Source organism: Bacillus sp. 95MFCvi2.1 (assembly GCF_000374965.1).
Taxonomy (GTDB): domain Bacteria; phylum Bacillota; class Bacilli; order Bacillales; family Bacillaceae_G; genus Bacillus_A; species Bacillus_A pseudomycoides.
Genome location: NZ_KB895704.1, coordinates 57,672 through 114,828, shown reverse-complemented (window position 1 = coordinate 114,828; position 57,157 = coordinate 57,672). Strand labels below are relative to the sequence as shown.

Sequence of the window (57,157 nt, the reverse complement as noted above, 5' to 3'; positions counted from 1 at the left end):
CCTCTCATGTAGATTGGTTCATATGGTTGTTTTGCCACAAAGTAGCGAATCATGAAGAACCAAATAGGTAATGTTAAAACGAACATAATGATTTGCCACTTTTTTAGTTTTGGATCTAGTTCCTTCGTTCGGCGGAAAATGTCGTTTTTGCCGGCATATAAGCCGAGCAAGAATAATCCAACTATTTCTGGAAGTATAAAAAGGTTTGTCTGGATTACTTCAGAATAAAAGTCTGTAAAGCGATCTTGCACTTGTACTCCCCAATTTTCTAAAGGCATAATGGGGTGGGAAGTTCTTAATGCTTCTATTGGCATAAACATAAGGAGTAAACTCATTAGTAGCATGAAAAACTGGAAAAGTCCTAATAGAACTAAAGCACATATTAAAACAGTACGAGGCTTTTTTTTATAAAATAAAAATAAGAAAAATCCTGCAATTGCATAGCTATGTAAAATATCCCCATCCCATAAAAGGACATAATGCATGAAGCCGAATAATAATAAGATGAGGAGACGACGAACAAATAATGTTTTTGGATGATCTGTTTTTGTCTCAGCACGCTGCATGAAAATGTAAAATCCTAGTCCAAACAAAAATGAAAAAATAGTATAAAATTTTGTTTGAATAAACATGTCATAAAATAGGCGAATATAACGGTCTATTCCTTCATAACCTCCTGTGATTTCACTAGTGTCAACACCAGCAATAACAGGCCAGTTAACAAGAAAAATACCAAATACAGCAATCCCTCTAATAATATCGATAGAATGAATCCTCTCACCGTTCGAAACACTTCGTTCCATTATTTTCCTCCTTTGAATAAAGCCCTTTTATTATACAAAATGTTATCAAAAGGAGATAGAGGGGATTTCCAATTTTTGAAACTGTTAAGATGTTTGTTATGAGATATAATAAGGATGCACAGCAAGTTTTTCACTCCTTTAAAACAGGTAGTAAAGAAGCTCCTTATTTTCAAGGAGCTTCTTTTTTAGAAATTAATATTGATAATGATTCTCTTTAATGATAAAATATACTCAAAAGTGATAATCATTATCAAAAAAGGTTGGTGTGCTAAATATGGTATATGCATTAGTTGCAGGAACGGTGGCTGTGTATGCTGTCGTTACAAAATATGTGTTAAATGGAGTCGGAGCAACAAAATGAACAAACTTACATAGAATCCCTTTCATCTGTCAAAAGAATGAAAGGGATTTTTTATTTTTAATGAGAATATCCTGAAAATTTAGTATGATAGTAGGGTATATACATCTTGGAATAAAGGGGAACAAGGGGATGACAAACATAGTACAGACAAACAGTATGAAAAAGCTTGTTTGTTTTTATGAAGAATGGCAGAAGCATGGTGATACGGAAAATAGTTTGAAGTTGTTTGAAGTGATTCAAAAATATAAGCAAGAACAGCTTATGATTGCTTTTTGCGGTCACTTTTCTGCTGGAAAATCGACAATGATGAATCACTTATATAAAGCGCAGTTATTACCAACAAGTCCGATTCCGACAAGCGCGAACGTTGTTAAAATTGAAAAGGGACAGGACCGTGTTGTTGTGACAGTGAAATCTGGAGAGCATTATGAATATGATGGTGCATACTCGGCGGAAGAATTGAAACAGCTTTGTAAAAATGGTGATGAAATAATTAGCGTTCATATTTATCGAAATGATGCGCCAATTCCTGATGGCGTTATGCTCGTTGATACACCTGGAATTGATTCAACAGATGATGCGCATCAATTAGCAACAGAATCAACACTGCATCTTGCGGATGTTATTTTTTACATGATGGATTATAACCATGTTCAGTCAGAAGTGAATTTGCAGTTTGTGAAAGAATTAAAGCAGCGTAATAAAACAGTTTATCTTGTTATCAATCAAATCGATAAGCATAAAGAAAATGAGCTATCATTTGAAGATTATAGGCAAAGTGTGAGTCAATCGTTTTCTAACTGGGATATTGAAGTAGATGGTATTTTTTATACTTCTTTACGAATGATGAACCATCCGTATAATGAAATACAAAGATTAGAGAAATTACTTTCTTCGATTATGAAAGAGCGTGAGCAGTATGTGGGCAATGGTATGGAAAGAGAAACGGCATATTTATTACAAGAACATTTTTCATTTATTCTTGCAGAAAATGAAAAACAATTAATGCCCTACCAAAAAGAATTAGCATCACCTCTATCGCTTACAGACGTAATGGAAAAGAAAGAAGAGCTTATTGAAAATAAACGACGTGTGGCTAGTAAAGAATCGGACGTGAAAAATGAATTTATAAAAGGATTGCAAGCAATATTAGACAATGCTTACTTAATGCCATTTGAAATGAGAGAGCTAGCAAATCAATATTTAGAAACGAAGCTAACGAAGTTTAAAGTTGGTTTGCTATTTGCAAAAGGAAAAACAGAGCAAGAAAAACAGCGGCGTTTAGATGCATTTTATTCAGCACTAGGGAAGACCGTTGAAACACAGATTGATTTTCATGTGAAAGAGTTTATTGTGGCTTTCTTAAAAGATGAAGGGATGTTTACAGAAGAAGTCGGAAAAGACATATATGCACTGCGAATTTCTTTTGGTCCAGAATTATTAGCAGAAACCATTAAACAAGGTGCAGGGTTTACAGGAGATTACTTGCTTCTTTATACAGCGGATGTTGCGAATGAGCTGAAGAAACGCTACTTTATGAAAGCACAGCAAATTTTTGAGCAAAGCACGGGCGTTTTACGGAAAAAGATGGAGAAAGAGATTGCTCATATTGAACAAGAAATTGAGCAATATACTATGTTACAGACAGCAAAAGAAACAAAATTACAATATATTGAGGCGTATGATAAATACGAGAATTACTTACAAGGTATTTGGAGCGATCATGTACCGGTGCCAAATGAATTGCAAGTAGAAAAAGTATTACAAGGGAAGAAACAGGTTGTAAATGAGAAGTTTACATTACAAGAACAAGAGGTACAAAGTGATAGTATTTCGTATAAGGAAGAAAATGTAAAAACAACAGCAACATTAAATATTCATCGTATATTAGAACAAGTAAAAGATGCGGAAACAATATTAGAAACTCTTCCTACACTTAAACATTTGCATCAAGAAGTTGTCGGGAAAAGAAAACGTGTTGAAACAAAGCAATTTACAGTAGCGTTATTTGGAGCTTTTAGTGCAGGGAAATCATCATTTGCAAATGCATTGCTTGGTGCGAATGTACTCCCGGTATCACCAAATCCAACAACGGCGACGATTAATCAGATTTTACCGATTACAGAAGACAAACCTCACGGCACAGTAATTGTTCAGTTTAAATCGAAGCAGGCGCTATTAGAAGATATGAAAGCAGTTTATAAATTGTTTCATTATGAAATAAAGACATTTGAAGAAGCGTTATTACAAATAGATACAATCCTACAATACCCGTCACCAAGTGGAAAGCAGAAAACAACATTTAGTTTTTTACGTGCAGTGCAGAGGGGATATCAAGCAGTTTCTAATCATTTGGGAGAACAAGTGCAAGTTACGTTAGAGGAATTCTCTGATTATGTAGCGAATGAAGAGAAATCATGTTTTGTTGAATATATGGAATTATACTATGATTGTGCTTTAACAAGACAAGGCGTTGCACTTGTTGATACACCAGGAGCAGATTCTATTAATGCTCGACATACAGACGTTGCATTCCAATATATTAAAAACGCTGATGCGATTTTATTTGTAACATACTACAATCATGTCTTTTCAAGGGCGGATCGTGAATTTTTAATTCAACTTGGCCGTGTCAAAGATACATTTGCGCTTGATAAAATGTTCTTTTTAATTAACGCAGCGGATTTAGCTCAGTCTGAGGATGAACTTGAAATGGTAAAAGGCTATATAGCAGACCAGCTCCTGCAATACGGTATCCGAAATCCACGTCTATTTGCAATTTCGAGCTTATGTGCACTTGAGGAGAAACAAGGAAAGAGTATTGCAAAAGAAAAGTATGGTATCTTGAAAAATTCGGGGATTACAAAGTTTGAAGAATCATTTACATCCTTTATGATGCGTGATTTAATGCTCGTATCTGTCCATTCTTTATATAGTGCATTGCAAAGTGCTGAGCAGCTTCTTGTAAATATGATACAAGGAGCAAAGCAAGGGAACGATGAGAAAGAAAAACAAATAAAAAAATATGAAGCAGAACGTGAGCAGCTACTTCATATTATTTCATCGTATAGTGTACTTGCAGAAGAGCAAGCGATGCAAAATGAAGTGAAAGAACTGTTATATTATGTGCAGCAACGTCTATTTTTACGTTATAACGATGTGTTTACTGAATTTATTAACCCAGCATCCCTTCGAACAGATGGAAATGTGAAAATTAAGTTGCAAGAATGTCTCATGGAACTTGTAGCCTTTATCCAACATGATTTATTACAGGAAATGCGAGCAACGTCACTACGTCTTGAAAAATGGATGGATGAAGCGATGCAACGTGCAAAAGATGAAATTGCAGTGAAATGTAAGTTGGAAAACGAATCTATTTCTATGAATGGGACAGCAGATTATGAATACCAAGTTATTACGCATAAAGAGCCGTTTCCTTCTATAGAAATAAAGCATTTTAAAAAGGCATTATCTCATTTCAAAAATGAGAAAAGTTTCTTTGAAAAAAATGATAAAGCAACAATGCAGGAAGATACGAAGGAATCACTTGAGCCTGTCGTATCCCAATATGTAGCTGATGAAGAAGAGATATTTATCCAGCATTATAAACAAGAATGGGAATTGAAATGGGACTTATTCAAAAAAGTGATGCAGGAAGATGTTAAGCAATATTATGCAAGTGTATTATTCGCTTTAGCAGAGACAATTGATGTGTCGCTATATGAACAAAGTAAGGAACAATTACAGAAACAGTTAGCAGCAATCGAAAAAGAAATTCATATTTTATAAGCTCTATGAAAAAAAGATTCGTTCAATTTTCTTTTGTAATACAGCATCCAGAGATTTTACGAATCCTGCAAATTCATCTGTAGAAATCATATGAGTCAGAACTAACCGTCTGCCATCTGGTGTTTCACCGCATAAGACGAATGAAGAAAACTCATATGTTTTTCCATCTACAACTAATTTTGGGTGGGAATATGTTCCGTTTTTCTTTTTCTTTCCATCAATCGAGATGACGTTGCATTTTTTCTCATTGTTGTCCATGGTGAATCCCTCCTTTGTATTACTTATGGTAGACAAGGAGGGTTTAGAACAAGAGAGAAAGGGGAAATTTCATGAAAATTGTCATGGAACGTATTTCGCAAGATAAGGCGCCGATGTCATTATTGTTGCTTGCTGATCCCAGTGAGAGGCAAATTAATTCATATTTGAAGAGAGGTCTTTTATATATTGCAAAATATGAAGAAAATGTTATTGGCGTATATGTATTACTTGAAACAAGACCGCAAACAATGGAAATTATGAATATCGCTGTTTCAGAAGAAATACAAGGGCAAGGACTTGGAAAACAGTTATTACAGCATGCAATTGCAACTGCCAAAGAAAAACACATGCATAACCTTGAGGTAGGGACAGGGAATTCTAGTATTTCACAGCTTGCTTTCTATCAAAAATGTGGTTTTCGTATTTTTTCTATTGATTTTGATTACTTTTCGAAGCATTATGAAGAAGAGATTATTGAAAATGGGATTGTATGCCGAGATATGATTCGGCTTACAATAGAACTCTAGTCATTTTCTTATGAAGAATTGGCGAGAAAGTATAAATTATTTAGGGGGAAGAGAAGATGGAAGTACATAAAGCAATTACAGCACATTCTCGTAAACAAAATGAAATTGTGACAACATTTTTACAGTTAGAAGCACAGCGTGAAGCGGCAATTGAAGCAGCAGTAGCACTTGCGTCAAATGGAAAACATTTCTCAGTAGATGCAATTAATATGGTAACGAAGCAAATCAATGCTCTTGCTAAACGAGGTGTTGCACCGCAACGTAAAATTGTAACAGAAGATATGGTTATGGAGTATGTAGGTCGTCTGCAAGAGAAAGAAGGTCGTTAAGCATGATTGTTACAGTCGAATGGTTACGTGATCACATAGAAGATGAACATGTCCGTGTAGTCGATTGTCGTTTTGACTTAGCTGATTCAAATTGGGGACGAAAGCAGTATGAAAAAGAACATATTCCCCATGCATTATATTTTGACTTAAATCTTGATTTATCAAGCGCTGTTACGGAGCATGGTGGTCGTCATCCACTCCCAAGTCTTGAGAATTTTGCCGAAAAGCTTTCTCAGGCTGGTATTGATGAAAATACGACAGTGGTTGCATATGATAGTCAAGCTGGTGCAATGGCTTCGCGTCTATGGTGGCTATTAACATATGTAGGACATCAAAAAGCATATGTGTTAAATGGTGGGTTTCCTGCTTGGAAAGACCAAAATTTATCTACAACAGCTGAAGTTCCAACCATTGAACGGAAAAAATTCATACCGAATGTGCAAGACAACATGCTTGTAACGATGAAAGATGTGAAAGAAAAAATTCGTACAAATGCAGATGTTACGTTAATTGATTCGAGAGAGCCAAAACGTTATGCTGGCGCTGAAGAATCTGTTGATCCTAAAGCTGGTCACATTCCAACAGCAGAAAATTATTTTTGGAAAGATGGAATCACATCGGAAGGTCAGTTCAAAGATAAAGAGGAACAAGAAGATCGTTTCCGCTATCTTAGTAAAGAGAAGGAAACAATCGTCTATTGCGGATCTGGTGTAACAGCATGCCCGAATGTATTAGCGTTACAAACAGCTGGTTTTCGTAACGTGAAGTTATATGCTGGAAGCTGGAGTGATTGGATTTCTTATCCAGAAAACCAAATTGTAAAAGAAGGACAGTAACCTCTTGCATGCAAAAATATTTTGTATTAAAATAAGGTCACAAGCAAGAATTTGCTTCAAAACATTACATTTTACACATTGCATGCAATGTGATAAGATAACGACAAGTAAATAAAACATCCTGCGGTGTACGTAACTTATTTATGTCTAAAACCGATGTTAGTTATACGGAAGCTCAACATTTAGCGACCATCATCAAGCCTTCCATGTGGAGGAAGATGTACGGTAGCTGTGAGGGCATCCACCTGCGAGTAGCGGGTTTTTGGACATTTACGAGGGACGGCACGTGCGGGGGTCTTATTTTAACTAACATTATATAAAATTCCTAAGGTGTACGTAGCTTATGTATGTCTTAAACCAATAAGTATAATACGGAAGTTCAATATTTAAATGTAAACAGCATGCCATCTTTTTAAGAAGGAAGCTGAAAGCATTTATGAGAACATCCACCTGTGAGAGCAGGTTTATGGACATCTAGAGAGAACGGCATGTGTGGGGCTATATAAAAAACCTTACGTTTTATACGTAAGGTTTTTTTTGTTTTAGGAGCCTTTTATCGGGACTATGGAAATGATTAGAATTTGATTGTTACCCCGCATTAACTGTCCGTAAAAGCCCGATTCGTTCAACTAATAATCAGTGGGGGATGAAGAAAACCCCCACTGATTAAAGTTTCACTTTATCTGTGCCCACCTGTAAAATTTCCATAATAAACATAGCACTTTCGGTCTTCATCAATCTCTCTGGAATCTAAGGCGAGTTCCATAAATATTCCGTCTTTTTGAACGTACAAAATATCTGAATGGAGATACGTTAAAATCTCGTCATGGTTCCATACATCTTTACTTTCTATTAAAATTGAATTTGCCTCTTGTAGTTCTCTAATCTCAAAACCTATATGGGAATATGTAGGCTCTGAAGGATCATCGAAGAACGCTTCTTTTTGGACATATAATACTGCTGTTCCATCAGGATCCATCGCGGTCGCTGTTACGACATATGTATCTCCTTCTTTAATGAAATACTCACAAGTCATCCTTGCGACGGTTTCGGAAACAGGAATGTTCGCGTAGCTCCATAGGGCGGGGTATTGTTTCGCTTCATCATTGAGTCGATATTCTAACCGCAATTGTACTCCCTCTTCCTTTTTCTTCTATTTTATCATGAATTCTATTATAATAAAAAAATAATATACAAAGGAGCGTTGGAAAGTGACAAAAACCAAATGGTTAGTAACAGGTGTTCTTACTTCTTTAATGACTAGCACTTTATCTGGATGTACAGAAGATCTCCCTCCAAAACCGAAGGATAAGAGTTGTGCTGATTGGGATTGGGATGATGAACTTGGTGTGTGGCGATGTGATGACAACCGTTCAAGTTATCATGGGCATTATTATTACGGTAGTACATACTATCAAAATAAATCCACCTTCAAAAATTCATCTGAATTTAAGTCCTACCAAGCTTCGTCCAATTTTAAAGGGGGAATTGGAAGCGGTTCAAAGGGTGGATTCGGAGGTTAAATTATGTCGCTTTACATAAAGAAACGAAGTGAATTTTATTCAAGGTTCCCTCACTTTTGGTCTGACTTATACGGGAGTGAGTATAGCCTTTTTCATGTTTTTGAAATAACAGAACAAATAATCCAAGATTTGCAATTAGCAACAGAAAGAATGGGGAAAGTATTTTTTAAGACTGCTAGGCTTCTTCGGACCTTGTCTGACGCTCAGCTTCTTGAATTTGGTTTTCCATCTTCAAGTTTGCCTTTTATTAGAATGAAATCTCTGTTTCCTGAATCTATTATTTCACGGTTTGATTTTGTTTTGAAGGATAGTGGTATCAAAATGCTTGAGTTTAATAGTGATACTCCAACTTTTATCGTGGAATGCTTTCAAATGAATGGAGTGGTTTGTAAAGAATTAGATTATCATGATCCGAATAAGAATCAGGAACGTCTTCTCTCTTCTGGTATCACAAAAGCAGTGATGGAGGCTGCTAAGGGAATAGAAAGTCCAAACGTTGTCTTCACAGCCCATCATGAAAATATAGAGGATTGGAATACGACTGCGTATTTGAGTCAGCTATGTCAGGTTAAAAACAAAATGATGTCAATGCCAGAACTCAGAATTACTGACGATGCTTTGGTCGACAGAGACGGTGTGCCAATTGATATTTTGTATCGTCAGACATATCCTATTGAAGACTTGGTTGAGGACAGGGATCCCAAAACCGGAGATCTTGTAGGGATTGAGCTACTGCAACTTGTAAAGGAAGGAAAGCTCTTTATTATAAATCCTATCTCATCCTTTCTGCTTCAGCCAAAATCGATTCAATGCCTGATTTGGGGATTGGCCGAGGCGGGCGCTTTTTATACAAATGAGGAACGACAATGGATAAAAAAATATATGCTCCCTACTTACCTAGAACAGGATCCTTTTTTAGGGAAAAGTTCTTTTGTTCAAAAGCCTTCGTTCGGTAGAGAAGGCGACACGGTTACAATTCGTGACAAAGACACCCATATTGTTAATCAAAATTCATATCAAACGTATAAAAAAGAACTTCCTGTATTTCAAAAATATATAAAGCTTCCAGTTGTTTCACTTGAGACTGAAAGGGGAAACGAGGAGCTGTCGCATGTGTTTGGATCGTTTTTAATTGCAGGAAAACCAAGTAGTATTGGTATACGTGCCGGTGAAAAAATTACGGGGAATGAATCTTATTATTTACCTGTAGGAATTAAAAAGGAGGATTATAAATGATAAATTTCTTACTTTATTTAGCGATTTCAATCGGTCTTTTATGTATCGGTCTGTTTCTTATGGAAGTGACAACGAAAGTCAAGGAATTTTCGTTAATGGCGAAAGGTAATAAAGCAGCAAGTTATGCACTTGGAGGAAGACTTCTTGGTCTTGCTATTGTTTTGTATTCGACCGCAGCTAATTCTATTTCATTTTTGGATATGGTTTTATGGGGAGCGATTGGAATTTTAGCACAGATTATTGTGTTTTATTTAGCTGAATGGCTCACACCGCGTTTTAATATCAATCAAAGCATCGAAGAAGATAATCAGGCCGTCGGACTTTTCCTTATGTTTTTATCAATTTCCATCGGAATCGTGATTGCTGGGTGTTTAACGTATTGAAAAACCTTGAACTGAAGGTGTTGACATCTATTTTAAATAGGAGTAACATTTTCTATGTAATAAAAAAATAAGTCTCTGTTAGGTGAGGCTCCTGTATAGAGAAATGCTACTGCCCAAAAATGTCGAGAGACGCCAATGGGTCAACAGGAATGATCGAATTAAGGTTTTTCTTAACGTAGCTGGTAATGTACCTATGCTATACAGTGCTAAAACTCGGCGAGGGAGAGGTTCGCAGATTTCTATGTTGATTAGGAATCGCTTATTTACGTATGTAATGACCTTTACTCGCTTATGAGTAAAGGTCTTTTTATTAACAAACTATGACCATTTCCATAGTATAAATACTGACTAACAAATGAAAGAGGAGGTGAGGAGCATGTCAAATTCTGACTCGGTTCCGTTACCCATATACTGCAAAACAAAAATATATGATGTAGGCAGGAAACGACTTGTTCCTCCCTCTATAATTTATCACTAAAATAGCGGGCAGCTTATAGTTATGTGCTGAAATAATTATGAGTTGAGCGTAGACACTTTAACTGAGTTTAGGGATATCCATTGTTAAAGTGAGATAAATTGAGAAACAAAGCGTTTCTTCCTAAGTTGTAAAGGAGGAGACGATAATATGTTATATGTAAATAAACTTGTGGGTAACATGTCTCATAAACAAAGTAAAAGAATGATGAAAGAGCAATCTATGTTAAAACAAAATAAAGACTTGTTAATTGAAATTGCAACAAGAGATGTAAAGTCTGTATTTGCTTATTTTAAAACGACAAGAGATGGTCTTTCTATTAAAGAAGCGCAGAAACGCATGCATGTGTACGGGAAAAATGAATTACCTTCAAAAAGAGCAATTCTTTTTGATGTAATGATGAAATTATGTGAAATGCTCCCTGGATTTACAAAGCAACGTGTTCATAATCAAAATCAGTGTGAGATTGTAATGGTTACTGTTTCTAGGATAGAAGGATGTACAACTGCGGAGATGAATAGCGAATCAAAAATAATGAAACTTCCAGTTGAGGAGCTAGTTCCCGGGGATATGATTTTTCTTTCAGCAGGTGATACAGTTCCAGCTGATGTACGTATTATTTTTGCAGAGGATTTGTTAGTAAATGAATCGGTGCTAACAGGGAAAGAAACGAATGTAGAGAAATTTGAAAGCTGTTATCATCTTGAACGCAAACGTTTTATTCCGTTAAAACGAATGAAAGATTACAATCCACTTCAACTTGAAAATGTATGTTTTAAAGGCACACATGTTGTAAATGGAACTGCGAAGGCTGTGGTCGTTTCAACAGGTAAAAACACGTATTCTGGATTGCTTCATACATGCTGTAGTCAAACATGTTAAACTATTAATGGTGCTAAATATATGAAAACATTGTATAATAGATAAAGTTGAACAGAAACGTAGAATGGTAATCTATTTATATAACCTTACGTGATAACGTGAGGTTATTATTTTTTGTTAGTAGGAGAGGAATTATGAAAAAAGTATTGTTAGTTGATGGCATGGCACTATTATTTCGTGCCTTTTACGCAACAAGTGTTTACGGCCAATTTATGAAACGACAAGATGGTACCCCAACAAACGGGATTCATGGTTATATGAAACATTTATTAACAGCGGCGCAAGCGATTGAACCGACGCATATTGTAACGTGCTGGGATATGGGAAGTACGACATTCCGAACAGAATCTTTCTCAAACTATAAAGCAAATCGTGCAGCACCACCAGAAGAATTGATTCCGCAATTTGATCTCGTGCAAGAGATGACATCGAAGTTATCTATTCCTGTAATTGGACTGAAAGGCTATGAGGCTGATGACTGTATTGGTACGTTGGCAAAAGAATACGCTAGTGAGGCAGAAGTATATATTTTAACAGGCGATACAGATTTATTACAGCTTGTTGATACAAATGTTAGGGTAATGCTTCTTCGTAAGGGGATCGGAAACTATGAGTATTATACGCCAGAGAAGATTATGGAAGAAAAAGGCGTAGAGCCTTGGCAAATCGTTCATGCCAAAGCGTTTATGGGAGACACGAGTGATAATTATCCAGGTGTAAAAGGAATTGGCGAAAAGACGGCATATAAACTAATTCAAGAACACGGAACCGTAGCGGCAGTATTAGAAAATATAGCGGCATTAACAAAAGCACAGCGTACAAAAATTGAAAATGATTTGGAGAATTTAAACATATCATTACAATTAGCACAAATTCATTGTGAAGTTCCGATTTCATGCTCGCTAGAAGAAGGACTGCATACAATTGATGAAGAGAAAGTACGATTTGTTTGCGACCAAATGAACTGGGGAAGACCTGAAATATTTATAAATATGCTGTAAAAGCAATGCTAGAGAGATTGCTTACCACTATAGATAACGTCTGATCAAATATATTTTGATTAGGCGTTATTTTTTATGTGATTTCTTTTAATCGATAAAGTTATCAGAAAAAATACTTAGTTTTCATTTGGAATTCAAATAGATTTCACACGAATCTTTTATTATAAGACTACACAGATAATTACTTATCTTTTATATAAATGATCCTTTGATAAGTTATTTGTAATAGTGAAGGAGGAAATTAAATATGCGAAAAAAAATACGAAAATCATTTAAACAATTATTGATAGAGAATAAACAATTATTATTAAGCGATAAAGAGAATATAAGAGAAATAGAAGAAAAAATCGAAAAAAGGCATGTATCATATCGTGTATCAAGTAACTGAATAAGATAAAAAAATTATGTAAAATCCCTTCATTTATGATTCGAAGGGGTTTTATTTATATATGGATCATACTTAAGAGCGGGGTTGTAACGGAGAAAGAAGGGGAATGAAATGAGTGAGTTAATAGAAAAGGTGGCGTTACAATTAATTCTTTCTGTTCCATCAAAAAAACAAAGGATCGTTAACGAAAAATTCAAGTTACTAAGAAAACAAAAGTGGTTTCAAGATAAATATGATACCACTGTGATGTTTCAACCAGAGGTAAGAGAGTGTATTATGAAATACGATATTGAAAAGATGTTAAAAAGTGATTTAGAAATTATGATATTTCAGAAAGAATTGAATGGAATATTGATAAAGTAATTTGTTATCCCGCTATTCGGGGCAGTAAGACCCCCACCTCAAAATTCAGCGAAAGCAAAGAAGTCAGGTGGGGGATTAACTGCGCGCAAATGCCTGATTGGTGAAGGCTAATAATCAGTGGGGATGAAGAAGTCCCCTCCTGATTAAAGTTTCATTTTATTAAATCACGAACTCTCCCTTCTGAAAAAAGGTTTTTTAAGAGCATACGCTGTATATAGTTATTATTTACTTCTTTAAAAAATTGATAGCTAAGGAGGAATAATAATGAAAGCGATTACTGAAGGTGTGCTGTTATGGGAGCCATCACAGCAACAAATAGAAAGCTCAGGTGTCAGTCTTTTCATGAAATGGCTCAAACAAGAGAAGGGGCTATCTTTTGGAAATCAAACGGAACTATGGAAATGGTCTGTTGAAGAACTTGAAGCGTTCTGGAAAAGTATTTGGAATTATTGCGAAGTTATTTCTACTACACCGTATCATCAAGTTTTAGAATCAAGAAAGATGCCCGGGGCAAAATGGTTCCCGGGTGCTACTTTAAATTATGCGGAACATATTTTTCGAAATGCAAGAAAAAATAAACCGGCAGTAATTTTTCAATCAGAAACCACTCCGAGAACAGAATTAAGCTGGAAAGAACTTCAGGAAAAGACAGCGATGGTGGCCAATTCTCTAAAGGAATTAGGGGTTAAACCAGGAGATCGTGTTGTGGCTTATATGCCTAACGTTCCTGAAACTATAATTGCTTTTTTAGCATGTGCCAGCATTGGAGCGGTTTGGTCCAGCTGTTCTCCTGATTTCGGGACAAATACTGTTATTGATCGATTTAAACAAATTGAACCGACAATTTTATTTGCAGTCGACGGGTATTCCTATAATAGTAAAATTCAGAATAGAATAACAAATGTTTCGGAAATTCAATCGAGCCTACCTACCTTAAAGCAGACAGTTTTAATCCCTTATGTTGGCAGTAATGATTCTGAATTGAATAATCGTACAATGTATTGGAATGACCTATTGCGAGGAGATTGTGATCTTGTTTTCGAAAAGGTCCCATTTGATCATCCTCTTTGGATTTTATTTTCTTCTGGAACGACAGGGTTGCCAAAGCCAATTGTACAAAGTCAAGGTGGAATATTATTAGAACAGCTTAAGACATTATTAGTTGAGCAAGGTGTTAACCGAGATGATGTGTTTTTTTGGTTTACAACGACAGGGTGGATGATGTGGAATCTTTTAGTGGGTGGTCTTTTAGCTGGAGGTACAATTGTTTTATATGACGGCAGCCCATCTTATCCTAGTATACATAGATTATGGGATCTTGCCGAAGAAGTTGGTGTGACTTTCTTTGGTACAAGTGCCGGTTTCCTAAGTGCATGTATGAAATTTGGGATTAAGCCGAAAGAAAGAAACAGTTTTTCTAAGTTAAAGGCTATTTGTTCAACTGGTTCACCTCTACCTGTGGAAGGGTTTTTATGGATATATGAAAATGTGAAAACAGATGTATGGCTTGTTTCGACCAGTGGAGGAACTGATGTATGTACTGCATTTGTTGGTGGCTCTCCTATATTGCCTGTTTATGCAGGTGAAATACAAACTCGTTCTTTAGGTGCAAACGTACAATCATTTGATGATGAAGGGAATTCGATTACTAATGAAGTTGGAGAGTTGGTTATAACTTCTCCAATGCCATCTATGCCTATATATTTATGGGGAGATGAGAATAATAAGCGTTATCTTGAAAGTTATTTTGAGATGTATCCAGGGATTTGGAGACATGGTGATTGGATTAAATTTGATGATAAAGGCAGCTGTGTCATTTTCGGGCGATCAGACTCTACGATCAATCGGCTAGGGGTACGTCTAGGGACGAGCGAAATCTATCGTGTAGTTGAGTCCCTGGATGCCATTATAGAGAGTTTAGTAGTGGATTTAGAGCTCCTTGGACGTAGATCATTTATGCCGCTATTTGTGGTATTAAAACCTGAAGTAAATATGAGTGATAACTTAAAAGAAACAATAAGAGCTGAAATAAAACAAAAAGTTTCGCCTCGGTTTGCCCCTGACGAAATTTACGTAGTAGAGCAAATTCCGAAAACATTGAGTGGAAAAAAACTAGAAGTCCCAATTCGCAAAATTCTATTAGGATTTCCGGCAGAAAAGGTAGTCAATCAAGGTTCAATGGCGAATCCTGAATCATTAAGCTTTTTTATGGATTTAGCACGAATTATCAATAAGCAAGAATAATAGAGTTCTTCCTTATTTATCCTGCTATTCGTGGGCAGTAAGATCTTCACCTCAAGATTCAAAGAAAAACGAGGAAGGTAGGTGGGGATCGGGCTGCCCGTAAAAAAACGATTGGTGAGGGCTAATAATCAGTGGTGGATGAAGAAAACCCCCACTGATTAAAGTTTCAAAGGAGTTGTATTGAGACATTCATTTATGGAATATAGAAGGAGGGTAGATAGTGATTGCAATAGAGAGAATTCAGGGAAATGATATACCGCATCTTATAAATTTATCTGAATCAGTTGGATGGGATTATAGCTCAGAAGAAATTAAAACAATTGTTAATTCTGGAATTATATATGGTGGGAAAAATAAGCAAGGTGAAATAATCGCTAGTGCAGCTATCATCCTATATGGAGAGAAACTAGCATCTATTGGTATGGTTATTGTACATCCTCAGTATAAAGGAAAGGGGATTGGATGGAAAATTACAGAGGTTTGTATAAGAAGTGTTTCAGAAAAGACATCGATTATGCTTATTGCTACAGAAGAAGGAAGACCTTTATATGAGAGATTAGGTTTTCAAGTGGTTAGTCATGTTTCAAAGTATATATGTAATCAGTATGTAACTCCTAAAGATTACGATAGAAATGAGCAACATATTTTTATGGATTATGATAAGGGAGATAGTAATTGGATTGTGAAGTTAGATGAAGCCGCTTTCGGGGTAAATAGAAGTAATTTTATACAGAGAAGAATTGAACAATCTGAGCAATGTATAGTTGTAAAAGACAAAGAAAATTATATTGTGGGATATGGAATGAGCGTACAAACTCCAGAAAATAGAATTATAGGATCAATTGTCGCGCCGAATGATCATATCGCAACTACAATTGTTCATCATTTGGCAAAAGATTATAAAGGAAAGCTTAGAATTGATGTACCAGAAGGAAAAGAATTTTTTATGACAGTGCTCGAGACAGCTGGATTTCAAAAGGTAAATCAACCACCAATTATGTTGAAAAACAGCACTCAATTTTTGAAAAGAAATGGTGAATTATATGGAATTGCTGCACAGATATTTGGATGAAAAAGATTCCTTTTTTAAAAGGAATCTTTTTAATTTATAAATGTGATTTTTCTATTCTCGATATTGATTATGAATAGGGGAAAATAGATCTTCTTCGACATCTCTAACAACAGAAAAATGATCCACATTATAATGACCATGTAGTGTTTTATTATGATGTTCAATAATTTTTTTGGCTGATAAAATCGTAGAATCATTCGTGGAATGCCCATTTTTAATTAAAGTGACATCAAATCCCTGTACAGTTGCTGTTCTAACGGCAGTATCAATACAATGCTCTGTTTTGCAGCCGCCTATAACGAGATGACCAATTTCTTTCTCTTTTAAAATGGCGTGTAAAGAGGTGTTATAAAATGAATTGGTTGCTTGTTTGTCTATGATTTGTGCTGCATGCGGAATTCTGAGTTCCTCATGTACTTGAAATCCTTTCCCCATACCAGAAGCAACATCAGTATCTCTGACGAAAATAATAAGAGCATTGGATTGAATTGCTTTTTGAATGGCTATATTTATGTTCGTTAGTAATTGCTCTTTATGAAATACTGCAGATTCTTGCTCGTTTCCATCAATAAGTTCTTGTTGAGCATCAATAATTAATAGAGCTTGTTTCATTATATTTCTCCTTTTTATTTCGTGATTTGTAGGTAATAAGTTTGTCTCGATGTTTAGAATATAGATAGAGAGACAGGTACGGAATAAAGAAAATTCCCGTTGATTAAAGTTACACTTTATTTATTTCGTGATGCTGTACATGAATCCTTTTTATATAAGGGAATTATTTCATTTTCTTTATTGATCTTCACATCATGTAATACCTTACAATATAACCAAGGAGAGAAAGTGAAAATTAGTGAAGTATTTAGTGTTGTTTTTATCTTTTAGGAAATCAAGAAATCTAAGAGAGATTGTCAAAGAAAATTCATTCTCATAAAGCCTAAAAAAATGTATGATAGGAAGTGGAGAATTTTTTGGTAGGTGGGAACAGCATGCAAACGGTACAAGAATATCTTTCATTCTTACACACAAAAGGATTTAAATTATCAGAGGACGCACAAGGGTTTATTATGTTTGGTCAAGGGTATACTGGTGCGTCGGATGGGATTGTGAATGCAGCGATTGAGGCAACAATTAAACATCAACTACAATTTGATGGTAGTTATTTTATCGCTTTATTGGAGCGTTTGAAGGAAGAGGAAATTACTGATAAAAAAAGCGCAAAGGCTTTTATGTGGACGTTACAAGCGTAACATCACGCAGCCTGCGCTTCTTTTTTTGCTTTTGAAGGAAGTTCAACGAAGATCATGCCTAAGAAAATACAAAGGCAACCAAGTACTGTGGGAATAGAAAGTTGTTCGTTTGCGACAAGAACACCTGTTAATGCAGCAAAGACAGGTTCCATTGCGAAAATAATGGCAACTCTTGTTGGAGAGGTGTGTTTTTGCGCAGCTGTTTGAATAAAAAAAGCGATGGATGTTGCGAACACGGATGTTGCAAGTAGAGCAAATAAAAAAGCAGAATTCGTCCATAAAGAGATTGAAAATAACTTTTTCCAGTCCTCGAATAAAAAAGCACAGATAGAAGAGAAAATTCCAACAGATAATACTTGAGATGTGCTTAATAATAAAGGGGATATTTTTTTAGAAAAGACTCCGTTAATGAGAATATGGGCTGCAAAAGCAATTGCACAGCCGAGAACAAGTATATCACCAATATTCAATTGAAAAGAATCACCAGCGGTTAGTAAATATAAGCCTGCTGTTGCAGCAGTAATGCCAAGTATGATAAAAGGTGTAACTCTTTGTTTTAAAAAGATAAATGAAAGAATCGGAACCATAACAATGCTGAGTCCAGTTAAAAATCCTGCTTTAGAAGAAGTGGTATAGAGTAATCCAAATGTTTGTAATAAATAACCGATAAATAAGAAGAATCCGATAATTAAACCAGCAATGCTACTATGTTGAACTTCTTGTTTTGAAGTTTTTTTCGAGAATATAAATTGGACAAATAATAAAATGATTCCAGCAAATAAAAAGCGAATACCATTAAAAGTAAATGGCCCAACAAATGACATTGCATTTTGAACGACAACAAATGTGGCTCCCCAAATAAAGGAGACAAATAATAAAGCGAGAGGAGCAATCCATCCTTTTTTCACACTAAAACCCCCATTAATTTTGTAAAATGGCTTTTCTTGCTAATTCATCGGCAACTTTGTTTTGACTATTTGGAATCCACTTTATAAAGAAAAGATCAAAGCTTTTGATGTACGCTAGTGCTTCTTCTAAAAGTGGTGCATACGTTTTGTTTTTTGCATATTCTTTTTCTACAGCACGTTCAACAAGCTGTGAATCTGTGCGAAAAGATACAATGCTATAATTATGTTCCATGCAATATTTTAATGCGACCAGTAATGCATGATATTCAGCTTCATGGTTGGACATGATTCCAAGTGGCAGTGATAATTGCACAGGTGGCTGCACACCTTTAATAAAAACCCCAGCACCAGAAGGACCTGGATTTCCCTTTGATGCACCATCAATATATACTTCAATCAAAATTGAATACCTCCATTATTATATAGCGTTAGCTGATAGTAATCACCCCGCCTAAAAACTTCTAGGGGCGGGGGATAGAATATGAAAAATGTACTTTATCCAATTGTAATGCTGTAGCGACATGTAAACGTTTCATTTGCTTGTAAGGATTGTACGCCTTTTTTCTCTTTGAAATCTTTAGCTGGTTCTACTTCATCAGCAATTCCATACCACGGTTCGATACATAAGAAAGGAGCGTCATTTCCTAGTGTCCACACACCAACGAATGGGAAACCTTCAAATGCTACTTTTACAAACTTATTATGTTTATGAGAGCGAATCGAAATTTCATTTGTATTCATATTTTCAAAAATAAGGGCATCATTTTTGAATAAATCGTATGTAAGTGGTAATTCTGTCTTGTTTTCAACCATTAGTTGTTTTTCTTTTGAAAGAAATGGTCCTTTTAGAACGTTTGTTTCTAAATGTTCAGGGCCATTAAATGATAAATGGTAATCTGTAAATGATTCACCTTCTATTAAAGGACAATTGAAGCCTGGATGTGCTCCGATAGAAAAGAACATTTCTTTTGAAGTAGGGTTGATAACTTCATAAGTAACATGTATATTTTGCTCGTCTAGTTCATAAGAAACACGTAACTCAAATTCGTACGGATATTTTTGTAAAGTTTCTTGATTACTAGTGACTGCATAAGTAATTTTTGTTTCACTTTGCTCTTTTACTGAAAATGTAAGATCGCGAGCGAAGCCGTGCTGTGTTAATGAATAAGGTTTACCATCTACATAATATATATTGTCCACTAATCTACCGACAATTGGGAATAAAATTGGTGCACGGCGCCCCCAATAGTTAGGATTTCCTTGCCACATATATTCTGCGTTGTCTTCTTTTAAGCGAACGCTTTGTAACTCTGCACCTTTTTCAGAGATGGAAACGATCACTTTTTCATTTTGAATTGTTGCTGTCATGAAGTGAAACCTCCTAAATCTTTCATATTCTTTATTATACGTGGTCTATAAGAAAAAGGGTAGTGGATGGTAGGAATCTATTGACGAATGGTTTGCTATTGCGTACAATATAAAATTGTTGTTTAAAAACGAATCACGTGGTTCGAAACCATCCCACGTAAAAAAACTAAGGAGATTTTGTCATGAATATAAAAACATTAGTTGGTAATGGTATTTTAGCAGCATTATATATTGCTGTTTCAGCACTTATTCAGCCGTTTGGCTTTACGAATGTACAATTTCGTATTTCGGAGATGTTTAATCATCTCGTTGTATTTAATAAGAAATCAATTTATGGAATTGTCTTAGGGGTATTTTTAACAAATCTCTTTTTCTCACCTATGATTGCGTATGATTTAGTATTTGGAGTGGGGCAATCCATTCTTGCACTTCTTGCTACTATTATTTCCATGCGTTTTATTAAGGGTGTTTGGGCGCGCATGATTTTTAATACAGTTATCTTTACAGTTACAATGTTTATGATAGCGATTGAACTTCATCTTGCATTCGATCTGCCATTTTTATTTACATGGCTTACATGTGCAGCTGGTGAATTTGTCGTGATGGCAATTGGTATGCCTGTTATGTATTGGATTAATAAACGAGTGCAATTTGAAAAGGTGATGTAATAAATAAAGAGGCTGAACCAAATCGAAAGGATTGGGTAGCCTCTTTATTTGTATATAAGTAAGTTCTCTCAGTATATCTAATAGCAGTAAAGAAACCGAGATTCAGAAAAAAATTGCATTTGTTGGATTAGGAACTTTAATGATTGTGATGTTAGAATTAATAGTTTTTTCATTACTATAACACGTGTCTGAATTTTCTTTTTTGTTTTCGAAGAGGATAAGGGCTAAATCTAAGTTAGTATTTCTATAAGTAATCGCTTTATCCCGATTTGTGAGGACTGATTAAAGTTTCATTTTATCCCGCATTAACGGGCAGTAAGACCCCTACCTCAAGATCCAGAGAGAAATGAGGAAGATAGGTGGGGGATAACTGCTCGTAAAAGCCCGATTGGTTCAACTAACCATCAGTGGGGGATGAAGCTCCTCTAATCATACAGACTCTCCCCTTTCTTGTGAGTTAGGAGAGCAATCTAAGTTAAGTTCAGTTCAGATAATGGTAGTTACTTACAATATGATTTGATTCATTCGCATATAATACTGTGACTCTTGGTAAAATATAATAAAATAAAAATATGAAGTCTTATATAAGGGGAAAATAGTATGAAGTATAAAATGAATTGGTTGTATAAAACAAAACATGGTCTTCAAACAGAATTAATAACAGATTATATGAGTATGGAAGAAGCTCTCCAATTTGCAGTGGATTTTGAGAAAACGGGAAGAGTAAAAGAACTCGTATTTTACGATGAAATGGGCGCGGAATGGACGCTGAAAGAAATGAAAAAATTGAGTAAACAAGTGGAAGAAGATCCGCAAGAAATTCGCATTTACTTTGATGGAGGGTATGACATCGAAACGAAAGAGGCGGGACTTGGAATATGCGTGTACTATAAAAAAGGGAAAAAAGTGTATCGTGTTCGTCGAAATGCTTACATAGAAGGTATATATGATAATAATGAGGCAGAGTATGCAGCGCTATTATATGGAATGGATGTATTAGAAGAATTAGGAATCAAATATGAATCAGTTACGCTTCACGGTGATTCTCAAGTCGTACTTCAGCAATTAGCTGGACAGTGGCCATGCTATGATGAACATTTGAATCACTATTTAGATCAAATTGAACAAAAAGCAAAGCAAATGAAATTGAAGCTTGTCTGTGAGCCAGTAACAAGAAAACAAAATAAAGAAGCACATCAATTGGCCGCGCAAGCATTGGAAGGGACACCGATCGATAGTCATAAGGAAGTAACAGAATAGAGAGGTGCACTGGTGAATAAGAAGCAGCTCATTATAGAGGTAAATGATTTATTAGAGACGTATTGTGAAGGATGTTTTTTACAAGAACACTATAGAAAAACACAAAGTAAGTACTATGCCCATTCTTTTTGTATTCGGCAATGCACAGTGGGAGCGAAGTTAAAAGAATATGGCAATCAATTATCATAAAAAACATCCAGAGGTAGCTCTGGATGTTTTTTTAATGCTTAGCCTCTTTCAATTGGTGTTCGCATAGGCTTAGTTTTTTTTCTTCATTCATTAAGAAAGGCTCGTCTAAATCTGTTGCAACAGATTTCATTGTTTCAAGCTGAGAGCGTGCAGATTCTACTGCAGTTGTCGCATGCTGCAGTGATTCAGGATCCATTGTAATTGTTGCAGAACCTACCATTTTTTGTGCTGTTTCTACGCGGAATTTTACTTCTTCAAAATCATTTACATGTGAACCCATTGTCGATTCCTCCTTTGTATTCTGTCACATTTCACATAGTTTTTACTCTGCAAAAAGGAAATATACAAAGGAATAACAAAGGAGGTTACCAAATAAGGTAACCTCCTGTTATATGTTGGATTAAAGTTTTACTACGTTAGCAGCTTGTGGTCCACGGTTTCCTTCAACGATGTCGAAAGATACTTCTTGACCTTCTTCTAAAGCTTTGTAGCCTTCGCCTTGAATAGCTGTGAAATGTACGAATACATCGTCAGCACCTTCAATTTCGATAAATCCAAAACCTTTTTCGTTGTTAAACCATTTTACTTTTCCTTGCATGTTACAATTCCTCCTAAAAAACGATTACTTTTTCATTTAGTGAAGTTCATTTGAAATATTTGTGAATTCATAAAACTGAAAATGCTATATTATCGAATATTCTGCTAAATGATATTTTAAATATACACGAAATGGTAGATTTTAGTCAAGTAAGCGGTTTTATATTTTTGTATTTTCAAATAATTTTTTACACAAGTTTCTAAAATGGTATAGGACAACTTATATTCTTAATATGCTTAAATGAATGCTGTACATAATGAGGTGAGAGAATGAGTAAGTCTTATTTGTTAGATAATCAAGAAATTAAAACTAGGAGTGATATACCAAGTTGGGTTTCAAAAGAATTTGAGAATTTTTCTAATGTTGTATTAGAGCCAACTTTTCCGTGCTATTTTGGCTTAACGGCCTTAAAGAAAAATGAACTTCGTTACTCGTTTTTATCTCAGGATGATTGGAGTCATTTACCCAAGACTCTGTTTTCTTTTTTACAGTTAATGAATGAGCGACCAGTTGTAAGAAGAGGTTTTTTTCTTTTTGTTGAGCCAGAGTGTGAAGAAAGATCGCTCGAATATTACCGCATGTACTTTTGGAGAGTGCTACAATATTTACATGAAAAGGATGAACAGCCATGGCCAGAGCAAATTCCAAAAAATCCAGATCATTACTTATGGGAGTTTTCATTTGGTGGGGAGCCGATGTTTGCATTTGGGAATGCTCCTGCCTATAAACAGAGAAAAACGAGGCATTTAGGAAATTCGCTCATTATAGGATTTCAGCCACGGATCATATTTGATGGATTAGAAGGAGATCGACCGAAAGGGGCATATTCCAGACAAACGGTTAGAGAACGAGTGGAAAAGTGGGATCAGCTGCCGAAACATCCCAATATTAGTCACTATGGTGATCCGAATCATCAGGAATGGAAACAATATTTTATTGGAGATGACATCGAACCAATCGAAGGAAAATGTCCATTTCATCATAAAGTACTAAAATGAAAGCCATCATTAAGGATGGCTTTTTTGCATATTTTGGATAAAAAAGGGCATTTTATATATGTATATTTTTTATAAAAGTTAGTCTATTTTTAGTACTGTTTACATTAGCTAATAGTAAAATGATATAGAAAGGATAGAGCGATGTTTGGAGCAATTATACAGCAATTTATACTAGGAATTTCACTAGCGGCACCAGTAGGGCCAATTAATATTGAAATGTTAAAAAGAGGGATCGAACGTGGGTTTTGGCATGCTTGGCTTGTTGGGATAGGAGGCATGAGTGCAGATATTTTATTTATGCTGCTTATTTACTTTGGATTATCTTCTGTATTTATGTATACATATGTACAAGCATTTATGTATTGTATAGGTTTTTTCTTATTGTTTTATTTAGGATTTCAAAGTGTAAAACAAGGAATTTCACATTCAAATATGGAATATAAACAAGAAGAGGTAGGTGGACTTCGTCAATCCTTTATGGCAGGATTTTTAATTGCGGTATCTAATCCGTTAAATCTTGTCTTTTGGTTTGGTGTATATGGGAGTACGCTTAATTCACTGCTCACGAAAGTAACAAAACAAGAGGCCTTTTTATATAGTCTTTGCATAATTGGTGGCATTATTTTATGGAATTTAAATATTGCCTTTTCTGTTCATTTTGGACGCACAGTGCTTAAACCAAAGGTACTCGGTTATATTACAGCGGGAGCTGGTTTTATCTTAGTCGGGTATTCGATTCATTTTGCGTATAAAGCTTTACAGTTGTTCATATAAGATTGAAGGGGAGATTTTTATGTATCGAACCACAGTTAATGGAAAAGAAATTATCATTACATTAGCACCAAAAATTCGAAAAGAAATAACGGATAGGGACCCTTTATATGAGGCCGTTCTTCAAACTGTTGAAAGACTACTTCAAACAAAGCAGCCAACATTTGCTGTAAATCATACAATACTGGGACTGATTATTGGAGAGGTACAGGGAGGTGAAGTAACTGTCTTTGCAGTTGAACACATTATACCGAAACAAAATATATTTGGTTCGCAAAATTTTTTCTCTACAATAGAACAGCGAGCAAATTTGTGAGTAAAAGAGAATAAGATAGATAGAATGAAAACAGTCGTAACGATATGTTATGGCTGTTTTTTCTAAGAAAGGGGATAGGATGAATGAAAAGGGTGATGAAGGAGTTCTTTTTCCAACATGATATTGTGATTATGTTTGGAGTATTTATATTGTTTATCATTATTTTGAAAATGCAATTATTTACAGGGGTGGCGATTTTATCATGTCTTGCGGGAATCGTTTTTTATACAATCAATGAGTATATAACACATCGGTTTTTATTTCATATGAAACCTCCTAAAAATGTTAAAGAGATTACATTATGATCACCATGTGTACCCGGATGATTTAAAGCTATTATTTTTACCAGTATGGTATAGCATGACAGGATTTGCAATTTATTTGTTCATTCTGTATGGACTTACAAGTAATATAACGATTACATTTTCATTTGGAATTGGGATGATTATCATGTTGCTCGTCTATGAATGGAAACATTACATAGCGCATAGACCAATCCGTCCTTTGACTGGTTTTGGTAGATGGCTAAAAAAAACAACATATTTTGCATCATTATAAAAATGAAAATTATTGGTTTGGTGTGTCGAATCCAGTTTATGATTTCTTATTTGGAACTTATAAAAACGGAAAAGATGTTGAATTAAGTAGGACGGCACGTAACTTAGAAAAAGAGAAGGACAAGAAAGTGGTGCGATGAGCACTTCTTTTTATTTTAAAAAAATATATTAAAAAATTAGGAAAATATGACGAAAAATGTCTATCGAAAAATCTTTGCAGAGGAGAAGAGATTGTCTAAAATAAATGTAAGTTTCTGAATATTTATAAAATTTAGTTTTTGGTTTATGAGGGGGAATTTTATTTAAGGATTGAAGGAAAGGGGAGAGGACAAATGAAACGAGAGAGTTCAGCACGTAAGTTGCAAAGTGAGGTAAATTATACAGAAGTCGTCCAGTCAGCGGAATTTCAAGCATTGCTAGAAAAGAAGCGAAAGTTTATTGTTCCGATGAGCATTTTCTTTTTAAGCTTTTTTATTGCTCTGCCGCTTTTGACTTCTTATTCAAAAGTGTTGAATACACCAGCGTTTGGAGATGTTACATGGGCGTGGATCTTTGCTTTTACACAATTTGTTATGACGTGGTCGTTATGTATGATGTATAACAAAAAAGCGGAATCGTTCGACAAGACTTCGCAAAAAATTCTTCAAGATATACAAAAAGGGAGGGGATAAATTTGAACGTAACGGCGTTTGCACTTTTTTTAATTATCGTTCTTGGTACGCTCGTCATTACATATTTTGCATCGAAAAAGACGAAAAATGCGAGCGAGTTTTATACGGCAGGAGGAGGCTTAACTGGGTGGCAAAATGGTTTGGCCATTGCGGGAGATTATATGTCAGCTGCTTCTTTTTTAGGGATTGCAGGCGCAATCGCATTAACTGGATTTGATGGTTTCTTTTATAGCATAGGCTTTCTTGTTGCCTATTTAGTTGTATTATATCTGGTTGCTGAACCGCTTAGAAACTTAGGGAAATATACATTAGCTGATATGATCGCAGCACGTTTTGATGCGAGAAAAGTGCGCGGAGTTGCAGCTTTAAATACGATGACGATTTCAATTTTCTATATGATTGCACAGCTTGTGGGAGCAGGAGCACTTATTAAATTATTATTAGGGATTGAATATACGACATCCGTCTTAATTGTTGGAACGTTAATGACGGTGTATGTGATTTTTGGAGGTATGACAGCGACGAGTTGGGTGCAAATTGTAAAAGCTGTCTTGCTAATGGCAGGGACATTTATTATTTCAGTAATTGTATTTGCTAAATTTAATTTTAGCGTGACAGAAATGTTTGCGCAGATGAAAACGGCAACACCTCTAAAAGAGGCATTTTTAAATCCAGGTGTGAAATATAAAAATGGATTAGATACGATTTCTTTAAATTTAGGTCTTGTTTTAGGAACAGCTGGTTTACCTCATATTCTTGTTCGCTTTTTCACTGTTCGTGACGCGAAAACAGCACGTCAGTCTGTTGTATATGCAACGTGGTTAATTGGTGCATTTTATATTATGACCATTTTCCTAGGTTTTGGTGCAGCTGCATTTGTAGGGAATGCTGCAATTATTCAGGCAAATCCAGCTGGTAATATGGCAGCACCTTTATTAGCAAAAGCACTTGGGGGAGATTTCTTATTTGCATTCGTTTCTGCAATTGCATTCGCGACGATTTTAGCCGTTGTAGCTGGTTTAGTTTTAACAGCCGCTTCAGCTTTCGCACATGATTTCTATAATGAAATTATTCGCCGAGGAAAATCAACAGAAAAAGAGCAGGTGTCCATGGCACGCTATGCATCAATTGGTGTAGCTGTATTATCTATTATTTTAGCGTTATTTGCTCAAACGTTAAATGTTGCGTTTCTAGTGTCGTTAGCATTTGCGGTTGCTGCAAGTGCTAACTTACCAGTGATTTTGTTTACAATTTATTGGAAACGTTTTAATACAACAGGAGCAATTTGTGGAATGGTTGTTGGGTTAGTATCAGCTATCGTATTAGTGGCACTAAGCCCGAATGTTTGGAATCCTGAAGCTGGGAAAGCAATCTTTGTTGGAAAAGCATTATTCCCTTATACAACACCTGGAATTATTTCTATTCCACTTGGATTTTTAGCAGCGTATTTAGGGACAATCTTTTCAAGTAAGAAAGAAGATGCAGCGAAGTTCGATGAAATCCTTGTTAAATCTAACACAGGTCATGGAGTTAGTGACGTGTCTGCGCATTAAGAAGAAAGAGAGCTTTCCAGTTGCTTGGAGAGCTCTTTTGTTTTGTAATGTTGCTTGAAAATATTACTCGGCAGTCGGTAGGATTTATTTTGTTCATGTGGAATGAAAATAAATAGGGAAAAGTTTTATCTCATCATGGCGCCAGTACAGCTTGGGAAAATATAAGTTGTTTTGGAAGGTGGAATGTATGATGAAAACGAAACAATCAGATGCATTATTAGCAAAGGATGAAAAGTATGTGTGGCATGGAATGCGTCCTTTTAGTCCAAATAGTACAATGGTTGGGGCAAAAGCAGAAGGATGCTGGGTAGAAGATATAGAGGGGAAACGGTACTTAGATGGGATGAGTGGGCTTTGGTGTGTGAATAGTGGATATGGAAGAAAAGAGCTTGCTGAAGCAGCGTATGAGCAATTGCAAAAATTATCATATTTTCCAATGTCACAATCTCATGAACCTGCAATTCAGCTTGCTGAAAAGTTAAATGAATGGCTTGGAGGAGAGTATGTTATTTTCTTCTCTAACAGTGGATCGGAAGCGAATGAAACAGCATTTAAAGTTGCTCGTCAATATTATGCTCATAAGGGAGAGTCACACCGTTATAAATTTATGTCACGTTATCGTGGTTATCATGGAAATACAATGGCGACGATGGCAGCGACAGGACAGGCACAGCGGAGGTATCAGTATGAGCCATTTGCTTCTGGCTTTTTACATGTTACGCCACCAGATTGTTACCGAATGCCAGAGATTTCGTCACAAAATATTTATGATGTAGAGTGTGTGAAAGAAATTGATCGTGTTATGACGTGGGAACTAAGTGAAACGATAGCTGGATTGATTATGGAACCAATTATTACAGGCGGAGGAATTTTGATGCCCCCGCAAGATTATATGAAAGCTGTTCATGAGACGTGTCAAAAACATGGTGCATTGCTAATTAGTGACGAAGTAATTTGTGGTTTCGGTCGTACAGGAAAAGCGTTTGGTTTTATGAATTATGATGTAAAGCCTGACATTATTACAATGGCAAAAGGGATTACAAGTGCATACCTACCGTTATCAGCAACAGCAGTGAAGAAAGAGATTTATGAAGCATTTAAAGGAAAGGGAGAATATGAATTTTTCCGTCATATTAACACGTTTGGTGGCAATCCAGCAGCTTGTGCGTTAGCACTTAAAAACTTAGAGATTATGGAAAACGAAAATTTAATTGAGCGTTCTGCACAAATGGGATCGCTTTTATTAGAGCAATTAAAAGAAGGAATAGGAGATGATCATCCACTTGTTGGAGATATTAGAGGGAAAGGGTTGCTAGTTGGCATTGAGCTGGTAAATGACAAAGGAACAAAAGAACCAATTGATAATGATAAAATTGCCAGTGTAGTGAATGCTTGTAAAGAAAAAGGATTAATCATTGGACGTAACGGAATGACAACAGCAGGCTATAATAATGTTTTAACGTTAGCACCGCCTCTTATTATTTCAAGTGAAGAAATTGCTTTTGTTGTCGGGACATTGAAGACAGCGATGGAACGTATTTAAAAAAACCGACTCATCCCCCACCTTCACTTCGTTTAGAGGAGGGGGTCTTCTCAGTTAAAATGATAAAAAATGAGATGATTGTCTTTTGAAGAGAATCATCTCGTTTTTTATATTATGAAACTAGTACTCTATATAGCTATTATGCACTTTGTTTTAATTGCTTATCTTTTACACCGAAAGAATATTTTAACATTGGTGGTGTAATCATTGTTGTTAAAATAACGACAATTACAATTGCTGTAAAGTAATCTTGTGCTAGTAGTCCAGAAGTAAGCCCCTGTCCTGCAATGATAAGAGCAACTTCACCGCGTGAAACCATTCCGGACCCAATGATTGTAGATGATTGTAAATCAAATCCTGTCATGCGCGCTCCGAAGCCACAACCAATCAGTTTTGTTAATACAGCAATTACAGTTAAAGCCAAGATAAACCATACTTTATCTCCAATGCCTGCAAACGTAATATTCATACCAATGCTTACAAAGAAGATAGGAACGAACATTGCATAAGCGATTGGTTCTACTTTCTTTTCTACTTCATGTTTGTAATCTGTTTGAGAGATAGCAATACCTGCTGCAAATGCTCCGATAATGCCTGCGATTCCTAATAGTTCACCGAAATATGCAAAAGCGAAACAAATGATAAGAGCCGCACTAATTATAGACTCTGATACGCGTAGTGGTGATAACCAACGCATAATCATTGGAACACCTTTCCAACCGATTAGGATGATAGAAAGGAAGAAAACAACCTTTTTCAAAATAATCATTGTTAAGCTTACATCACCTGAGCCTAAGAAACTCATGGCAAATGCTAGTAAAATAACAACAAGAATATCATCAAATACAGCTGCTCCCAACATTGTTGTGCTTTCGCGAGTCTTCATTTTTCCTAAGTCACGAAGTGTTTGTACAGAGATACTAACACTTGTTGCACATAGAAGTAATCCTAAAAAGACAGCATTTGATTGTTCCATACCCATAATTAGTCCTGAAACATAACCACCTACAAATGGAAGAATAATACCGCCAACAGCAACAGCTAAAGATGAATTGCGATTTTCATTTAGTTCTTTTAAATCTGTTTCTAGACCTGCCATAAACATAAGGAGAATAACTCCTACTTGACTTAACTGTGTGAGTAAATCTGAATTGTTAACTAAACCTAATACCGCCGGACCAATTACAATACCAACAATTAATTTCCCGAGTACAGAAGGTTGCCCTAATCTCACACTAATGTCACCAGCAATTTTGGTGCTTAGTAAAATTAACGCAATTTGAAAGAAAAATTCCATCTCATCTCTCCTTTTCATTTTTTGTTTTTATTAAACGATTTCTCGGAGTTTGCCTAATGTACTAATATGTAAAACACATTAAACAAGAGGTCTCTATACGAGTTCTTTTGAACTTGTAATTTGAACCTGTAATAAATATATAATAAATTTCAAGAAAAATCAATGTTAAATCGGAAGATTTTCATGGGGATGATTCATTTTGAATAAGGAATGAATGTCTATATAATGAAGGGGAAGAAAAACAAATTTGTTTTTAACGAATCAATTTATTTGAAAGAAACGGAGTAGAAAATATGTTATTCAATCAACGCTTTACTATTGGAGAAATGGCAAAAATGCATAATATTGCGGAGTCAACATTACGTTATTACGATGAAAAAGGTATTTTTCATCCATCCATTGTTGATCCACAAACAAAGTATCGATATTATACAATCGACCAATTTGCACTTTTAGATACAATTAAATTTTTACGGCAGTTAAATATTTCTTTAAAAGAAATAAAGGAATATATTGATGAAAGAAACCCATCTTATGCCTTAAATTTACTTAAAAAACAACAAGAGATGATGTTAAAAAAACAAAGAGAAATTGAATATGCATTGGCTAAAATGAAGCATAAAATCGATTTGATGAAAGAAGCTACAAAGTCAAAAGCTAATAATGTGACACTTAAAAAATTACCAAAGAGAAAAATTACAGCGTTAGCTATTGCACCAAATATAACGGATGATATGTTTGAATATTATATCCATTCACTCCAAAAAAATATGAAGCAAATAGATGATAGTTTATTTTCAGGAGACCTAGGTGTGACAGTGTCAAAAGAAGGGTTGCTTCAAAATGAATTTCAAGCATATAACAGTGTTTTTATTCTTCTTGATTATATGCCGTTTCAAATTATTACTTCAGATGAAATTAAAGAAGGGATGTTTGCTTGCTCTTATCACCATGGGCCATATGAAAAAACGGATGGAACTTATAAGAAGCTGTTAATGGATATCAAGGAGAAAGGATATGAAGTGTCTGGAGATGCAATTGAGCTCGCTTTAATTGACTGTTCTGTGACGGAGAATCCAGAAGAGCAAGTTACAGAAATACAAATCCCGGTAATAAAAAAGAAGTAAGAGGTTGTATAACAAAAATGTATTTTGAATTCTCACTTGACCTTCAAGTTGCTTGAAGGTTTAAAATGTGAACAGAGAATTGAAAAGGAGCATTTTATTATGGAAACAACTGAGAAATTAAGAGAAAAACCAATGAAAAATTTATTTATATCTTATTTAATACCAGCGGTTCTTGGAATGGTATTAATGTCGGTGAATATTGTAATCGATGCCGTTATGATTAGCAGAGGAGTCGGAGCGAATGGCTTAGCGGGAGTAAACGTTGCTATCCCGGCCTTTTCCATTTTTTTCTCTATATCATTGTGGATTGGAATGGGCGGAGCTACACTATATTCCATAGCATTAGGTGAAAATAAAATAGAGCGAGCGAGATCCATTTTTACTCAGTCTATGACAGTGGCTGTTGTAATTGTTGGTGCTTTAATGGTCATCTGTTTATGGAGAATAGAAGATTTGGCCTATTTATTTGGAGCTAATGAAGTAATCTTACCATATGCATTAGACTATTTAACTGTATTATTAACATTTGGAATGATATACGTATTAGAAAATATTTTAAGTACATTTATACGAAACGACGGAAATCCAAATTTAGCGATGGCAGGACTTGTTGTAACAGCGTTGTTAAATATTGCTTTTGATTATATTTTTATTTTTATTTTTGGCTGGGGTGTAACAGGAGCGGCGGCAGCGACTATCCTGTCAGCGGCAATTGGTTTTCTTGTTTTATTAAGTCATTTCTTTAGAAAAAGTAGCATTTTAAAATGGACGAAATTTCATTTTGAATGGAATACAGTCAAACAAATTATGGTGATTGGTTTTCCAAGTTTCACCGCAGAAATAACAGTAGCGATTGTAACGATTGGTTTTAACATAACCTTTATGAAATATGCAGGAGAATTAGGTATAGCATCTTACGCAATAGTGAATAGTATTCACTCCATGATGCTATTAGTATTCTTAGGTGTTGGAGCGGCATTGCAACCAATTGCAAGTTTTCATTACGGTGCAAATTTACCTGAACGTTTGAAGGAAGGACTAAACTTTGCAGTCAAAACAGCTATTGTACTTGGATGTGTAGCAATTGTGAGCGGATTATTCTTTGGGAAATACATTATTGGTTTATTTGATGTTCAATCAAAAGAGTTACTGACACTAACTGTAACAGGAATGAGTCTGTTCTTTATTCAATATGTATTTTTTGGTTATAACATTGTATATGGAGAGTATTTCCAATCGGTGAGACAAACAAGAAAGTCTATCTTGATTATTTTGAGCCGCGGTTTATTACTCATTATTCCACTCTTATGGATTATGCCAAAGTTGTTTGGAGTAAATGGAATTTGGCTTGTAATGCCTGTATCTGAAGTGTTAACAGCGATTGTTGTATTTGGGATGAATCGTATTTCTCATCCTGTATCAGTACGAAATGTAGAAAGAGAACATGTGGCTTGATAGAACAATCCCCTTAATCAATTAAGGGGATTTCTTATGTTTTAGACTAAATGCAAAGGAACCATCAGCCTCTTGAACAGAAGCGAATGCAATGTTTTTTATATCTTTAATCCCTTTTTCTAATAATTCATTACGGAGCCATTTCTCATTTTTATGGATTAACTTTAAATTATCATATTGAATGTGCGAATCAACAATGAGTGCAATTGGTAGTCCTGCATATTTGACATTTAAATGTATATCCTTTGGAGTGAGTGGAATAAGTTCTCTTTTAGGTAAAATGCTAATCGCACCATTGGCTTCTAAAATCGCATATTCGATTTCATGTACGCTAGGATATCCTGCTACGCGAAGGTTGGATAACAATTCAGCGATTGGATATCTACTTTTTTTTAGATTTTCAAAAATAATTTCTCCATGTTTAATTAAAATAATGGGATGTCCAAGGATGAAGCGATTCAATTTATTTATTAAGCTTAATTTTGTAATGAAAAGATGGAGACATGTAACTACTAGCATACCTATAATAGCTTGCAAAGCGCCATCAACAGGTATAGCTTGAAAAGCTAAATAGGATAAAAAGATAATTGCTCCAAAATCGTGCGGTGTAAGTTGTGCAAGTGCAGATTTTCCAAGCAGTTTAAGTGATAAGAGAAATAGTAAAAATACGAATGCTACATTACATAAAAAAACAATCAATGTTTACACCCCTTAATGCAAATTCACATTATAAATTGTGTATACCTAATCCAATATTCCCATATTTATTAAAAATATTACTTTTAAAGGTTAATTTAGGGTGTATTGGAAATTTAATCTATAAAAACAACTCCAAGCATATTATGATGGGAGAATAGAAAAAATAGGAGTAAATGTAAATGATAAAGAAGAAAAAGATGATGAAGTATAGTTTAGTTGTGATAATGATTATAGTAGGTTATATAGGATTTTTACAATATAACATTTATAAGCATGGTCATATGGAAGCACCGAACGATGCAGACTACATGATTCTTTTAGGAGCAAAGGTGAAAGGAACAGAGCCTTCTTATTCTTTACAATATCGTATTGATAAAGCAGCGGAATATTTAAAAACACATGAACAAACGATTGTTATTGTATCCGGTGGTAAAGGAAAAGGAGAAGACATTTCAGAAGCACTAGCTATGAAACAAGGATTAATGAAGCGAAATATTGCAGAACAAAGAATTATAATGGAAGATCGTTCTACAAATACAGATGAAAATATTGAATTCTCAAAGTCTCTTATTCCAGCAAATAAGAAAAAAGGGATGATTGTTACAAATGATTTTCATATGTTTCGGGCCAAAAAAATTGCTGAAAAACAAGGGTTGAAGGTAAATGGACTTCCTGCGAAAACACCTAAATCAATTATTATTCAGTCAAATGTGAGGGAATATTTTGCGATTACACAGTATTGGCTAACGAATCGTATATAGTAATAAATCTTACGAAAATGTAATCTGATTGAAAGGTAAAACGATAGTTCCTAAAGTAGTGAAGTGCCATAATAAAGGTAATAAAAACAACGAAACTTTAGGAGTGAATCGTATGAAAGGCAATAATATTTTATCTTCACTTTGTTATTTTAGTATTTTCTTTGCACCGTTTCTATTCCCAATCATCGTCTACTTTATTGCAGAAGATGATGTGAAATATCATGCGAAAAAGGCATTTTGGACACACATTTTCCCATATGCAATTTTGTTTGGTGGATTGGCATTTTCAGGTGTATTCGGTTTAAGTTTTGGAGAATCCGCAAGTGTTGGAATCGGAATGATTGTAACCTATGTAACTTTTGCAATTGTAGGTATTTATTACTTTGTTTGGAATATTGTTAAAGGTGTTAAAGTGCTGAGAGCAGCTTAAACGATTTATTTTTTCAAGAATGAAAGAGGACGAATGGTTAAAAATTCGTTCTCTTTTTGTATAGGTTTGAAGGGTTCGGCTTTAATTGAGGTGAAAAAAGAGCATATTATATAGAAGTTTTTAGATGGGCATAAAAGTTGTGATAAATGAAAAGGATATGTTAATTTTTCAGTAATAAGAAATAAGGAGGCTTTACTATGAATGAGATGATACATAAAATGGAGCAACATACATCAGTTCGGAAATATAAACAAGAACCAATTCCTAAGAATATAGTGGAAAGAATGGTGCAAGCAGCGCAGTATGCAGCATCATCACATTTTGTTCAGGCGTATTCAGTTATGTACGTTACAGATGAAAATTTAAAGGTGCAATTGGCAGAGTTATCAGGTAATCGTCATGTGAAAGATTGCGCGGCATTTTTTGTTTGCTGTGCAGATTTAAAGCGCTTAGAAACAGCATGTGAGAAACATGGAACAGAGATTAAACATGATGGTGCAGAGGACTTTATTGTAGCTACAGTAGATGCATCCTTATTTGCACAAAACTTAGCGCTCGCTGCAGAATCACTAGGATATGGCATTTGTTATATTGGAGGAATCAGGAATAATCCAGAAGAAGTGAGTGAACTGCTCCATTTACCAGATAAAGTATACCCGGTATTTGGGATGACAGTTGGAGTACCTGATGAAAGTCATGCAGTGAAACCGCGTTTGCCAGTTAAAGCGATTTTACATGAAAACGTATATGACGAAAATAAATATGATGAATTACTAGAGGAATATGACCGTACGACTAATGAATATTATAAGGGAAGATCTACAAATCAAAAGGATGTAACATGGACAGGATCAATGAGTGCTTTTATGTCAAAAGAGAAAAGAATGCATATGAAGGAGTTTTTGAGTAAAAAAGGGTTTAATAGAAGATAAGGTAAAAACAAATCTGCATTAGCAGGTTTGTTTTTAGAAGGAGAAGTTTTTTTACTTTCGAATATGTATAAGTGTGTCGAAAGTAAAGGGGCTGATGAAATGAAAAAAGCATTGTTTTTTCTATTTGATGGATTTGCAGAATTTGAAGTGAATCTAGCGAGTTTATTTTTAAAGAGTAAGGGATTTGAAATTGTCACAGCAAGTGTAGATAATGCGACTGTTACAGGAGAAGGAGGTTTCCAGTGTAAACCGCATATTTCCATAGATGGCATAATTGCAAAAGAGTATGAGATTTTAATTGTCCCCGGCGGAGAGATCTTTCATCATCTAGAAAATCCTAAGTTATTATCGCTTGCCCGGGAGATAAATGAACAAAATAAATGGTTAGCTGCTATTTGTGCAGGAACCGCTTTATTACAAGCAGCTGATGTGTTGCAAAATAAAAGATTTTCAACTTCTTTAACACCAGAAGTGGAGAGTCTAGCACATCTCCATGAGTGGAAGTATAAACAAAGTACAGATGTAACAGTGGATGGGAAAATCATTACAGCAGTTGGCTCTGCTTATGTCGAGTTTGCAGCTGAAATCATTAAACAACTCAATTTATTTGATGAGGGAGAAGAGAAAGAAACACTCCTGTATTTTAAAAACATAAAAGAATTAAGTAATAAGACCTTAGCGTAGCTGAGGTCTTATTTTATGAAAATATTTCTAATTTTTCATTGACGTTTACATTGTAAGTTGTTAATATACTGAATAATTTTGCAAAATTATAAAATTGATTCGATAGAAATCGAATCAAAGAGAGGGGAATTTATGTTGCGAGTTACATCATGGTTTGAACGACATGTCAAAGTTGTATATTCACCATTTCGCGAAATGTTATTAAGCTTACATGTTTTATCTAATCCTACCCATCATGTAAAACGATTAGAGTGGGCAGAAAATGTATTAAATCAGATGGATCAGGAGGAAAAAGAAATATTATATGAGATTAATGAGAAAAGCGATGACTGGTTACATTTTATAGATTGGTGCTCTGAGTTTCAGGCTGAAGTCTATGTTGAAGAAGGGATTGAAAAATTACGAGTAACGGATACAAAAGGCTTTCAATCATTTTTTCCTAAGCTAGAGAAAGAATTAGTTTGTAATTTTTTATATCAATATCATCAGCGCTATTTTGCACGAGAGTTATTTCAAATAGAACCATGGCTAGAACGATCTGTATATGATGTGAAAGAAACAATCAAACAAAACCCGTTGTCCCTTTCTAAAAATTTGCATCCGAGATTTTTAATTGATGAAAAGGAAATAACCTTTTTAAAAGCCCGTACTTGGCAATATCGTTATGAGGATTTATCAGCAATTACATTATATCCATCAACTTTTGTCGCACCTCATTTACTAATAGATAATCTTATTTCTACTCATATAAAAGTCTATTATGAGGTGGAAATCGCATCGTCGTATACAGATGAAGTACCAAAGGATCTTTTGCGAATTCTACAAGCGATATCAGATGAAACGAGATTAAAAATGCTAAGAGATTTATCCTTTCAATCTTTTTGTACACAGCAATTAACAGAGCGGTATAGTCTTACAAAATCAACGGTTTCCAATCATTTAAAAATGTTAGAGTCTACAGGTCTTATACAAAAGGAACGAAAAGGTTATTACGTATTTTATAAAGCAAATCGAGAACTATTAGAACAAATTCGTGTTGATTTAGATCAATTTATGGATTTCCCAATTGTTCAAAAATTAGGGGAGGGGAGAACATGTGGCTAACGTTTATGGCTACATTTCGTCGTGATTTCTATACGATGCGTAGAGCGTACCCATGGTCATTTTTTTTAGGGCATATTTTAACTGGTGTATATATCGTATTGTTTGCTTATCTAACATATCATTTTATGTTTCAAGGAAAGTTAGATGCTAATTTTGCAAAGTTAGGGAAGACTGATGATTATCTTTCGTACGTTATATTAGGAGCTGTTTTTTATTCATTTTCTGTTTCTCTATTAATGATTGTGAGCCGAACATTGATAACCGAACTGCGTGAAGGGACGCTGGATGTTTTATTATTAACGCCATCATCTCGGCAAGGTTATTTTCTAGGAGCAGCTGCGCAAGGGATATTGCGTGTGGGACTTGAATTTATCACGATTTTTATTTTTGGTTTGTTTTTTGGATTACAGTTTCGAGAAATAAATATGATACCAGTGGTATTTTTATTATTTATTTTCTTTTTTGCTATATTCGCTCAAGCACTAATGTTGGGGGCTTTTATGCTCTATTTTCGTGATACATATTTAACACAAAATACATTGTTTATTTTTATGAGCCTTGTCAGTGGTGTGTTTTTTCCAGTAGGTTATCTTCCTACATTTTTACAGCCTATGAGTGTATTGATGCCGCTCTCACATGGTTTATCAGCATTTCGATTGTGCATGATTGAAGGTGGGAATTTAGCTTCCATACAAATTGAACTTATGTGGTTATTGGGATTAGGAGTTGCGTATTTTATTGCGGGTGTATATGCGATGAAGCGAATGGAAAAGTATGTGATTGAAAAACATTTTGCATAGGAGGGCTTATTATGATACAAGCAAAACAACTTGTAAAGCGGTATGAGTTAAAAGAGAAAGTAGGTTTTTTTCGTAAAAAAAGAAGAGTAGTTGAAGCAGTAAATGGACTAGATTTAACAATTCAAAAAGGAGAGATTGTAGGATTGCTAGGTGTGAACGGGGCTGGGAAGACAACAACGATTAAAATGTTAGCAACGCTTCTTGAACCAACTTCGGGTGCTATTGAAATTGATGGTATAGACAGCACAATGCAAGATTTACTTGTAAAGAAAAAGATCAATATGATTGCAGGTGGTGAACGCATGTTGTATTGGCGTTTAACAGGTAAAGAAAACTTGCAGTATTTTGGAAGTTTGTATGGATTAAAAGGAGCCGAATTAGAGGAACGTATTCAGTTTCTCCTTGGTCAAGTAGAGCTCAAAGAAGCTGCTAATACACCTGTAGAACGATATTCAAAGGGAATGAAGCAGCGTTTGCAAATCGCAAGAGGTCTTATTAATGATCCAGATTATTTATTTCTTGATGAACCAACATTAGGACTTGATGCACCTGTAGCGAAAAAGCTGAGAGAAATGGTATATCGATTGGCGAAGGAACAAAATAAGGGTATTTTGTTAACGAGCCATTATCTTGAAGAAGTAGAGGAACTTTGTGATCACCTTTATATTATTGAAAAAGGACGACTTCTTTATGAAGGAACTCCCGATAAAATTATCCAGTCTATTGTCCGTGAATATCGTTTAGAAATTGTGATTCCTGAAATGAAGAATGAAACGATAGAACGATTAGAGTATTCTTTAGGGCTGAAGGAAATTCAATATGAAAAAGAACATACGGGTGAACATATACGATATGAACTAAAGGCATCTTTTGATATGACAACAACGGTTTTATCATTATTAACCAAATATCAAATTCGTATATTACAGTTAGAAACACATAAAGCAAGATTGGAAGATGCAATATTACAAATTGCAAATGAGGTGAGTGCGTGAATATGTTTTTTGCAGAATGGAAAAAAAGTCACCGCAATCATTTTCATAGTAAGATGGTTTATTTTTCTTTATTCATTTGGCCGGTTTTATTATTTGCAACGGCTTATTTTTCGGTGAAGCCATTTGATACTTCAAATACTAGCCCGCTTGCAAAATGGATGGATCCAAAACAAATTAGTTTTTTTCTCATTACAGGTTATATTGGATATGTTTTCTTTTGGAGCCTTGTTCAATCGGCATGGCAAATGTCATGGGAACGCCAAAATGGAACACTTGAACTTATATTTTTAACACCAGCATCGCGTGTATGGATGATGTATTGCCGGGCAGGAGCAAATTTAATAGAAGGAGTATGGATGTTTACGATGTTTTCGATTCTCATCGCATTGTTTCTGAATGACACACCGATACCACCAGTTGAAAATATTGTATTTGCTTTTATGATTTTATGTATTTCGGCTGTTGTGTGGGGGGGTTGCTTAAATACGATTTTTTTATTTTCACGAGATGCTAGTATTCTATTTACAATATTAGAAGAACCGATGCAATTTTTTGCGGGTGTACGCATTCCCATTGTTGTATTACCACTATGGGGCAAAGTACTGGCAGCTTTGTTTCCATTAACGTATGTACTTCAAATTTTCCGTTCATTATTAATGGAAGGAAAAAGTATTATAAATGTATTTCCAGAGTTAGGTTTATTAGCTAGCTTATTAATCATTTTAATTGGAATATCGTATGTGCTTGTTCGAAAAGCAGAAAAGCATGCGAAACGAACAGGAAATATGGTTTTATTTTAAGGAATGGGGAGAGAGAAATGGGAATATTTCAAGGTGCAGCGGCATTATGTAAAAATAATGATGGGAAATTGTTAATGGTATTGCAAGGGCGCCCAGATGTAAAAGAAGCAGAACTAAAATGGTCTATTCCATCTGGTGGGAAATTGGAAGAGGAAACATTTGAGGAGTGTTGTATACGAGAAGTGAAAGAGGAAACGGGATATGATGTACGTGTCATTAAAAGTATGTACGAAAAGAAGGGGAATAGTAATGGATATGATGTTCACATTGTGTATTATGAGGTAGAAGTAATTGGAGGAAATAAAGAAATATGAGATCCAGATGGATTAATTTATGAAGTGGCTTGGAAAAGCAGTGAAGAAATAGCAGGTATTACCCTTTCTTTTCTAGAAGATAGAAAGTTATTGCAGGGATTCATAGATTGTACAGCAGGTGATGAAACCTAAGCGCTGATACACATGAAAGGAAAGAAAAAAGATGATATACGAATTGCAGAAAGACCAGTTTATGAATTGCAAACATCTTCTACAAAAGGAAAGGCATATAGAAGTGCAAGCTATCATTGAAGGGAATAATTCGGGCCGTATATTTGTTGACAATGCGAGCGAACCACGGTCTGGTTTAGTTTGGCTTGGAAATTTAGATGGTTTTGTATTTATTGGTGAGGCAAATAACAAAATGTTTAACCTTGAAATAAAAAAGGTTTTAAGGGAACAAATTGCACAAGAAGCAGCCTGTTTGGACTTGAAGTGGTTTGAAGGATTTGGTCATCAAGTAGGGTGGGATCGTACAATTAGAGAAATATTATGTGAACAATCATACGAGGAATCCAATCAAAAAGTATACAAATTATATGAAAGTGCGTACAAAACATATAATGAACCAATCATTGATGAGGTATATACGGTATTAAAAGTAACGAAGGAAAATCTTGTGACATACTCTTTGCTCAAGCAATCATTTTTCGTTTCACAAATTACATCATTTTGGAATTCGATGGAATCATTTTTTGAAAAAGGAATTGGGTATGTGATTTTGCATGAGGATCAAGTGGTGAGTCTTTGTTTTTCAGGATTTGTAAGTGGGAATATGCATGCGGTAAATATCGAGACAATTTTGGAACATAGAGGGAAGAATCTTGCCAAGAAAGTCGCACATATATTTGTTCAAGAATGTTTCAAACAAGGGTATGTGCCCTATTGGGACTGTATGGAAGTGAATAAACCTTCAATTGCTATAGCAGAGAGCCTAGGGTTTACAAACATTTTTGATTATATTGTATACGAGTATCAATTTTAATTTGACTAAAGAAAATAAGAAATACCTCAAGGGAAAAGAATGTATTTGTTCTTTTTCTGCTTGGTATATTTTTTTCAATATATTTGTAATTGCAGTGGGTGTACTTTTAACTTTGAAATATTTGATGTAGAAAAGCGACTTGTAAAAGTCGCTTTTCTTTATAAATGTGTAATGCCAAAATGATGGGAGAAACACTATTAATAAAAAAGCCTTCACATTAATTATTTGAGCAATCATATTGCCCAGTGAGGTACCGATGATATCTAGTTATTAAATCATCTACAAATAGGATCGTGATAGTGTAGTCCACTCTTCTAAAGAAAGTTTTTCTGTAATATGTTTTAGTTCATCTGGAACATTAACAAAACTAATAAACTCAATACTATTATCATCTGGATCTTTAAAATAGACAGAAGCATTGCCTTGGTTAGGGCGAACAAAAGGTCCAATGGTAGTTCGATTACTAAATGGAACGGGCGTAATATTTCGGTCTTTCAGCCACTTAATAGATGTATGAAGAAACTCGAAGTCTACTTGAAACGCAATATGGCGAAGGGAAGGATGATACGGCGTTTTATATTCTTCTCCTTCCCAAAGTCCGAGCCAACTTTGTTCTTCTACAATCCAAAAGAAGGCAGTATCCTCATATCTTTTATATAGTTTTAATCCCAATGATTCATAGAATGGTATGGATCTTTCTAGGCTGCGAACGGGTAGATGTGATTCGTATAATCCTTTGATCATAAATAATCCTCCTCTTTAGATAATATATTGTTCTTATTTGTAATTGTAATCTATGTCTTTCTTGGTTAAATCAATAAAAAGAATGGAGAATGATTCATACAAAAGTATGAAATATTCTCCATTCTTTTTATTTTATATTACAAAAAGTATACATTAATCTGTTTAATATCTCAAAAATTCATTTAAAGTTACTTTTAAATGAATATATTTTCTATAAAGTTAAAAATATTACGATTTCATTACGAAAAAATATTGATTATATTTGTATATGATAATATAATTCTCCTTGTGGAAATAAAAACTAAAATTATTCATTATTTGGGGTATATGGAAAATAAAGAAAGTTATTTTGCCTATTTTAATGTCTACAATGCTTGTAGCTCCTGCAGTATCTCATGCAGAAAAACAAGAAACTGTGAAACAGATTGCTCCAAAAACAGAACAGACGATGCAGAAAACAGGTTGGGTAAAAGATGGAAACACATGGTATTTCTATGATCAAAATGGTATGAAGAAAACTGGTTGGTTACAAGATGGAGGAAAATGGTACTACTTTGATGCAAACGGAAAAATGAAAACGGGTCGTATTGAAGAGCAATATAATGGTTACTTATTAGGAGCAGACGGTGCGCTATATACCAATGAAGGATGGCTTCAGTATGAGGGAGATTGGTATTACGTTCACCAAGGGGGAAAGCTACACTGGGATTTTCTTGAATATAATGGTAAGACATACTTTTTAAATCCAGATAATAATAAAATGCTATTAGGTTGGATAGGTTCACATCCGGATGGTAATTATTTCCTTTCTGATGGATCAATGGCAACAGGTTGGAATTTAATTGACAACCACTGGCATTATTTTAGCGGAAACGGAGCTGCTTATAATGGCTGGCTAAGCTATAAAGAAAGCTGGTATTACTTTGTTGGTGCTAAGATGAAAACAGGCTGGTTACAAGAGAATGGGAATTGGTATTATTTACAGTCTAACGGTGCAATGGCGATAGGTAAACATTTCATTGATGGAAAATGGTATTCATTCAAAGATAATGGTGTTATGAGTTAAAGAGAACTCTTTAACTATCTTAAAAGATTTTGACAGGAAAAGATGACAACTGAAATGTTATCCAAGCATAAAAAGTGAAAACATAAAAATTAAAAGGCGACACACATTGTACATCATTAATGTGTGTCACCTTTTGTAATTTAATATTCTATAAAACGGTATATACTTCTTTAATCATCTGCAAAAAAGTATGAAAAACAGTGAGTTGCTACTGTTTGCATGCCTCGACATCAATGCCGGCAGCAATTAATTTTTTTTCGCCTTCTTGTTCAATAATTTTTTGTAATTTTGATAAGAATGAGTCAAAGTCAGTATGTTTGGCAACTTGGAACGTCATTTTATGTTCGATGGGAATCCAAGTATCGATATCGGCTTCGTTATGCTGAATTTTAACTTCTAGTTTATCAAGAGCATTTGCCACTTTCGCTTCGTATGTTTCTTTTGCTTCAAACTCTATCCATAAATTGTACAGTTCGTCCCCAAGAGGACCTTCTAATGTATGTTTAATATTCAAAATGGCTTTTTGTTCATTTTCTTGTTTTTGTAATTGTAATTGTTCGCTGTTCATTGTGTCAAAAGCAGGAATATCCCCGGCTTCTGCTTCCACGAGATCATGGATAATAACCATCTTTAATAGTTTTTCCATGTTTACTTCTTTATCTAAATAAGGCTGAACTAAAACAGCCATAAGGGACATACGCCACGTATGTTCCGCAACACTCTCTTGTCGACCATTAGAAAGCCAGCTATGTCGCATTTCGTATTTAAGTTTTTCTGCTAGTGCAATGACTTTTAAAATGTTATGTTCCATATGGATCCCCCTCATATTGCTATAAACTAATATTAATATAAAAATAGAATGTGTCAATTTTACGTTCGTTTGACTAATAATTCAGAAATATTATAAAATATTCCCATAATATTTTTTTATTTTTACAAAAGACAAAGAAGAAATTGAAATTGCAAAAATGCTGAGTGGGAGTGAATATAAAATGTACCAACAGACAGCAATTCATGTACTAGATCTTTTGAAAAATATTGTAAATGGAATAAAAAATATTCAGAAAGTGGAAGAGGAATGTAGAAAAATAGAAAGAGAGTTCCATGTGACGTATGCAGAATTAATGGACTTATATGATAAAATGATAGCTTTTCAAAGAGAGATTGAAAAAATGGGTGGTTTATTTGCATACGAACAATCTCAAATGATGTGGTTGAAATCTGAATTAGAACTTTTATATGCTACGTATCAATTTTGTCAGCATTACAATTTAAATATTTCAGATACTTCAAAGGCAATTAGTAAAGAGAATCTACAATTATTTCCGAAAACAGAAAGTCAACTGCAGAATACGTATTATAAATTAAAAAATCAAGAGCTGCCATTTGAAAATATAAAAAAGGGTAAGCCGGGGCGTAAGAAAAAGCACGAGCCAGAACAGTATGTTTGTGAGAAGGAGAATAGAGTAAAAAGTATAGTGGTCCAAAGTGAAAAGACAGAGAATAATCTGGTTACTATATTATCAGGGATTGTCGATAATTTTGAAACAATTGGTGTAGAGGGCAAGAAACAAGAACTATATCAATTTATGGAAGGGATTTACAAACTTTCGAGTATGGCAGCTGGGCATACAAAAGAAAATAATACACATGAGATACAGAAAGAGCTTCAAAATCTTCGTGCTGAAAATGAGAGATTGAGATATGAAAAAGAAGAGGTTATTTCTAGTATGGACGAAATGACAAATCAAATGAATCGTTTTATTGAGAGCTCTGATATTAATCAAATTCGAACATTACCAGCTTTTGTGAATATGTGTAAACAATATTTGGAGAAAAACAAACTTCATCATGACAAAATGGATACAAAAGAACAAATAATATCTATGAAACAATGAGAGCTACTTTCTATTGGCTTTTATGAAGCTGATAGAAAGTAGCTCTATTATTTTTATGTTAAAATCAAGAAAACTTACAAATTAAGAGGAGAAGTTAATATGAACCAAAAGTTACATCCACGCGTCGGTGTTGGAGCGTTTCTTTTAAACGAGCAAGGCGAGTTATTACTTGTACGGAGAAAGAAGGCACCAGAGCAAGCGCACTGGAGTCTCCCAGGTGGAAAAGTGGAATGGATGGAAACAGCAGAAGATACAGTTGTCAGGGAGATTCTAGAAGAGGTAGGGTTAGAAATTGAACTCACATCGTTATTATGTGTGACGAATCACATTTTACCTGAAGAAGAAGCACATTGGGTATGTCCGACGTATATTGCAAAAGTAACTAATGGGATAGCAGAAAATCTGGAAAAACATGCTATTAGTGAAGTGGGGTGGTTTTCATTAGATAGTCTTCCAGAACCATTAACCTTAACTTTACAAAATGCTTTGAAGGAATATGAGAAACTTAAATAAGTATATGGAAATATAATGTATCGAGCTCTTAGTAGAGAGGAAGAAAACCTTCGCTGAGGATTAGCAGCGGGATAAATGTAATCAAGCTATCTTGTTTTAAAGATAGCTTATTTCTTATTAATCGAATCAAAATTCAGAATTTTATTGACTGTACATTTTTTTCTTTTTATATTAGTAGGTATAGTAATAACTACTAAAGGAGTGGGAACATGCCAGAGGCATTATTTTTACAGGATGCATATAAAAAAACTGTCAAACAGAAGTAACAAGAGTGGATGGAAACCGAGTATTTGTAAAAGAAACGATATTTTATCCAACTGGTGGAGGACAAGAATGCGATACAGGCGTACTTACATAAGGTGAGAATACTTTTGAAGTTGTAAAAGTAAAGAAAGCAAAATCGTCGTTTTGAAGTACGCGCTGTCATGTAAATGCAAATAGAGGTAAATTGAAGTGAGGGATTACAGTGGATGAAGTCATGAAAGAATTGCAAAAGTTAGGGTTTTCACAATATGAATGTAAAGCATACATCGGTTTATTAAAACATTATCCTGCGACAGGATATGAAATTAGTAAACAAACGGGTGTACCGCGTTCCATGATTTATGAGGTACTTGGGAAATTGATGGATAAAGGCGCAGTGCATTTAGTACCCTCAGAACCAGTTAAGTACGTTCCAGTATCGGCAAGTGAGTTAATGAATCGAATGCGACAAGATTTTGAAAAGTCATTTGATTTCCTTGATCAGAAGTTAAATTGTTTAGAGCAGGAGCGTCAAGTAGATGTAATCTCTCATATTCGTACGGATGAACGAATTTTAAAGGAAATAAGTAACATTATTGAGCGTGCAGAAGAAGAGTTATGGATTTCTGTATGGGAACAGCAAGTGAGCGAGCTGGAGCCTCTTATTCACAAAAAGGAACAAGAAGGTGTACATGTTTTTTCGATACTTTTTGGGGCACCTCAAACAAAAATAGGAACAACATTTCATCATAATTATATGACTCCAGATGTTGTGAAAGAGCGGATGGGGGGGCATTTAACAATTGTTGCACGAGATGGAAAAGAGGTGCTTATTGCCAATTTTTCAGAACATAGTACATCATGGGCTGTTACAACATATGATCCAGCATTAGTGCTTGTCGCAATAGAATATATTCGTCATGACATTATGGTTGAAGAAATTACACAGGAATTTGGTCCTGATAAATTAGATGCATTATGGCGTGGTAATGCAGATTTAGTTCACGTTGTAACGGGTAAACGCTTGATGCAAGAAACGAAGGGGGAAGAGTGATGGCAAGGGCTGAAGTACAGATGACAATGCACGGGAATGAAACATTTCAACAGGGAGTGAAAGATTGTTTACCAACTGTACTAGGGTATTTAAGTATTGGTATCGCAGCTGGTGTAATTGAAAAAACAGCAGGGTTTTCGTTAGCAGAAATAGCATTAATGTCTACTTTGATTTATGCTGGTTCCTCACAATTTATACTCGCTGGTATGTTTGCCGCTGGAGCACCTACTTCTGCAATTATTTTCACCGTATTTTTTGTCAATCTACGTCATCTGTTAATGAGTGCTGCGCTTGCCCCGTATTTAATGAAGGTTCCTTTCTTGAAAAATATGATAATTGGCTCGCAAATTACAGATGAAACATTTGGTCTTGCGGTTCAGCAAGCTTCAAAAAAGAAGTATCTAAGCGAGAGATGGATGCTTGGTTTAAATGTGACAGCATATTTAAACTGGATCATTGCGAATGTCATCGGTGGTATTTTTGGTGAGTGGATACCAAACCCTCATACGTATGGTATGGATTATGCTTTACCAGCTATGTTTATTGGATTATTTGTCCTGCAGTTAATGAGTAGTCATCCAAAATTAGTCATTCATCTCAGTGTTGCGATTGTGGCAATTGTAATCGCATATAGCATACATTTTTTCGTTCCGGCAAGCGTAGCAGTTATAATTGCAACACTTACGGCAGCAACAATAGGGGTGGTGATTGAAAGATGGAAGTAAGAATCGATGTGTTATTACTCTTAATGGGAGCAGGTCTGGTTACTTTAATTCCGCGCCTATTACCGCTCATTGTATTTAGTAAAATACAAATTCCAGATTGGGGATTAAAATGGTTAAGTTATATACCAATTGCTATATTGGCGGCGCTCCTTGCTGAAGTGCTCTTTATGAATAAAACGATGCAATGGGATTATATAATTGCAGCAATTCCGACATTCTTTGTTGCTGTTTATACACGTAGCCTGTTAGGAACAGTGTTAACTGGGGTGATTGTGATTATTTTGTTACGTTTGTTTATATAACAAGGATTTCTTTCATAGTATATCGAAGAGTGTAATATCATGAATGAAATAGGGGTGGTGTTATGATTCTTTTAACGATAGGTGCTATTTTGTTTATAGTTTTTATCTTCTTCATCATTGGTCTGCTTACTTTTACAATGCTTGTTAATAAAGCAACTCCACAAATTTACTACACACCTTGTGATTCCATGACAATACAATCTCATAAAAAAAATAGAGGGAAGAGAAGTTGATTTTAGGCTTTTCTTCCTCTTTTTATTTATCCCGCGTTAACGGGCAGTAAGACCCCATCTCAAAATTCAGAAAAAGTAAAGAAGTTAGGTGGGGGATTTTCGGCACCGGGATAGGGTTGTTTTTAGATACTTTCATTCTTTATTCTTCCTCTAGTATTTTTTCGACGCTTTCATCACAACAAGTTCTATCTTTCGCAATTTGGATGACTATAGCCTATGCACTATATCTATTCATTCCTGTATGGATGGAACGATCGTTTGCGAAATGCTTCCTATTTACGTGTAGAAAAAGGAGCTGATTCTTAAAAATCAGCTCCTATAAAACAAACTTACATTTTAGCAATTCCTTGTAATAGTATGCCGAAGAGTAGACTGATAAAAGAGAAAGCACCGACGGATACAGAAATAATTCGATTATTTTTCCATTCTTTTATGAAAACCATAAATCCTAAAATACAAAGAAAATACCAGATTGGTAGAAAAATAAAATCGCTAATATAATTAGGGAGTAATGTATAAAAACTAGTCAAAACTAAAATCCAATGTCCAAGAAATAAGGTCATAACGATAAAGGAATGTCGATAAGGACGGTTTAAATATTTACGATTTTTAAGAGTTGTAAAAATGAAAGCTAACGTTATGAGAATGATTAGAATAACGAAAGCAAGTAAAAGTAATGTAAATGACATAGCAAAACTCCTTTAATACATTTGTTTCGTTATAGTTTTTAGAAGAAATGAATCAATCATTTCATATGCTTGTTTTGTAGATTGTTCGTTATAGTTTGTAGTATAAGGATCCAGAAATCCATGATTTCCTGGGAACTGTTGTATATGTAGAAATGAGTTGTCTTGTCTTTGCAATGTCGTAATAAGAGAAGAAATGGAACAGTTCAATTCTGTTTCTGGAAAAATTAAAAGAGTAGGACATGTAGGAATAATATAAGAGTAGTCTCGTATGCGAGAGCCATAGCAGCCAATAATAAAATTAACTTTTGGATTGTTACTGCATAGCCAAGAGATGGTTGCGCCAATGCTAAAACCTATGAGTCCAATATATGGGTAATTTTTTGAAAACTGTATAATCATTTCTTCAATTTTTTCTTTTCCATGTTGAAATCCAACGTTTTGCATAAAATGGGAGTAAGCTTTTTGTTCATCATTATAATGAAAAGGAGCATCTAGCTGTAAAAGACTTGGGCAGAAGATATCTACCTGTGGTGAAGAAAACCTGGATATGACATCCTGCATATGCTGATTTATGCCGTATATTTCGTGAACAACAATCAGAGCTACTTTGTTCTTCATTGATTATAAACCTTTCCTCTGAAAATTATATTCTCTTTCTACAACACATATTTTCATATGAAAGCTTTCATACCATTGTTCACGACCTCTTTGTCTTGCTATAGTATGTGCTGCATTTTCTCTCCATTGTTTAATTGCTTCAAGTGACTCCCAATATGAAATTGTAATACCGAGACCAGATGCATCCCGTACGCTGTCAACGTTTATAAAGCCAGGTTGCCCTTTAGCGAGTTTTTCCATTTCTTCAGCGACATCGCCATAATCAGTCGTGTCTTGTGAAAGCTGGGAAGTGAATATAACTGCATAATAAGGTTCGTTACTTTGCTTTGTATCCCTCATCGTATCCCTCCAAATATACTTATGGATTGTATCATATCATAAAGATTGAATAGTATGTCTTTTGAGTATAAAAATGTTTTGAGAAATATCCCGTACCATATTAGGATAACTGTTGAAAAAATAGAAATTTACGTTATTCGTGCAGTGATGATAAAAATATTTGGAAAGACAAATCATACGGCATACAAGAAAAACCCCACTTCAAATAAAACTGAAGTGGAGTTTCTTATATTTCTTCTAGGCTATTAACTGGAACTGTTAATTCGCGATCTGGATTCGTTGCATCATATATGCGGGCGGTTTCATTGCTTTCATCAACATGTTGAATCATAACGGGCATGCCTTGAAAACTAACATGCGCTTGTTCTGATGACTCGGAAAGCTCTTTTGCACGTTGTACATTCATTCTTACATTCCTCCCATCTTTATTATTTTTGCTGAAAAGGAGGAATAATATACCATTTTGAGATGGGTTTAAAGTTTTTGTATTATTTGTAATGTTTCTTTAATAAACACAGTAAATGTCGAATCAGGGAATTCTTGTATAGCATGAAAAGCTTCTGTTGCTTCTCGAAGCGCCTTTTTCTTATTTTTGAGTTCCATATAACAAAGGGCACGGTAAGCCCCCCCAGTTATAATCCATGCTTGGTCTAGTGGGTGAAACATATAATCTGGAATTGTCGCTTGCTGTAATGTTTCTAATGCTGCTTCATATCGCTTAAGGCCGTATAAAGCCTTTCCTTTTTCTAGGTAATAAACCCCGTCCTCTTGAAAGAGCGGTTTATCTTGAAGTTTTGTTCTAAATAAATCTAGATGTTTGAGAGCTAATGTATATTCATTTGTTATTGTATTATAATAATAAGCTTTTAATATATCTATAATCGCAATAGATAAAATATTTTCTGTGAAAACGGCAAATTGTTCGGATTTTTTTATATAGTGTAGATATTTATTTTCATCTGCCACTATTACATTTTGGTAGGAGAGAATTCGATAAAATTCATCTGTTTTATAATACACTTGATTTTCTTTTGAGAAGTCAAGAGCTTGTAAGATAATTTTTTCGCACCCATCATAATCACCATATGCGAGTAAAACAATTGCCTCACATAAGAATAATTCTATTTGTATAATAAGATCCATTTCTAATTGTTTTGCTTCATACTCTTTTCGAATAGAGGTAAGAAGTTCTAGGCATTCTTTATATTTTTTATGGACAAATAATACATAACACAGCTTTAAACTAGTTTGTGTACTTTCACGATATAAAGTATACTTTTGAAAAATTTCTACGGCTTTTTCAATATAGGAATGTATGCTGTAATCTTTCATATTAAATGCAACGCTTATAAATTGTTTATATAAACGAGCTGTACTTAAAGTAGGTGGTAGTTCTTTTTGAACAATAGGTAGCAGTGTACGATACGCTTCTTCAAATTGATTATTTTTTATAGCTTGTTCCATTTTTGGAATCAGCTTTGTTACTTCTTCGTTGTCCTCCTCTAGTAAAAAACTTGCTTCACATTCAAGCTGACTAGCAAGATATTGTAATGTCTTCATAGAAGGTGTTGCTTTCCCATTTTCAATTTGACTCAGCATACTTTTCGTTAGCTCTGAGCCAGCTAATTGTGTCTGAGTAAGACGCTTTTCTTTTCGCAATGCTTTAATTTTTTCACCAAGAGTAGCCATATCGTTGCTCCTTTATTATAAAAAAGTTAAATGCAATTAAACTTTTTGTTGTAAAAATTTAAAAAATGATTATATAATAAGTTTAACACAATTTAACTTTTTAGGGGAGAGTGGCGTAATGGGGGATGTAAGTATAAGTCAAAATGATCCGAGAATCAAAATCGCAACGAGAAATATCATTTTGATGATGATTGGAAAAATGACTTCTTTATTAGGTGCAGGGATTTATACGTTTGCAATGGGGTTATATGTTTTAAAAACAACAGGATCAGGAGTAGGTTTTGCAATTACGCTTATTTGTGGTTCTATTCCAAGAATGGTATGTGGACCAATTGCAGGGGCTGTGGCAGACCGAATAAACAGACGGTGGGTTGTTATTGGTGCGGATTTATTAAGTAGTCTTATCATGTTCACGATGTTTGCACTTTCTACTTTATTTGACATTTCACTTCTATTCATCTATGTATCTGCAGCACTGTTATCGATATGTGCAAGTTTCTATTCTGTTTCTTTTACGGCTTCTATTCCAACTTTAGTTGACAGTGCACGTATTCAACAAGCGAGTTCTTTAAACCAAACAGCGACAGCACTTTCGACTATTTTAGCACCAGTTATTGGTGGAATGGTATTTGGTTTGTTTTCAATGAAATTCTTTTTTCTTTTAAATGGTATTACATTTTTTTTAGCGGTAATTGTACAGTTTTTTATTGCATTTGATCTGTATAAAGTACAAGCAGAACAGAAGAAAGCTGATTTTTTATCCAGTATTAAAGAAGGATTCTTATATGTAAAAAGACGTGATGATATGTATACGATGTTAAAAGTGTTTATTTGGATTAATTTCTTTGGCAGTGCACTGTTTGTTGCACTTCCGTATATTATCATTCAAAACTTACGTTTATCGTCTCAGCAACTAGGTGTTGTGGAAGGAATGTTGGCGGTAGGAATGTTGGTTGCATCAATTGTTTTATCTGTTCGTAAGGAAATGAATAATTTATTTCGCGCGGTTCGCATTAGTTTATTTGTCTTAGCGGGTTTGTATTTGTGTACTGCATTTCCGTTATTAGTTACAATTCCAGGGACGGTAAGTTTTATTTACTATATAATTTTTATGCTTATTTTTGGAATGACGAGCATTTCCATCAATGTTCCCCTTCAAGTATATGTTCAGAAAACAACTGATTCACAATATCTAGGACGGGTTTTTGGATTAATTGAAACAATTTCTACGGCAATTACGCCTCTTGGAATTATTTTGTATGGATTTTTATTAGATATAATGCCAACTAGTATGGTAATGGTTATTTCGGCTATTGGAGTATGGATGGTAGTATTATTAGGGATGAAACAAATGGATGTGAAAAAACAAGTGGATGTATCAGCATAGATGTACAATGTTTTTCTAGGAAAACTTCATTTTGAAGGAAATGAAGTTTTTTCTTTTTTGAAAGTGTTTTTTAGTTATGATAAATTAAATTTAGAAATCCATGTTGAATGGCAAGAGAGAGGGAGAAGAACAACATGAAATACAAAATGGTTGTAATGCTTTTTGTACTGTTTATAGTGGCTGGATGTAGCAGTAATTACGATATCCAAGTTGATACAGGTATGCAGGCATTAAAAGATGAGAAATATAGTGACGCAATTATGTGGTTTGAAAAAGCAGAAAAAGAAAAATCTACGAACGAGGTAAAAGCCTATAAAGAAGTTGCTAGCCTGATGGATCATGGTGCAACGGCGTTAAAAGATGGTAAATATTTAGAAGCAAAGGATGACGCGAACCAAGTATTACAAAAGAAAAAGGATGCATCCCTTGAGAAATCTGTAAAGTCAAACGCAGAAAATATGCTTCAAAAGGCAAAAGACATTGAAGAAAAAGAAAAGGAAAGAATTGCAAAGCAGAAAAAAGTGGACGAAGAAGGAATTGATAAAGTAATTAAAGCGGTAGATAGTATTGATGAAGTAAAAGAAAAGCAGAAGAAAGCTGGAGAAGTATTGGATAAAGCTGAAAATGCACAAGAAAAAATAGAAGCGAAGAAAAACTAATAGAATAGTATTTGAAAAGGTATGTATGAGGCTGTCATTTTTATGACAGCCTTTCTTTTTGAACATTTTTTAACAAATGAAAGAAATAAAAAAAACACAGGAAATATTTGGTATGATAAAATTATTGGAAAAGTTTTCTACAAATCATAAGGGGGCTATGAAATGAGAAAATTAGATGGAAAAGTTGCTTTTGTTACCGGTGCTGCAATGGGGAATGGTGCTGGAATTGCCCATGTATTTGCTGAATTAGGAGCGAGAGTATTACTTGTTGATATTTCAGAAAAGGTTCATGAAACAGCAAAAGAAATTGTTAGTAAGGGGTTAGAAGCAGCTAGTTACGAAGTAGATGTAACTGACTTTGCAGCTGTAAAAGAAATAGCAAAAGATGTATACGAAAAATATGGGAAGATTGATATATTAGTGAATAACGCAGGAGTTATTCGTCTTGCTAACTTTTTAGAGATGTCAGATGAAATGCGTGATTTTCAATTTCAAGTAAATATTAACGGTGTGTGGAACTTCTCTAAAGCGGTCTTGCCATATATGATTGAGAAAAACTATGGAAAAATCGTGAACATGTCTTCTGTAACAGGAACGCTAGTTGCAGATGAAGGAGAAACAGCTTATGCGACAACCAAGGCCGCTATTTGGGGATTTACAAAAGCGTTAGCACGTGAAGTAGCCAAGCATCATATTACGGTAAATGCGATTTGTCCAGGCTATATTATGACGCCAATGGCAGAGCAAATTGCAAATGAGTCTGATCCAAATGAACCGAATAGTGTTATTGATGGAATCGCTTCAGGTGTTCCGTTAGGACGTTTAGGGAAAATTGAAGAAGTAGGACAATTAGCTGGATTCCTTGCATCTGACGAATCAAGTTACATAACAGGAACACACATTGTAATTGATGGTGGAAGTACATTGCCAGAAACAGTTTCTGTTGGTGTGGAGTAATATTTAAATATAGGAGGAATCTTAATGTTTTTAGGGTTTCTCCCATTAGGGTGTTTTTTTGTATAATTAGAAAAATCAATTTTGTTACAATAACTTGAATTTCCACTATTTCATCAAAAAAAGGAATATAATAAATGTATAACCTATTACAAGGAAGTGTAACTTATGAGTACAGTAGCTATCGTATATGGTATTATTCTTTCTACTATTATTGCTTTATTTGTTTTTGGAGTTTCACGTTATATCCACAAATGGAAAGAAGGGATTGCAAAGTTAAATCATATTGAAGAAGAACTTGGCGATTTAATGTTACATCATGGTAAGTAAAGAGGTTTATTTTTTAGTTAAACAATGTGAAGGATATCACAAAACATGCTAGCATTGTGGAGCATGTTTTTTTGTTATGTAAAAACGATAGTAGATAGGCACATCAGTTTGATTTCTTCCATACGATACAATGTTAAGTATGAAATGTTGGGAATAGAAAAGAGGGATCGAATGGCTAATTCAGGATATGTTCCAGATAATAAAAACTTAAAGAAAAGTTCTGGGACACCAAATCTTTTCTTTGACTCACGGGAAAATATATTTTTTAAACGAGATGATAAAAATATTGCTTATGAAGTGACTTCAACACAATTACCAGCAATGATTGGAGGAGCGTTTGTCGATCTTTTTATGACGAAAGGTCATATGAGGGAACCACATTGGCATCCAAACGCTTGGGAATTAGATGTCATCGTTTCTGGAGAAGCAATTACTTCTATTTTAAATCCAGAAACGAATCAACTGCAAAATTATCGAGCGAAAGCTGGGCAAACGGTATTTATTCCAATGGGTTGGTGGCACTGGATTACGGCTGTATCAGAAGAAGCCCATTTACATCTCTTCTTCAATAATGATCAATTTGAAACAGCTGAGGGTTCAGATGTCCTTAGAATGACCCCACCAGAAGTATTCCAAGTCGCTTACGGTGTTAATGCTGAACATTTAGCTAAGGATCTTGCACCTATTAAAGAATCTGTTGTGATTGGACCACCTAATTTAATGCGTTTTACGGATGAACAGCGGTCTGATATAGTGGTTGTATTAAACGGAGAGGTGACTTCGTGTGAGATAGAGTAGCCCTTGTTCTCGAGTGAGGGCTATTTCATTTGTGTGTTTCTAGCAAAACACTGGATTTTTTTACATAAAACCCCCTTGTACATTTGATATAATGAATATATTGATAAAAGGTATTTTGTTAGGGGGAGCAATATAGTGAAGGTGTTAAAGGTTATAGGATGGAGTATTTTTATTATTATAGCAATCATCATAGCGATTATGGAATATTACTATTCAAAAGAAGATCCAAACTATGTGCTAGATTACATAAAAGAGCATAAGAATGAGCAAACATGTTCATTAATGATTAGAAGAAATGGTGAAATTTTAGCTACTGTGAATGAGAATAAAAAACTACCGTTAGCAAGTATGGCAAAAATAGTAGTAGCAGTGGAATTTGCAAAACAAGTTTCAGAAGAAAAGATAAATCCACAGGAGCAAATTCCATTACAAGATTTAGAAAAATACTACGTACCAGACACAGATGCTGGAGCGCATCCTGCATGGTTAGAGGATGCAAAAATAAGAAATGCAATAAAAAATGAAAAGCTTTCTTTAGAAGAAGTAGCCCGAGGTATGATTCACTTTAGTTCTAATGCAAATACAACCTATTTATTAGAAAAATTAGGACTCGAAAGAATAAATAATAGCTTAAAAGAATTAGAGCTAAATAGCCATGATGCATTCTATCCATATACATCCCCCTTATATATGAGAGGGTATGTAGAAAAAGAACTGAATGTACCTAAAGATCAATCATTAGAAGTGTTACGTAAAATGTCTATGGATGAATATAGAAAGCATGCTTTGAAAATACATGAATGGATGAAAGATGAAGTGGAATGGAAAAAACACAATATACCATTAAAAGTTGACATGGAATTTCAACGTATTTGGTCTGATAGGCTAGTAAGGGCAACTGCAAAAGACTACATGAGTCTAATAGGGAAAATCAATAATAGAACTGCTTTTCCAAAGCCAATGCAAGATGAGATTGAGAAGATTTTTAATGGGACTGTTGGAGATAGTATATATGAACATGCTGGTAAAAAAGGAGGTTCAACTCCATTTGTATTGACAAATAGTTTTTATGGTACAGATAAAGAAGGAAACAAGGTTGAAATAGTCTTTATGTCTAATGATTTAGATTCTATGGAATTACAAAAACTTAAGAATAACTTAGATTATTTTATTCGATCTGTAGTAATGAGTGAGGAATTTAGAAAAAAAGTTATAACAATATAATTTTATTATGTAAACAAAAGGTGCTTTTTTCATGAAGTGCCTTTTGTTTGTTATACAGCAAAAAATATTGAAAGGAATTGGTCTATATCTAATAGAATCAATGGGATAGAAGAGAAAATAAAAGGAGGATTTTCATGACTCATATATATTTTGTCCGTCACGCCCATTCTATATATACACCGGAAGAAAGAG

The 57,157-nt window shown here is 34.7% G+C and carries 67 protein-coding genes, 2 other RNA genes, 4 pseudogenes and 2 riboswitches (2 of these 75 only partly in view); of the genes and pseudogenes, 55 read left to right on the top strand and 18 right to left on the bottom strand.

The window, feature by feature from the left end; genetic code table 11:
- Positions 1-803, bottom strand: the 5' portion of a protein-coding gene (locus C568_RS0119765) for a DUF418 domain-containing protein (RefSeq protein WP_018782522.1). It extends 361 nt beyond the left edge of the window; the window shows 803 of its 1,164 coding nt (coding positions 1-803); the start codon lies at positions 801-803; the stop codon falls past the left edge of the window.
- Between the two features lie 490 nt (positions 804-1,293).
- Between C568_RS0119765 and C568_RS0119750 the strand changes: the two genes are divergently transcribed.
- Complete coding sequence (locus tag C568_RS0119750) at positions 1,294-4,953, top strand: dynamin family protein (RefSeq protein ID WP_018782521.1); 3,660 nt, start codon at positions 1,294-1,296, stop codon at positions 4,951-4,953.
- Between the two features lie 3 nt (positions 4,954-4,956).
- Here C568_RS0119750 and C568_RS0119745 read toward each other — a convergent pair whose 3' ends face one another.
- On the bottom strand, positions 4,957-5,211 hold the full coding sequence (locus tag C568_RS0119745; RefSeq protein WP_000369734.1) for a DUF3931 domain-containing protein: 255 nt from the start codon (positions 5,209-5,211) through the stop codon (positions 4,957-4,959).
- A 71-nt stretch (positions 5,212-5,282) separates the two neighbouring features.
- On the opposite strand from C568_RS0119745, the gene C568_RS0119740 reads away from it, so the two are divergent.
- The 5 genes from C568_RS0119740 (at position 5,283) to ssrS (C568_RS33305) (ending at position 7,406) form a co-directional block, all read left to right on the top strand.
- On the top strand, positions 5,283-5,738 hold the full coding sequence (locus C568_RS0119740) for a GNAT family N-acetyltransferase (protein WP_018764311.1): 456 nt from the start codon (positions 5,283-5,285) through the stop codon (positions 5,736-5,738).
- Between the two features lie 56 nt (positions 5,739-5,794).
- A complete protein-coding gene (locus C568_RS0119735; RefSeq protein WP_003196439.1) occupies positions 5,795-6,067 on the top strand; it encodes a DUF2533 family protein in 273 nt (90 codons plus the stop codon).
- 2 nt (positions 6,068-6,069) lie between these two features.
- Entirely contained in the window at positions 6,070-6,903 is an 834-nt protein-coding gene (locus C568_RS0119730) for a sulfurtransferase (protein ID WP_006094333.1), read from the top strand.
- A gap of 115 nt (positions 6,904-7,018) precedes the next feature.
- A non-coding RNA gene (gene ssrS / locus C568_RS33310) (6S RNA) lies at positions 7,019-7,201 on the top strand.
- Between the two features lie 21 nt (positions 7,202-7,222).
- Positions 7,223-7,406: non-coding RNA, 6S RNA (ssrS, locus tag C568_RS33305), on the top strand.
- Positions 7,407-7,582: 176 nt separating this feature from the next.
- On the opposite strand, the gene C568_RS0119725 is transcribed toward ssrS (C568_RS33305), so the two are convergent.
- On the bottom strand, positions 7,583-8,032 hold the full coding sequence (locus tag C568_RS0119725; protein ID WP_018764313.1) for a hypothetical protein: 450 nt from the start codon (positions 8,030-8,032) through the stop codon (positions 7,583-7,585).
- Between the two features lie 82 nt (positions 8,033-8,114).
- On the opposite strand from C568_RS0119725, the gene C568_RS0119720 reads away from it, so the two are divergent.
- The 9 genes from C568_RS0119720 (at position 8,115) to C568_RS0119680 (ending at position 16,470) form a co-directional block, all read left to right on the top strand.
- Positions 8,115-8,426: a hypothetical protein gene (locus tag C568_RS0119720; RefSeq protein WP_003196444.1), complete on the top strand. Its 312-nt coding sequence runs from the start codon at positions 8,115-8,117 to the stop codon at positions 8,424-8,426.
- A 3-nt stretch (positions 8,427-8,429) separates the two neighbouring features.
- A complete protein-coding gene (locus tag C568_RS0119715; protein WP_018782520.1) occupies positions 8,430-9,662 on the top strand; it encodes a glutathionylspermidine synthase family protein in 1,233 nt (410 codons plus the stop codon).
- Positions 9,659-10,045: a DUF350 domain-containing protein gene (locus C568_RS0119710; RefSeq protein ID WP_018764315.1), complete on the top strand. Its 387-nt coding sequence runs from the start codon at positions 9,659-9,661 to the stop codon at positions 10,043-10,045. The genes C568_RS0119715 and C568_RS0119710 overlap by 4 nt, the downstream gene beginning before the upstream one ends.
- A gap of 67 nt (positions 10,046-10,112) precedes the next feature.
- Positions 10,113-10,276: riboswitch (M-box (ykoK) riboswitch) on the top strand.
- Positions 10,277-10,670: 394 nt separating this feature from the next.
- On the top strand, positions 10,671-11,402 hold the full coding sequence (locus C568_RS0119705) for a P-type ATPase (protein ID WP_006094336.1): 732 nt from the start codon (positions 10,671-10,673) through the stop codon (positions 11,400-11,402).
- Positions 11,403-11,536: 134 nt separating this feature from the next.
- Positions 11,537-12,403, top strand: coding sequence for a 5'-3' exonuclease (locus C568_RS0119700; RefSeq protein WP_018782519.1), 867 nt, complete (start codon positions 11,537-11,539; stop codon positions 12,401-12,403).
- A 247-nt stretch (positions 12,404-12,650) separates the two neighbouring features.
- Positions 12,651-12,791 carry an FbpB family small basic protein gene (locus tag C568_RS33300; protein ID WP_006094338.1) on the top strand — a complete coding sequence of 47 codons (141 nt, stop codon included), beginning with the start codon at positions 12,651-12,653 and terminating at the stop codon, positions 12,789-12,791.
- A 111-nt stretch (positions 12,792-12,902) separates the two neighbouring features.
- Positions 12,903-13,154, top strand: a complete 252-nt coding sequence (locus tag C568_RS0119690) for a hypothetical protein (protein ID WP_018782518.1) — start codon at positions 12,903-12,905, stop codon at positions 13,152-13,154.
- 264 nt (positions 13,155-13,418) lie between these two features.
- Positions 13,419-15,398, top strand: a complete 1,980-nt coding sequence (locus tag C568_RS0119685) for an acetoacetate--CoA ligase (RefSeq protein WP_018782517.1) — start codon at positions 13,419-13,421, stop codon at positions 15,396-15,398.
- Positions 15,399-15,618: 220 nt separating this feature from the next.
- On the top strand, positions 15,619-16,470 hold the full coding sequence (locus C568_RS0119680) for a GNAT family N-acetyltransferase (protein WP_018782516.1): 852 nt from the start codon (positions 15,619-15,621) through the stop codon (positions 16,468-16,470).
- 51 nt (positions 16,471-16,521) lie between these two features.
- On the opposite strand, the gene C568_RS0119675 is transcribed toward C568_RS0119680, so the two are convergent.
- Entirely contained in the window at positions 16,522-17,082 is a 561-nt protein-coding gene (locus C568_RS0119675; protein ID WP_003196473.1) for a cysteine hydrolase family protein, read from the bottom strand.
- A gap of 99 nt (positions 17,083-17,181) precedes the next feature.
- On the opposite strand from C568_RS0119675, the gene C568_RS35640 reads away from it, so the two are divergent.
- Together C568_RS35640 and C568_RS0119665 are read left to right on the top strand one after the other, a co-directional pair.
- Positions 17,182-17,352: a hypothetical protein gene (locus C568_RS35640; RefSeq protein ID WP_003196475.1), complete on the top strand. Its 171-nt coding sequence runs from the start codon at positions 17,182-17,184 to the stop codon at positions 17,350-17,352.
- Positions 17,353-17,456: 104 nt separating this feature from the next.
- Complete coding sequence (locus C568_RS0119665) at positions 17,457-17,717, top strand: DUF6123 family protein (protein WP_003196477.1); 261 nt, start codon at positions 17,457-17,459, stop codon at positions 17,715-17,717.
- A gap of 2 nt (positions 17,718-17,719) precedes the next feature.
- Here C568_RS0119665 and C568_RS0119660 read toward each other — a convergent pair whose 3' ends face one another.
- From C568_RS0119660 to C568_RS0119650, 3 genes are all read right to left on the bottom strand, one after another.
- Positions 17,720-18,625, bottom strand: coding sequence for a DMT family transporter (locus C568_RS0119660; RefSeq protein ID WP_003196479.1), 906 nt, complete (start codon positions 18,623-18,625; stop codon positions 17,720-17,722).
- A 13-nt stretch (positions 18,626-18,638) separates the two neighbouring features.
- The gene (locus C568_RS0119655) at positions 18,639-19,025 is read right to left on the bottom strand and encodes a reverse transcriptase-like protein (protein WP_003196481.1); all 387 of its coding nucleotides are present in this window, start codon (positions 19,023-19,025) and stop codon (positions 18,639-18,641) included.
- 95 nt (positions 19,026-19,120) lie between these two features.
- Positions 19,121-19,993 (bottom strand): aldose 1-epimerase family protein, encoded by an 873-nt coding sequence (locus tag C568_RS0119650; protein WP_018782515.1) that lies wholly within the window; start codon positions 19,991-19,993, stop codon positions 19,121-19,123.
- Between the two features lie 131 nt (positions 19,994-20,124).
- Positions 20,125-20,169: riboswitch (PreQ1 riboswitch) on the top strand.
- 6 nt (positions 20,170-20,175) lie between these two features.
- On the opposite strand from C568_RS0119650, the gene C568_RS0119645 reads away from it, so the two are divergent.
- From C568_RS0119645 to C568_RS33295, 3 genes are all read left to right on the top strand, one after another.
- Entirely contained in the window at positions 20,176-20,661 is a 486-nt protein-coding gene (locus tag C568_RS0119645) for a QueT transporter family protein (protein WP_003196485.1), read from the top strand.
- A 600-nt stretch (positions 20,662-21,261) separates the two neighbouring features.
- Positions 21,262-21,921: a ribonuclease H family protein gene (locus tag C568_RS0119640; protein ID WP_006094345.1), complete on the top strand. Its 660-nt coding sequence runs from the start codon at positions 21,262-21,264 to the stop codon at positions 21,919-21,921.
- Between the two features lie 12 nt (positions 21,922-21,933).
- Entirely contained in the window at positions 21,934-22,110 is a 177-nt protein-coding gene (locus C568_RS33295) for a zinc-finger domain-containing protein (RefSeq protein WP_003196489.1), read from the top strand.
- A gap of 31 nt (positions 22,111-22,141) precedes the next feature.
- Here the strand turns inward: C568_RS33295 and C568_RS0119630 are convergent, their stop codons facing one another.
- Positions 22,142-22,390: a DUF2564 family protein gene (locus C568_RS0119630; RefSeq protein ID WP_003206638.1), complete on the bottom strand. Its 249-nt coding sequence runs from the start codon at positions 22,388-22,390 to the stop codon at positions 22,142-22,144.
- A gap of 120 nt (positions 22,391-22,510) precedes the next feature.
- On the bottom strand, positions 22,511-22,708 hold the full coding sequence (gene cspB, locus C568_RS0119625) for a cold shock-like protein CspB (protein WP_003196492.1): 198 nt from the start codon (positions 22,706-22,708) through the stop codon (positions 22,511-22,513).
- Positions 22,709-22,977: 269 nt separating this feature from the next.
- Between cspB and C568_RS0119620 the strand changes: the two genes are divergently transcribed.
- From C568_RS0119620 to C568_RS0119590, 7 genes and pseudogenes are all read left to right on the top strand, one after another.
- Complete coding sequence (locus C568_RS0119620) at positions 22,978-23,706, top strand: YqcI/YcgG family protein (RefSeq protein WP_003196494.1); 729 nt, start codon at positions 22,978-22,980, stop codon at positions 23,704-23,706.
- A 141-nt stretch (positions 23,707-23,847) separates the two neighbouring features.
- The gene (locus tag C568_RS0119615) at positions 23,848-24,480 is read left to right on the top strand and encodes a LysE family transporter (RefSeq protein ID WP_018782514.1); all 633 of its coding nucleotides are present in this window, start codon (positions 23,848-23,850) and stop codon (positions 24,478-24,480) included.
- A 19-nt stretch (positions 24,481-24,499) separates the two neighbouring features.
- A complete protein-coding gene (locus C568_RS0119610; RefSeq protein ID WP_018782513.1) occupies positions 24,500-24,793 on the top strand; it encodes a hypothetical protein in 294 nt (97 codons plus the stop codon).
- Positions 24,794-24,876: 83 nt separating this feature from the next.
- A pseudogene (locus tag C568_RS35635) lies at positions 24,877-25,490 on the top strand (sterol desaturase family protein).
- Between the two features lie 192 nt (positions 25,491-25,682).
- Positions 25,683-26,021, top strand: a complete 339-nt coding sequence (locus tag C568_RS0119600; protein WP_018764329.1) for a DUF485 domain-containing protein — start codon at positions 25,683-25,685, stop codon at positions 26,019-26,021.
- 2 nt (positions 26,022-26,023) lie between these two features.
- Positions 26,024-27,574 carry a solute symporter family protein gene (locus C568_RS0119595; protein WP_003196504.1) on the top strand — a complete coding sequence of 517 codons (1,551 nt, stop codon included), beginning with the start codon at positions 26,024-26,026 and terminating at the stop codon, positions 27,572-27,574.
- Positions 27,575-27,764: 190 nt separating this feature from the next.
- Positions 27,765-29,117, top strand: a complete 1,353-nt coding sequence (locus tag C568_RS0119590) for an aspartate aminotransferase family protein (RefSeq protein WP_018782512.1) — start codon at positions 27,765-27,767, stop codon at positions 29,115-29,117.
- Positions 29,118-29,256: 139 nt separating this feature from the next.
- Here C568_RS0119590 and C568_RS0119585 read toward each other — a convergent pair whose 3' ends face one another.
- Positions 29,257-30,414: a cation:proton antiporter gene (locus C568_RS0119585; RefSeq protein WP_018782511.1), complete on the bottom strand. Its 1,158-nt coding sequence runs from the start codon at positions 30,412-30,414 to the stop codon at positions 29,257-29,259.
- A 293-nt stretch (positions 30,415-30,707) separates the two neighbouring features.
- Here C568_RS0119585 and C568_RS0119580 point away from each other — a divergent pair, with 293 nt between their 5' ends.
- Positions 30,708-31,541 (top strand): MerR family transcriptional regulator, encoded by an 834-nt coding sequence (locus C568_RS0119580; RefSeq protein WP_003196509.1) that lies wholly within the window; start codon positions 30,708-30,710, stop codon positions 31,539-31,541.
- A 96-nt stretch (positions 31,542-31,637) separates the two neighbouring features.
- Complete coding sequence (locus tag C568_RS0119575) at positions 31,638-32,996, top strand: MATE family efflux transporter (protein ID WP_033794542.1); 1,359 nt, start codon at positions 31,638-31,640, stop codon at positions 32,994-32,996.
- Positions 32,997-33,017: 21 nt separating this feature from the next.
- On the opposite strand, the gene C568_RS0119570 is transcribed toward C568_RS0119575, so the two are convergent.
- Positions 33,018-33,695 carry a DUF421 domain-containing protein gene (locus tag C568_RS0119570; protein WP_018782509.1) on the bottom strand — a complete coding sequence of 226 codons (678 nt, stop codon included), beginning with the start codon at positions 33,693-33,695 and terminating at the stop codon, positions 33,018-33,020.
- A 182-nt stretch (positions 33,696-33,877) separates the two neighbouring features.
- Between C568_RS0119570 and C568_RS0119565 the strand changes: the two genes are divergently transcribed.
- The 10 genes and pseudogenes from C568_RS0119565 (at position 33,878) to C568_RS0119520 (ending at position 41,500) form a co-directional block, all read left to right on the top strand.
- Complete coding sequence (locus C568_RS0119565; protein WP_029427536.1) at positions 33,878-34,456, top strand: YdcF family protein; 579 nt, start codon at positions 33,878-33,880, stop codon at positions 34,454-34,456.
- A gap of 112 nt (positions 34,457-34,568) precedes the next feature.
- Positions 34,569-34,886 (top strand): DUF4870 domain-containing protein, encoded by a 318-nt coding sequence (locus C568_RS0119560; RefSeq protein WP_018764335.1) that lies wholly within the window; start codon positions 34,569-34,571, stop codon positions 34,884-34,886.
- A gap of 197 nt (positions 34,887-35,083) precedes the next feature.
- The gene (gene nfsA, locus C568_RS0119555; protein WP_006094363.1) at positions 35,084-35,818 is read left to right on the top strand and encodes an oxygen-insensitive NADPH nitroreductase; all 735 of its coding nucleotides are present in this window, start codon (positions 35,084-35,086) and stop codon (positions 35,816-35,818) included.
- Between the two features lie 63 nt (positions 35,819-35,881).
- A complete protein-coding gene (locus tag C568_RS0119550) occupies positions 35,882-36,502 on the top strand; it encodes a DJ-1/PfpI family protein (protein WP_018782507.1) in 621 nt (206 codons plus the stop codon).
- 132 nt (positions 36,503-36,634) lie between these two features.
- A complete protein-coding gene (locus C568_RS0119545) occupies positions 36,635-37,606 on the top strand; it encodes an ArsR/SmtB family transcription factor (protein ID WP_018782506.1) in 972 nt (323 codons plus the stop codon).
- On the top strand, positions 37,597-38,406 hold the full coding sequence (locus tag C568_RS0119540; RefSeq protein WP_018782505.1) for an ABC transporter permease: 810 nt from the start codon (positions 37,597-37,599) through the stop codon (positions 38,404-38,406). The genes C568_RS0119545 and C568_RS0119540 overlap by 10 nt, the downstream gene beginning before the upstream one ends.
- A gap of 11 nt (positions 38,407-38,417) precedes the next feature.
- Positions 38,418-39,401 (top strand): ABC transporter ATP-binding protein, encoded by a 984-nt coding sequence (locus C568_RS0119535; RefSeq protein ID WP_018782504.1) that lies wholly within the window; start codon positions 38,418-38,420, stop codon positions 39,399-39,401.
- Between the two features lie 2 nt (positions 39,402-39,403).
- Positions 39,404-40,201, top strand: a complete 798-nt coding sequence (locus tag C568_RS0119530; protein WP_006094368.1) for an ABC transporter permease — start codon at positions 39,404-39,406, stop codon at positions 40,199-40,201.
- 17 nt (positions 40,202-40,218) lie between these two features.
- Positions 40,219-40,647, top strand: a pseudogene (locus tag C568_RS32015) (NUDIX hydrolase).
- A gap of 103 nt (positions 40,648-40,750) precedes the next feature.
- Positions 40,751-41,500: a GNAT family N-acetyltransferase gene (locus C568_RS0119520; RefSeq protein ID WP_018782500.1), complete on the top strand. Its 750-nt coding sequence runs from the start codon at positions 40,751-40,753 to the stop codon at positions 41,498-41,500.
- Between the two features lie 279 nt (positions 41,501-41,779).
- On the opposite strand, the gene C568_RS0119515 is transcribed toward C568_RS0119520, so the two are convergent.
- Positions 41,780-42,244 carry a VOC family protein gene (locus C568_RS0119515; protein ID WP_018782499.1) on the bottom strand — a complete coding sequence of 155 codons (465 nt, stop codon included), beginning with the start codon at positions 42,242-42,244 and terminating at the stop codon, positions 41,780-41,782.
- A 361-nt stretch (positions 42,245-42,605) separates the two neighbouring features.
- On the opposite strand from C568_RS0119515, the gene C568_RS0119510 reads away from it, so the two are divergent.
- On the top strand, positions 42,606-43,310 hold the full coding sequence (locus C568_RS0119510; protein WP_391509567.1) for a nucleoside triphosphate hydrolase: 705 nt from the start codon (positions 42,606-42,608) through the stop codon (positions 43,308-43,310).
- A 208-nt stretch (positions 43,311-43,518) separates the two neighbouring features.
- Here C568_RS0119510 and C568_RS0119505 read toward each other — a convergent pair whose 3' ends face one another.
- Complete coding sequence (locus C568_RS0119505; protein ID WP_003206650.1) at positions 43,519-44,121, bottom strand: HD domain-containing protein; 603 nt, start codon at positions 44,119-44,121, stop codon at positions 43,519-43,521.
- A gap of 181 nt (positions 44,122-44,302) precedes the next feature.
- On the opposite strand from C568_RS0119505, the gene C568_RS0119500 reads away from it, so the two are divergent.
- The 8 genes and pseudogenes from C568_RS0119500 to C568_RS35625 form a co-directional block, all read left to right on the top strand.
- Complete coding sequence (locus C568_RS0119500) at positions 44,303-45,208, top strand: DNA-binding domain-containing protein (protein ID WP_018782497.1); 906 nt, start codon at positions 44,303-44,305, stop codon at positions 45,206-45,208.
- Between the two features lie 99 nt (positions 45,209-45,307).
- The gene (locus C568_RS0119495) at positions 45,308-45,721 is read left to right on the top strand and encodes an NUDIX domain-containing protein (RefSeq protein ID WP_018782496.1); all 414 of its coding nucleotides are present in this window, start codon (positions 45,308-45,310) and stop codon (positions 45,719-45,721) included.
- A 209-nt stretch (positions 45,722-45,930) separates the two neighbouring features.
- Positions 45,931-46,076, top strand: a pseudogene (locus C568_RS35630) (alanyl-tRNA editing protein); the annotation flags it as partial.
- Between the two features lie 111 nt (positions 46,077-46,187).
- Positions 46,188-47,018, top strand: a complete 831-nt coding sequence (locus C568_RS0119485; protein ID WP_018782495.1) for a TrmB family transcriptional regulator — start codon at positions 46,188-46,190, stop codon at positions 47,016-47,018.
- Positions 47,018-47,743 (top strand): AzlC family ABC transporter permease, encoded by a 726-nt coding sequence (locus C568_RS0119480; protein ID WP_003196550.1) that lies wholly within the window; start codon positions 47,018-47,020, stop codon positions 47,741-47,743. Before C568_RS0119485 ends, C568_RS0119480 begins: the two co-directional genes overlap by 1 nt.
- Positions 47,734-48,045, top strand: coding sequence for an AzlD domain-containing protein (locus tag C568_RS0119475; protein WP_018782494.1), 312 nt, complete (start codon positions 47,734-47,736; stop codon positions 48,043-48,045). Before C568_RS0119480 ends, C568_RS0119475 begins: the two co-directional genes overlap by 10 nt.
- 62 nt (positions 48,046-48,107) lie before the next feature.
- On the top strand, positions 48,108-48,278 hold the full coding sequence (locus C568_RS33285) for a DUF3951 domain-containing protein (RefSeq protein ID WP_003196553.1): 171 nt from the start codon (positions 48,108-48,110) through the stop codon (positions 48,276-48,278).
- A gap of 83 nt (positions 48,279-48,361) precedes the next feature.
- Positions 48,362-48,577 (top strand): annotated as a pseudogene (locus C568_RS35625) (hypothetical protein); the annotation flags it as partial.
- A 30-nt stretch (positions 48,578-48,607) separates the two neighbouring features.
- On the opposite strand, the gene C568_RS0119465 reads toward C568_RS35625, so the two are convergent.
- The 5 genes from C568_RS0119465 to C568_RS0119445 all read right to left on the bottom strand — a co-directional run bounded on the left by C568_RS0119465 (position 48,608) and on the right by C568_RS0119445 (position 51,613).
- Positions 48,608-48,967, bottom strand: a complete 360-nt coding sequence (locus tag C568_RS0119465) for a hypothetical protein (protein WP_018782493.1) — start codon at positions 48,965-48,967, stop codon at positions 48,608-48,610.
- 12 nt (positions 48,968-48,979) lie between these two features.
- A complete protein-coding gene (locus tag C568_RS0119460) occupies positions 48,980-49,585 on the bottom strand; it encodes a dienelactone hydrolase family protein (protein WP_006094376.1) in 606 nt (201 codons plus the stop codon).
- A 3-nt stretch (positions 49,586-49,588) separates the two neighbouring features.
- Complete coding sequence (locus tag C568_RS0119455) at positions 49,589-49,924, bottom strand: antibiotic biosynthesis monooxygenase family protein (RefSeq protein WP_006094377.1); 336 nt, start codon at positions 49,922-49,924, stop codon at positions 49,589-49,591.
- Positions 49,925-50,150: 226 nt separating this feature from the next.
- Complete coding sequence (locus C568_RS0119450) at positions 50,151-50,330, bottom strand: H-type small acid-soluble spore protein (protein WP_006094378.1); 180 nt, start codon at positions 50,328-50,330, stop codon at positions 50,151-50,153.
- Between the two features lie 68 nt (positions 50,331-50,398).
- Positions 50,399-51,613: a helix-turn-helix domain-containing protein gene (locus C568_RS0119445; protein ID WP_006094379.1), complete on the bottom strand. Its 1,215-nt coding sequence runs from the start codon at positions 51,611-51,613 to the stop codon at positions 50,399-50,401.
- Positions 51,614-51,731: 118 nt separating this feature from the next.
- On the opposite strand from C568_RS0119445, the gene C568_RS0119440 reads away from it, so the two are divergent.
- From C568_RS0119440 to C568_RS31040, 7 genes are all read left to right on the top strand, one after another.
- Positions 51,732-53,000, top strand: a complete 1,269-nt coding sequence (locus C568_RS0119440) for an MFS transporter (RefSeq protein ID WP_006094380.1) — start codon at positions 51,732-51,734, stop codon at positions 52,998-53,000.
- Positions 53,001-53,134: 134 nt separating this feature from the next.
- On the top strand, positions 53,135-53,659 hold the full coding sequence (locus C568_RS0119430; protein WP_018782492.1) for a DUF4398 domain-containing protein: 525 nt from the start codon (positions 53,135-53,137) through the stop codon (positions 53,657-53,659).
- 162 nt (positions 53,660-53,821) lie between these two features.
- A complete protein-coding gene (gene ucpA, locus C568_RS0119420) occupies positions 53,822-54,616 on the top strand; it encodes an SDR family oxidoreductase UcpA (protein ID WP_006094382.1) in 795 nt (264 codons plus the stop codon).
- A 165-nt stretch (positions 54,617-54,781) separates the two neighbouring features.
- A complete protein-coding gene (locus tag C568_RS0119415) occupies positions 54,782-54,943 on the top strand; it encodes a hypothetical protein (protein WP_003196574.1) in 162 nt (53 codons plus the stop codon).
- A 171-nt stretch (positions 54,944-55,114) separates the two neighbouring features.
- On the top strand, positions 55,115-55,741 hold the full coding sequence (locus C568_RS0119410; protein ID WP_018782490.1) for a cupin domain-containing protein: 627 nt from the start codon (positions 55,115-55,117) through the stop codon (positions 55,739-55,741).
- A 135-nt stretch (positions 55,742-55,876) separates the two neighbouring features.
- Positions 55,877-56,965 carry a serine hydrolase gene (locus C568_RS0119405; protein ID WP_018782489.1) on the top strand — a complete coding sequence of 363 codons (1,089 nt, stop codon included), beginning with the start codon at positions 55,877-55,879 and terminating at the stop codon, positions 56,963-56,965.
- Between the two features lie 134 nt (positions 56,966-57,099).
- Positions 57,100-57,157, top strand: the start of a protein-coding gene (locus C568_RS31040) for a histidine phosphatase family protein (RefSeq protein ID WP_033794541.1). 527 nt of this gene lie beyond the right edge of the window; 58 of the gene's 585 nt are visible here — the first part of the coding sequence; its start codon is at positions 57,100-57,102; the stop codon falls past the right edge of the window.

Coding starts and splice junctions, on each gene's coding strand:
- C568_RS0119545 (WP_018782506.1), top strand. CDS start 36,635: ATGTTGCGAGTTACATCATGGTTTGAACGACATGTCAAAGTTGTATAT.
- C568_RS0119460 (WP_006094376.1), bottom strand. CDS start 49,585: ATGAAGAACAAAGTAGCTCTGATTGTTGTTCACGAAATATACGGCATA.
- C568_RS0119590 (WP_018782512.1), top strand. CDS start 27,765: ATGAAAACGAAACAATCAGATGCATTATTAGCAAAGGATGAAAAGTAT.
- C568_RS0119700 (WP_018782519.1), top strand. CDS start 11,537: ATGAAAAAAGTATTGTTAGTTGATGGCATGGCACTATTATTTCGTGCC.
- C568_RS0119455 (WP_006094377.1), bottom strand. CDS start 49,924: ATGAGGGATACAAAGCAAAGTAACGAACCTTATTATGCAGTTATATTC.
- C568_RS0119650 (WP_018782515.1), bottom strand. CDS start 19,993: ATGACAGCAACAATTCAAAATGAAAAAGTGATCGTTTCCATCTCTGAA.
- C568_RS0119600 (WP_018764329.1), top strand. CDS start 25,683: ATGAAACGAGAGAGTTCAGCACGTAAGTTGCAAAGTGAGGTAAATTAT.
- C568_RS0119730 (WP_006094333.1), top strand. CDS start 6,070: ATGATTGTTACAGTCGAATGGTTACGTGATCACATAGAAGATGAACAT.
- C568_RS0119415 (WP_003196574.1), top strand. CDS start 54,782: ATGAGTACAGTAGCTATCGTATATGGTATTATTCTTTCTACTATTATT.
- C568_RS0119410 (WP_018782490.1), top strand. CDS start 55,115: ATGGCTAATTCAGGATATGTTCCAGATAATAAAAACTTAAAGAAAAGT.
- C568_RS0119540 (WP_018782505.1), top strand. CDS start 37,597: ATGTGGCTAACGTTTATGGCTACATTTCGTCGTGATTTCTATACGATG.
- cspB (WP_003196492.1), bottom strand. CDS start 22,708: ATGCAAGGAAAAGTAAAATGGTTTAACAACGAAAAAGGTTTTGGATTT.
- C568_RS0119500 (WP_018782497.1), top strand. CDS start 44,303: ATGTACCAACAGACAGCAATTCATGTACTAGATCTTTTGAAAAATATT.
- C568_RS0119705 (WP_006094336.1), top strand. CDS start 10,671: ATGTTATATGTAAATAAACTTGTGGGTAACATGTCTCATAAACAAAGT.
- C568_RS0119665 (WP_003196477.1), top strand. CDS start 17,457: ATGCAAACGGTACAAGAATATCTTTCATTCTTACACACAAAAGGATTT.
- C568_RS33285 (WP_003196553.1), top strand. CDS start 48,108: ATGATTCTTTTAACGATAGGTGCTATTTTGTTTATAGTTTTTATCTTC.
- C568_RS0119685 (WP_018782517.1), top strand. CDS start 13,419: ATGAAAGCGATTACTGAAGGTGTGCTGTTATGGGAGCCATCACAGCAA.
- C568_RS0119560 (WP_018764335.1), top strand. CDS start 34,569: ATGAAAGGCAATAATATTTTATCTTCACTTTGTTATTTTAGTATTTTC.
- C568_RS0119745 (WP_000369734.1), bottom strand. CDS start 5,211: ATGGACAACAATGAGAAAAAATGCAACGTCATCTCGATTGATGGAAAG.
- C568_RS0119740 (WP_018764311.1), top strand. CDS start 5,283: ATGAAAATTGTCATGGAACGTATTTCGCAAGATAAGGCGCCGATGTCA.
- C568_RS0119465 (WP_018782493.1), bottom strand. CDS start 48,967: ATGTCATTTACATTACTTTTACTTGCTTTCGTTATTCTAATCATTCTC.
- C568_RS0119450 (WP_006094378.1), bottom strand. CDS start 50,330: ATGAATGTACAACGTGCAAAAGAGCTTTCCGAGTCATCAGAACAAGCG.
- C568_RS0119510 (WP_391509567.1), top strand. CDS start 42,606: ATGTCTACAATGCTTGTAGCTCCTGCAGTATCTCATGCAGAAAAACAA.
- C568_RS0119640 (WP_006094345.1), top strand. CDS start 21,262: ATGAAGTATAAAATGAATTGGTTGTATAAAACAAAACATGGTCTTCAA.
- C568_RS0119630 (WP_003206638.1), bottom strand. CDS start 22,390: ATGGGTTCACATGTAAATGATTTTGAAGAAGTAAAATTCCGCGTAGAA.
- nfsA (WP_006094363.1), top strand. CDS start 35,084: ATGAATGAGATGATACATAAAATGGAGCAACATACATCAGTTCGGAAA.
- C568_RS0119445 (WP_006094379.1), bottom strand. CDS start 51,613: ATGGCTACTCTTGGTGAAAAAATTAAAGCATTGCGAAAAGAAAAGCGT.
- C568_RS0119715 (WP_018782520.1), top strand. CDS start 8,430: ATGTCGCTTTACATAAAGAAACGAAGTGAATTTTATTCAAGGTTCCCT.
- C568_RS0119530 (WP_006094368.1), top strand. CDS start 39,404: ATGTTTTTTGCAGAATGGAAAAAAAGTCACCGCAATCATTTTCATAGT.
- ucpA (WP_006094382.1), top strand. CDS start 53,822: ATGAGAAAATTAGATGGAAAAGTTGCTTTTGTTACCGGTGCTGCAATG.
- C568_RS0119480 (WP_003196550.1), top strand. CDS start 47,018: ATGGCAAGGGCTGAAGTACAGATGACAATGCACGGGAATGAAACATTT.
- C568_RS0119610 (WP_018782513.1), top strand. CDS start 24,500: ATGTATCGAACCACAGTTAATGGAAAAGAAATTATCATTACATTAGCA.
- C568_RS0119710 (WP_018764315.1), top strand. CDS start 9,659: ATGATAAATTTCTTACTTTATTTAGCGATTTCAATCGGTCTTTTATGT.
- C568_RS0119675 (WP_003196473.1), bottom strand. CDS start 17,082: ATGAAACAAGCTCTATTAATTATTGATGCTCAACAAGAACTTATTGAT.
- C568_RS0119430 (WP_018782492.1), top strand. CDS start 53,135: ATGAAATACAAAATGGTTGTAATGCTTTTTGTACTGTTTATAGTGGCT.
- C568_RS0119615 (WP_018782514.1), top strand. CDS start 23,848: ATGTTTGGAGCAATTATACAGCAATTTATACTAGGAATTTCACTAGCG.
- C568_RS0119515 (WP_018782499.1), bottom strand. CDS start 42,244: ATGATCAAAGGATTATACGAATCACATCTACCCGTTCGCAGCCTAGAA.
- C568_RS0119690 (WP_018782518.1), top strand. CDS start 12,903: ATGAGTGAGTTAATAGAAAAGGTGGCGTTACAATTAATTCTTTCTGTT.
- C568_RS0119585 (WP_018782511.1), bottom strand. CDS start 30,414: ATGGAATTTTTCTTTCAAATTGCGTTAATTTTACTAAGCACCAAAATT.
- C568_RS0119645 (WP_003196485.1), top strand. CDS start 20,176: ATGAATATAAAAACATTAGTTGGTAATGGTATTTTAGCAGCATTATAT.
- C568_RS0119505 (WP_003206650.1), bottom strand. CDS start 44,121: ATGGAACATAACATTTTAAAAGTCATTGCACTAGCAGAAAAACTTAAA.
- C568_RS0119495 (WP_018782496.1), top strand. CDS start 45,308: ATGAACCAAAAGTTACATCCACGCGTCGGTGTTGGAGCGTTTCTTTTA.
- C568_RS0119535 (WP_018782504.1), top strand. CDS start 38,418: ATGATACAAGCAAAACAACTTGTAAAGCGGTATGAGTTAAAAGAGAAA.
- C568_RS0119750 (WP_018782521.1), top strand. CDS start 1,294: ATGACAAACATAGTACAGACAAACAGTATGAAAAAGCTTGTTTGTTTT.
- C568_RS0119475 (WP_018782494.1), top strand. CDS start 47,734: ATGGAAGTAAGAATCGATGTGTTATTACTCTTAATGGGAGCAGGTCTG.
- C568_RS0119620 (WP_003196494.1), top strand. CDS start 22,978: ATGAGTAAGTCTTATTTGTTAGATAATCAAGAAATTAAAACTAGGAGT.
- C568_RS0119735 (WP_003196439.1), top strand. CDS start 5,795: ATGGAAGTACATAAAGCAATTACAGCACATTCTCGTAAACAAAATGAA.
- C568_RS0119550 (WP_018782507.1), top strand. CDS start 35,882: ATGTATAAGTGTGTCGAAAGTAAAGGGGCTGATGAAATGAAAAAAGCA.
- C568_RS0119440 (WP_006094380.1), top strand. CDS start 51,732: ATGGGGGATGTAAGTATAAGTCAAAATGATCCGAGAATCAAAATCGCA.
- C568_RS0119580 (WP_003196509.1), top strand. CDS start 30,708: ATGTTATTCAATCAACGCTTTACTATTGGAGAAATGGCAAAAATGCAT.
- C568_RS33300 (WP_006094338.1), top strand. CDS start 12,651: ATGCGAAAAAAAATACGAAAATCATTTAAACAATTATTGATAGAGAAT.